This window comes from Dysgonomonas mossii (genome assembly GCF_004569505.1).
In the GTDB taxonomy this organism is placed as follows: domain Bacteria; phylum Bacteroidota; class Bacteroidia; order Bacteroidales; family Dysgonomonadaceae; genus Dysgonomonas.
The window spans coordinates 576,047-633,717 of sequence record NZ_SPPK01000001.1 but is presented as its reverse complement, the minus strand read 5'-3'; the positions used below and the strand labels follow the sequence as shown (position 1 = coordinate 633,717).

At 36.8% G+C, this 57,671-nt stretch carries 43 protein-coding genes and 1 pseudogene (2 of these 44 running past the window's edge); 20 read left to right on the top strand and 24 right to left on the bottom strand.

The genetic code is table 11. The features are described from left to right. Together E4T88_RS02845 and E4T88_RS02840 are read right to left on the bottom strand one after the other, a co-directional pair. On the bottom strand, positions 1-416 hold the 5' portion of the coding sequence (locus E4T88_RS02845) for a hypothetical protein (protein WP_228093694.1). 343 nt of this gene lie to the left of the window's left edge; only the first 416 of its 759 coding nucleotides appear in the window; its start codon is at positions 414-416; the stop codon falls past the left edge of the window. 10 nt (positions 417-426) lie between these two features. Beyond that, a complete protein-coding gene (locus E4T88_RS02840) occupies positions 427-1,254 on the bottom strand; it encodes an ABC transporter ATP-binding protein (protein ID WP_135103959.1) in 828 nt (275 codons plus the stop codon). 482 nt (positions 1,255-1,736) lie between these two features. On the opposite strand from E4T88_RS02840, the gene E4T88_RS02835 reads away from it, so the two are divergent. Further along, positions 1,737-2,090, top strand: coding sequence for a DUF805 domain-containing protein (locus E4T88_RS02835; protein ID WP_135103958.1), 354 nt, complete (start codon positions 1,737-1,739; stop codon positions 2,088-2,090). A 284-nt stretch (positions 2,091-2,374) separates the two neighbouring features. After that, entirely contained in the window at positions 2,375-3,238 is an 864-nt protein-coding gene (locus tag E4T88_RS02830; RefSeq protein ID WP_135103957.1) for a helix-turn-helix domain-containing protein, read from the top strand. A gap of 324 nt (positions 3,239-3,562) precedes the next feature. On the opposite strand, the gene E4T88_RS02825 is transcribed toward E4T88_RS02830, so the two are convergent. The 4 genes from E4T88_RS02825 to E4T88_RS02810 form a co-directional block, all read right to left on the bottom strand. Beyond that, positions 3,563-4,471, bottom strand: a complete 909-nt coding sequence (locus E4T88_RS02825; protein ID WP_135103956.1) for a DMT family transporter — start codon at positions 4,469-4,471, stop codon at positions 3,563-3,565. Between the two features lie 91 nt (positions 4,472-4,562). Continuing rightward, positions 4,563-7,079 (bottom strand): TonB-dependent receptor, encoded by a 2,517-nt coding sequence (locus E4T88_RS02820; RefSeq protein WP_135103955.1) that lies wholly within the window; start codon positions 7,077-7,079, stop codon positions 4,563-4,565. Between the two features lie 236 nt (positions 7,080-7,315). Next, the gene (locus tag E4T88_RS02815) at positions 7,316-7,669 is read right to left on the bottom strand and encodes a hypothetical protein (protein WP_135103954.1); all 354 of its coding nucleotides are present in this window, start codon (positions 7,667-7,669) and stop codon (positions 7,316-7,318) included. 12 nt (positions 7,670-7,681) lie between these two features. Continuing rightward, on the bottom strand, positions 7,682-8,119 hold the full coding sequence (locus tag E4T88_RS02810) for a DUF6249 domain-containing protein (protein ID WP_135103953.1): 438 nt from the start codon (positions 8,117-8,119) through the stop codon (positions 7,682-7,684). Positions 8,120-8,219: 100 nt separating this feature from the next. Here E4T88_RS02810 and E4T88_RS02805 point away from each other — a divergent pair, with 100 nt between their 5' ends. Both E4T88_RS02805 and E4T88_RS02800 read left to right on the top strand, forming a co-directional pair. Next, complete coding sequence (locus E4T88_RS02805; RefSeq protein WP_228093692.1) at positions 8,220-8,831, top strand: RNA polymerase sigma factor; 612 nt, start codon at positions 8,220-8,222, stop codon at positions 8,829-8,831. Next, positions 8,828-9,208, top strand: coding sequence for a hypothetical protein (locus E4T88_RS02800; RefSeq protein WP_135103952.1), 381 nt, complete (start codon positions 8,828-8,830; stop codon positions 9,206-9,208). Before E4T88_RS02805 ends, E4T88_RS02800 begins: the two co-directional genes overlap by 4 nt. Positions 9,209-9,245: 37 nt before the next feature. Here the strand turns inward: E4T88_RS02800 and E4T88_RS02795 are convergent, their stop codons facing one another. Beyond that, positions 9,246-9,788, bottom strand: coding sequence for a DUF4924 family protein (locus E4T88_RS02795; RefSeq protein ID WP_135103951.1), 543 nt, complete (start codon positions 9,786-9,788; stop codon positions 9,246-9,248). Between the two features lie 232 nt (positions 9,789-10,020). Then, positions 10,021-10,608 (bottom strand): DJ-1/PfpI family protein, encoded by a 588-nt coding sequence (locus E4T88_RS02790; RefSeq protein ID WP_135103950.1) that lies wholly within the window; start codon positions 10,606-10,608, stop codon positions 10,021-10,023. Positions 10,609-10,982: 374 nt separating this feature from the next. Between E4T88_RS02790 and E4T88_RS02785 the strand changes: the two genes are divergently transcribed. After that, positions 10,983-11,795: an MBL fold metallo-hydrolase gene (locus E4T88_RS02785; protein ID WP_135103949.1), complete on the top strand. Its 813-nt coding sequence runs from the start codon at positions 10,983-10,985 to the stop codon at positions 11,793-11,795. Positions 11,796-11,871: 76 nt separating this feature from the next. Here E4T88_RS02785 and E4T88_RS02780 read toward each other — a convergent pair. Next, positions 11,872-12,593: pseudogene (locus E4T88_RS02780) on the bottom strand (pirin family protein). A 462-nt stretch (positions 12,594-13,055) separates the two neighbouring features. Between E4T88_RS02780 and E4T88_RS02775 the strand changes: the two are divergent. Then, positions 13,056-13,820: a hypothetical protein gene (locus E4T88_RS02775; protein ID WP_135103948.1), complete on the top strand. Its 765-nt coding sequence runs from the start codon at positions 13,056-13,058 to the stop codon at positions 13,818-13,820. A 51-nt stretch (positions 13,821-13,871) separates the two neighbouring features. Here the strand turns inward: E4T88_RS02775 and E4T88_RS02770 are convergent, their stop codons facing one another. The 4 genes from E4T88_RS02770 to E4T88_RS02750 form a co-directional block, all read right to left on the bottom strand. After that, on the bottom strand, positions 13,872-14,837 hold the full coding sequence (locus E4T88_RS02770) for a hypothetical protein (RefSeq protein WP_135103947.1): 966 nt from the start codon (positions 14,835-14,837) through the stop codon (positions 13,872-13,874). Positions 14,838-15,280: 443 nt separating this feature from the next. Then, positions 15,281-16,231, bottom strand: coding sequence for a tetratricopeptide repeat protein (locus E4T88_RS02760; RefSeq protein WP_135103945.1), 951 nt, complete (start codon positions 16,229-16,231; stop codon positions 15,281-15,283). A 344-nt stretch (positions 16,232-16,575) separates the two neighbouring features. Beyond that, on the bottom strand, positions 16,576-17,145 hold the full coding sequence (locus tag E4T88_RS02755) for an RNA polymerase sigma factor (RefSeq protein ID WP_135103944.1): 570 nt from the start codon (positions 17,143-17,145) through the stop codon (positions 16,576-16,578). After that, a complete protein-coding gene (locus E4T88_RS02750; protein ID WP_135103943.1) occupies positions 17,142-17,522 on the bottom strand; it encodes a hypothetical protein in 381 nt (126 codons plus the stop codon). Before E4T88_RS02750 ends, E4T88_RS02755 begins: the two co-directional genes overlap by 4 nt. Positions 17,523-17,834: 312 nt before the next feature. Here E4T88_RS02750 and E4T88_RS02745 point away from each other — a divergent pair, with 312 nt between their 5' ends. Then, positions 17,835-18,773, top strand: a complete 939-nt coding sequence (locus E4T88_RS02745; protein ID WP_135103942.1) for a hypothetical protein — start codon at positions 17,835-17,837, stop codon at positions 18,771-18,773. 16 nt (positions 18,774-18,789) lie between these two features. On the opposite strand, the gene ygiD is transcribed toward E4T88_RS02745, so the two are convergent. Next, positions 18,790-19,614: a 4,5-DOPA-extradiol-dioxygenase gene (gene ygiD, locus E4T88_RS02740; protein ID WP_135103941.1), complete on the bottom strand. Its 825-nt coding sequence runs from the start codon at positions 19,612-19,614 to the stop codon at positions 18,790-18,792. A gap of 76 nt (positions 19,615-19,690) precedes the next feature. Beyond that, on the bottom strand, positions 19,691-20,353 hold the full coding sequence (locus E4T88_RS02735) for a YceI family protein (protein WP_135103940.1): 663 nt from the start codon (positions 20,351-20,353) through the stop codon (positions 19,691-19,693). Between the two features lie 233 nt (positions 20,354-20,586). Here E4T88_RS02735 and E4T88_RS02730 point away from each other — a divergent pair, with 233 nt between their 5' ends. The 5 genes from E4T88_RS02730 to E4T88_RS02710 all read left to right on the top strand — a co-directional run bounded on the left by E4T88_RS02730 (position 20,587) and on the right by E4T88_RS02710 (position 28,224). Beyond that, positions 20,587-21,516, top strand: a complete 930-nt coding sequence (locus tag E4T88_RS02730; RefSeq protein WP_135103939.1) for a LysR family transcriptional regulator — start codon at positions 20,587-20,589, stop codon at positions 21,514-21,516. A 98-nt stretch (positions 21,517-21,614) separates the two neighbouring features. Further along, positions 21,615-23,270, top strand: a complete 1,656-nt coding sequence (locus E4T88_RS02725) for an AMP-binding protein (RefSeq protein ID WP_135103938.1) — start codon at positions 21,615-21,617, stop codon at positions 23,268-23,270. 13 nt (positions 23,271-23,283) lie between these two features. Then, a complete protein-coding gene (locus tag E4T88_RS02720) occupies positions 23,284-23,841 on the top strand; it encodes a DUF1697 domain-containing protein (RefSeq protein WP_135103937.1) in 558 nt (185 codons plus the stop codon). A gap of 5 nt (positions 23,842-23,846) precedes the next feature. Beyond that, positions 23,847-25,535, top strand: coding sequence for an energy-dependent translational throttle protein EttA (gene ettA, locus E4T88_RS02715; RefSeq protein ID WP_135103936.1), 1,689 nt, complete (start codon positions 23,847-23,849; stop codon positions 25,533-25,535). Between the two features lie 130 nt (positions 25,536-25,665). Next, on the top strand, positions 25,666-28,224 hold the full coding sequence (locus tag E4T88_RS02710) for a DUF5686 and carboxypeptidase-like regulatory domain-containing protein (RefSeq protein ID WP_135103935.1): 2,559 nt from the start codon (positions 25,666-25,668) through the stop codon (positions 28,222-28,224). Between the two features lie 2 nt (positions 28,225-28,226). On the opposite strand, the gene E4T88_RS02705 is transcribed toward E4T88_RS02710, so the two are convergent. After that, positions 28,227-29,174, bottom strand: coding sequence for a diacylglycerol/lipid kinase family protein (locus tag E4T88_RS02705; RefSeq protein WP_135103934.1), 948 nt, complete (start codon positions 29,172-29,174; stop codon positions 28,227-28,229). A gap of 477 nt (positions 29,175-29,651) precedes the next feature. Here E4T88_RS02705 and E4T88_RS02700 point away from each other — a divergent pair, with 477 nt between their 5' ends. Then, a complete protein-coding gene (locus E4T88_RS02700) occupies positions 29,652-30,935 on the top strand; it encodes an L-cysteine desulfidase family protein (protein WP_135104458.1) in 1,284 nt (427 codons plus the stop codon). 104 nt (positions 30,936-31,039) lie between these two features. Here E4T88_RS02700 and E4T88_RS02695 read toward each other — a convergent pair whose 3' ends face one another. The 4 genes from E4T88_RS02695 to E4T88_RS02680 all read right to left on the bottom strand — a co-directional run bounded on the left by E4T88_RS02695 (position 31,040) and on the right by E4T88_RS02680 (position 39,192). Next, entirely contained in the window at positions 31,040-33,256 is a 2,217-nt protein-coding gene (locus E4T88_RS02695) for a glycoside hydrolase family 97 protein (RefSeq protein WP_135103933.1), read from the bottom strand. Between the two features lie 173 nt (positions 33,257-33,429). Beyond that, a complete protein-coding gene (locus E4T88_RS02690) occupies positions 33,430-34,485 on the bottom strand; it encodes a SusF/SusE family carbohydrate-binding protein (RefSeq protein WP_135103932.1) in 1,056 nt (351 codons plus the stop codon). A 31-nt stretch (positions 34,486-34,516) separates the two neighbouring features. Then, complete coding sequence (locus E4T88_RS02685) at positions 34,517-36,109, bottom strand: RagB/SusD family nutrient uptake outer membrane protein (protein WP_135103931.1); 1,593 nt, start codon at positions 36,107-36,109, stop codon at positions 34,517-34,519. 11 nt (positions 36,110-36,120) lie between these two features. Then, on the bottom strand, positions 36,121-39,192 hold the full coding sequence (locus tag E4T88_RS02680) for a SusC/RagA family TonB-linked outer membrane protein (RefSeq protein ID WP_135103930.1): 3,072 nt from the start codon (positions 39,190-39,192) through the stop codon (positions 36,121-36,123). 605 nt (positions 39,193-39,797) lie between these two features. Here E4T88_RS02680 and E4T88_RS02675 point away from each other — a divergent pair. The 3 genes from E4T88_RS02675 to E4T88_RS02665 are packed head-to-tail and all read left to right on the top strand — an operon-like array spanning position 39,798 to position 45,491. After that, entirely contained in the window at positions 39,798-40,970 is a 1,173-nt protein-coding gene (locus E4T88_RS02675; protein ID WP_135103929.1) for an efflux RND transporter periplasmic adaptor subunit, read from the top strand. Then, positions 40,967-44,119 carry an efflux RND transporter permease subunit gene (locus tag E4T88_RS02670; protein WP_135103928.1) on the top strand — a complete coding sequence of 1,051 codons (3,153 nt, stop codon included), beginning with the start codon at positions 40,967-40,969 and terminating at the stop codon, positions 44,117-44,119. Before E4T88_RS02675 ends, E4T88_RS02670 begins: the two co-directional genes overlap by 4 nt. Next, the gene (locus tag E4T88_RS02665; protein ID WP_135103927.1) at positions 44,112-45,491 is read left to right on the top strand and encodes an efflux transporter outer membrane subunit; all 1,380 of its coding nucleotides are present in this window, start codon (positions 44,112-44,114) and stop codon (positions 45,489-45,491) included. Before E4T88_RS02670 ends, E4T88_RS02665 begins: the two co-directional genes overlap by 8 nt. 81 nt (positions 45,492-45,572) lie before the next feature. Here E4T88_RS02665 and E4T88_RS02660 read toward each other — a convergent pair whose 3' ends face one another. The 3 genes from E4T88_RS02660 to E4T88_RS02650 all read right to left on the bottom strand — a co-directional run bounded on the left by E4T88_RS02660 (position 45,573) and on the right by E4T88_RS02650 (position 51,161). Continuing rightward, positions 45,573-48,227 carry an AsmA family protein gene (locus E4T88_RS02660; protein ID WP_135103926.1) on the bottom strand — a complete coding sequence of 885 codons (2,655 nt, stop codon included), beginning with the start codon at positions 48,225-48,227 and terminating at the stop codon, positions 45,573-45,575. A gap of 303 nt (positions 48,228-48,530) precedes the next feature. Then, positions 48,531-49,427: a class I SAM-dependent methyltransferase gene (locus tag E4T88_RS02655; RefSeq protein ID WP_135103925.1), complete on the bottom strand. Its 897-nt coding sequence runs from the start codon at positions 49,425-49,427 to the stop codon at positions 48,531-48,533. A gap of 228 nt (positions 49,428-49,655) precedes the next feature. Continuing rightward, positions 49,656-51,161 carry a helicase HerA-like domain-containing protein gene (locus E4T88_RS02650; protein ID WP_135103924.1) on the bottom strand — a complete coding sequence of 502 codons (1,506 nt, stop codon included), beginning with the start codon at positions 51,159-51,161 and terminating at the stop codon, positions 49,656-49,658. 146 nt (positions 51,162-51,307) lie between these two features. Between E4T88_RS02650 and E4T88_RS02645 the strand changes: the two genes are divergently transcribed. From E4T88_RS02645 to E4T88_RS02630, 4 genes are all read left to right on the top strand, one after another. Continuing rightward, positions 51,308-52,618: a hypothetical protein gene (locus E4T88_RS02645; protein ID WP_228093690.1), complete on the top strand. Its 1,311-nt coding sequence runs from the start codon at positions 51,308-51,310 to the stop codon at positions 52,616-52,618. A gap of 98 nt (positions 52,619-52,716) precedes the next feature. After that, a complete protein-coding gene (locus E4T88_RS02640; RefSeq protein WP_135103922.1) occupies positions 52,717-54,654 on the top strand; it encodes an ABC-F family ATP-binding cassette domain-containing protein in 1,938 nt (645 codons plus the stop codon). Between the two features lie 11 nt (positions 54,655-54,665). Beyond that, complete coding sequence (locus E4T88_RS02635) at positions 54,666-55,334, top strand: GDSL-type esterase/lipase family protein (RefSeq protein ID WP_135103921.1); 669 nt, start codon at positions 54,666-54,668, stop codon at positions 55,332-55,334. 14 nt (positions 55,335-55,348) lie between these two features. Continuing rightward, on the top strand, positions 55,349-57,409 hold the full coding sequence (locus E4T88_RS02630) for a M13 family metallopeptidase (protein WP_135103920.1): 2,061 nt from the start codon (positions 55,349-55,351) through the stop codon (positions 57,407-57,409). 67 nt (positions 57,410-57,476) lie between these two features. Here the strand turns inward: E4T88_RS02630 and E4T88_RS02625 are convergent, their stop codons facing one another. After that, positions 57,477-57,671: the end of a glycoside hydrolase family 25 protein gene (locus E4T88_RS02625; RefSeq protein ID WP_135103919.1), read on the bottom strand. The gene runs 543 nt beyond the window's last position; the window shows 195 of its 738 coding nt (coding positions 544-738); its start codon lies off the right edge, out of view; it ends in the stop codon at positions 57,477-57,479.

The following is a 57,671-nucleotide window of genomic DNA, read 5'->3' as shown; positions in this document are numbered from 1 at the left end:
AGCATATGATAATCCCACCAATCGCTAAACTTAACTACAGGATGTGTAGTGGATACAAAGAGAGAGGATATAAAATCTAAGCACACTGACACGCCAAAAACCAGCAAAGGTATAATAACAATATATTTGATCCACAGGCCCAAAAATCGCTCAAAAGTAGATACCGGCAACGTAAAATAAAAAGTACTATTAGCATCGCTTAAATTCTTATCAAAAGAAATACTGCAAATGATAATCGCAACATAAACGGGAGGAAGCATATTCCATAGCCATCCGGTATCGATAGATTCCCAAACAGTCGCAATTGTATAATACGCAGCTATACCACATACAATAAAAAGGTATTGCTTCCAATACATTGCGAGCTCTCTCTTCTGCAAATTCCAAAAACGTTCTATATTAAATACAGCACTCATATCCATTTCGTTAAGCGTTAAATATATTTCTTATTTTTTCCTTATTCGTAACCACCGCATTAAACAAAGCTTCAATATTTAATGTACTTTCTTCATTGTACTTGTTCTCCAAGACCGAAGTGTACCCCAACATAGTTTGCTCTGTGAATAAAGCGTCTTGAGGCCTTGTTGTAGAATAAGTAAACAGTAGTTTTTTAGATATCTCCTCAACCGTATTATTAAGTAACACCTGATTGCGATCAAGAATAATGATAGGATCTATCAGACTTTCCAAATCACGAACTTGATGAGTGGAAATCAAGATACATTTGTTTTCGTCAAATGCAGAAGCTATTACTTTTCTAAATTGAGATTTAGAAGGGATATCCAGCCCATTGGTAGGCTCATCCAACAAGGTAACCGGTGTATTCAGAGAAATAGCAAAAGCAATAAGAACTTTCTTCTTCTGTCCAAAAGACAATTCTTTCATCCGAGAATCAATATCCAAATGAAAATCATTTAAATATGAATTAAACTGTTCATTGCTAAAGTTGGGATAAAATACCGAATTCAACTTTACAAAGCTTTTAACTGTCTGTGATGGCACAATGAACTCTTCAGGCAGATAGTACAATTGCTTCAGCATATCGGGATTTCTAAATGCCGTTTCAGTACCTAATACTTGGCAACTTCCTTTTTTAGGGAAACACAACCCACTAATAATGCGCAACAATGTTGTCTTTCCAACACCATTTTCTCCGAGCAAACCATAAATACCATTTTTCATTTCAAATGAAACATTCTCAAAAATAGGCTTACGCTCTCTGTAATAAAAAGTAAGATTATTTATTTTTACCATAACAGTGTACTAGTTTATTAATACACCGCAAATATATTATATATTTTGATTACACCAAAACATTTGAATATTTTTTATGCTGATTAAAAAAAACTTAGAAGCGATGCATAATTACTATAATTGCAAAAACAGGGAAAATATTTTTAAATCAACAAAATTTGTCTCACAAATTACCCCCTTTTTCACAAAAAGATAAAAGACAGCTTAACACTATTGAATATTACAATAAGCCATGATAAAAAACTAAATAAAGACAAAAAAGTAATTATGAAGAAAAGAAATAGATTTTCTCTTTTACAATAGAGAGAAGCCTTATGCACAAATAAGCATTATCAGTAAATATATTTAGGAAGTAGTGGTTTTTTATATACTTTTGCTGCCGAATAACATAAACGACATGGAGATCTGAAACCATACAAAAAAACGAGGCGGAACCGAAAAGCCAAAAGAGTAGGATAATTTTTTACAAAACTAATATTATAATGGAGTGGTTTTTAAAAGTAGTGAAAGAACATTACGCAGACTTTAACGGAAGAGCTAGACGAAAAGAATTTTGGATGTACAACCTTTTTGTGATGATAGGATATTTTGCCCTATACATAGTAGGTATTATCCTAGCATCAGTTTCCACAACTATTGGATCAATCGTCTTAGGATTAGTAGGATTGGCGTACCTTGTAATCCTGATCCCTTCAATCGCTGTTTATGTAAGAAGAATGCATGATGTTGGCAAAAGTGGATGGTTTATATTAATCCCTATCTACAATCTCATTTTAGCGATTACAGAAGGGAATAAAGGGGACAACCAGTATGGTTCGGATCCTAAAGCTCAATAGTATCAGGATCTATCATAGAGTTTACACTATAAGAAAGAAGGGCATAAATAATATTATTTATGTCCTTTCGCTTTATAAGATATTGATATTTATAAATTTATCCTATCAAGAATTTAATAACAATTATTTATTTAACTACTCCTGTTATTATTATTTTTTATTATATTTGTGACGTTGGTAAAAAGCGTATTCAACACTTATAGTATTAAAGCCAGAAACACATTATTCTTACTTAAACGTAAAGAATAAATAACAATAATAGAGTATACATCATAATATCCGGTATGGAGTTATTATACAAACAAGAGCATCTCACTTGCTACAATTATGAAAAAGGTAACCGGCCAACAATTGAGAAAATATCTTTACTAGATGGACAATCTTGGAATATATTTTCAGTTGAGAACAAAGTTATATTTATCATAGAAGGGTCTTTATCTTTTTCTTTGGATGAACTAACTAACCAAGTCATTTCTGAAAAAAAAATGATGATGATACCCGCAGGTTGTCACCTAAACAGTAAAGCAAATAAAGATACCACAATAATTATTATGAGGTTGCATAACACTAAGATGCTATGCGATTGCTTCTCGCTTGATTTACTACTAAAAGAAAAAAATGAAGAATTTGAACCAGGTCTACATTATCTGGCTATAAATGAAAGAGTAGACTCATATCTCACATTCTTAAACACGTGCATGTCGGAAGGCTTAAAGTGCACATATTATTTCGCACTGAAAGCAAAAGAATTTTACTTTTTACTAAGAGCATATTATACAAAAAGAGATTTACTGGCATTCTTTTTTCCTCTCATTAGCCACGATCTTTCTTTCTCCGAGTTTGTCCTTAAAAACCATCACAAGGCAAAAACAGTACAAGAGTTAGCCGACATGATGCACTATAGTCTTTCAGGATTTCAAAAACGTTTCAAAAAAGTATTTGGAGTGCCTGCTTATCACTGGATGAAAGAAGAGCGATCAAAATCAATTTTTTATCAAATAAACAGTACCGATAAGTCATTTAAAGAAATAAGTGACGAGTACGGATTCTCGTCCCCGTCACATTTTAATGACTTCTGCAAAACCAATTTCGGCAATACTCCGGGCAAAATTCGCCAACAAAAAGCGACTATGAACCCTAGCCATTAAGAAAAGGCACGAATTCTGAAAAAGCAGGCAGATATCTGTAATAAACAACCCTTCCAATCTTCATATCTTCGTAGCGTAAATATATGAGGAGTATATTTATAATTCTAAACCTGACTAGATTTAGAATTTAACTCTATTATTGTGTAGTTTTGTAAAGTTTGTGTTAAGGTTGGAAAGTCTGCGAAGTGAATTTGCGGGCTTTTTGCATTTTATAAAAGATTTCAATGTAGTTAGAATACAAGAAGGCTCTTCCCAAAAATTTTCGACAAGAACCTTTTTAAACAATAAAATTTATGCTTATTTCAGAAATAAAGGACGATAGGGTCAAAACTCGCTTCGTTGCTCTGCCAAATGAATCCTTTTGCGCTCTTTCATTACAGTATACATTTGAAGTAATACAGAAAGTATGATTAACAGCAAACCGGTATAAAATGAAAAGTTTAACTCTTTAGCCTCTCCAAAAATAATCATAGCCAATACAATACTATATATAGGCTCTAAGTTATAGCTGAGATTAAGAGTAAAAGCAGATATGCTCTTCAATGCTTGTATTTGCAACATATACAGACCGATTGTACAAACCACTGAGAATATTAACAAATAGATTAAATCTGTATTACTCGAAAAAAAAGACACGACAGGAAACAATTGCAAATAAAAAGGAAGTATAATACTTAAACTAAGGAAACCTCCAATCATTTCATAAAACAAAGTAACATACCATGAATAATTAGTATTTGTTGCAACTCTTTTATTGGCAATCACAAAACTTGCTGCCAAAGCTGACGAAATAGCCCCACAGATTATACCTATTCTATAACGAGTATCGAAATGAAAAATCAGCGCAATCCCCAAGAGAGCAATAATGCTAAAAGACAATTCCCTGACAGAGATTCGCCGACGGCTCACGACAGGTTCTAAAACAGCCGTAAAAAAGCCTGTCATCGAGAAACAGACTACACCGATAGAAACATTCGAATATTTAATACTCGCATAGAAAAACAGCCAATGTAGTGTTAATAATAGCCCAACAAAACCAATCCTATAGAAATCTTTCATCGGCAATCGGACAAACCGTTTTGTCACCGATAACATTATGAATAGTAACACTGAGGTAATCAATAAGCGGTACCAAACGAGCATACCTTCGTTCAGGGTAATAAGCTTGCCGAATATACCCGTAAATCCCGCAATTAGAATAGATAAGTGCAACTTAATAAATGCTTGTTTCATCGTTGAGAAATATTCTGCAAAGATACCCTTTTAATCAAAAAAAGCCCCAAAGATTCATTCTCTTTGGGGCATATATTATTAATCAAACCTTTTAGTTTTGACCTCCAGCACTTCCTCCACTTTGTTCTCCTTGTCCTCCAGACATAACATCATCATTCTTGATACCACGTCTTGCTTTTTGTATTTGAGATTTCATCTCTCCAAAACGGAAAGATACAGAGATTCCAAAATTTTGAATTTTATTAGACATGATTGTTTCCGAATAAAACGCTTGGTTATTCATTGTGCTTCTGAAATCATGAATGCGTTTAAATGGATTCTGAGCATAAGCAGATATATTCAATTTGTCATTATTAAACCCTTTGCTTACATTAAATCGGTGAAAGAAAAACGAAGAGTTTTCACTTTGTAAATTTATAGATGGAGAGAAATAGCCTACATTAACAAAAGCTTTCCATGATTTAGGAAATGAATATTGCGCACCTCCAAAGACATTCGCAGATACTCCATCATTCTTTAATCCTGACCCATTATTTGCTTTTATATCCACATACCGCGCCCCCATATTGGAGAATATACTCAGTTGTTCCACCCACTTGTATCTATCTCCACCCATTTTAGGAGTCCATCGTAGGTTTAAGGATAAACCGATATCTTTTCTTTTTCCTATGTTTTCGTATGTATAGATCGACACATTATCTATCTGATTTGAAATTTGTTCAATACCATTATTTTCGAAACTATAAGCCAAATTCACATTCAAAGTCAGGTTACGGTTGAAAAGCCCATAGTTGGTACTTATCGTATGATTTTTCACAGCATCTAATGTCGGATTCCCCTTTTGTATATTATTAGGGTCGGAAGTATTCTCATAAGGATTTAATTGCCAGATACCCGGACGAGATATACGCATATTATAGCCAAAACGTAAGTTTTGCATTGGATTTATCTGATATGTAACGGTTGCAGAGGGTACGATGTTAGAATAGTCCACTTTAAAACCTTGAGCTCTATCCTTTGGGAATTCAGCATTCAACCATGTTGCTTCATAACGCAATCCGGCTTTGAAACCCCAAACATTCCTGAACTTGGCATTGTAACCTCCATACGCAGCCAATATATCTTGTGTATGCCTAAATCTATCAGTCGGACGTTCTATGGCGACCCAATTACCTGTAGCATTAAGGCTATCTAAACCACTATTGCTATTATTTATACGGATAATATACTTTACTCCTGTTTCGACACTATGAGATAGGATATCAGACTTATTCAAAGGAGTTACAAAATCTACCTGAAAGGTATGTTCTTTCATATCAGCATCAGAATACTGCTTGTTAGTATAAATATGCTTAGGCAACTCTCCAAATAGTTCCGTAATATCCGAATTTGATTCCGAATCGTTAGGATTCATACTGAACTTATAAGAAGCCGTCAGCAATTGTTCTTTTTTATGGAAAGTGCGCTGATAATCTACATTCAGATCTGTACCGCCATACGTTTGTTTCATATAGCCTCTTTGATCATATCTATATTGGCTCTCCTTATTTATTCCGAGCCCCTCATTCAAAATGTTACTTCTGGATTTATAATTACCTTCGAACCTATTGAATCCGATATTAATAAGGTTTAAGGTATCTATCTCGTAACTTAACTCTCCTGAACCAAACTGTCCGAGCCCATTATTCTTTGAAGGGCCTACTCCTGTTAGATACTTTGGGTTATTACTTAAATTATTTTCTTTAAAAGAAGAGGTGGTTCCTTCCGGACGTTTCCATTCGTAATAGTTATAATTCCCTGTGAAGCCAACTTTACCATATTTCATGGTCCAGTAAGCACCTAAACCATATCCACCTTGCGAGTCTACCCTACCATTCAAAGTGGCAGTATATCCACCCATAGAAGTATTGGTTATAATATTGATAATACCTGATACACCCTCAGCATCATATTTTGCTCCGGGATCGGTAATCACCTGTATATCTTTCACCGTATTGGCAGGCATGCTGCGAAGAACTTCCTTCGGATTGTTAGAAATCATGTTAGATGGTTTTCCGTTCAGATATATTTTAAAATTAGTAGATCCTTTCAGCTGTACATTATCTTCGCCATCAACGGTTACCATCGGAACTTTTTTCAACATTTCCAATAGGTTATTCGTCGTTGATTCAGGATCACTCTCCATACTATATACAATTTTATCGAGATCAACTTTTACCAGTGGCTTCTGTGCCGAAACTACAACCTCCGATAAGGCATTTTCATTGTCTCTCATATATATTGTACCTAGGTCTACTATCTTTGCGTCACCTACAACAACAGGCTTAACAAGGGTCTTTTTGCCGATATATTCTACCGTGAGCAGATACTCTCCCTTTTTATTCATCGAAAACTGAAAGTTTCCATTATCATCGGCTGCTACAGCCTTTAACGGGCTTCTCGGATTTGCCTTACCTAACAATTTAACTGTCGCGTAGGGAACTGTTTCATTTGTTAATGAATCTGTTACTACACCTTTAATCTGGACATTTATTAGTGGGCTGGATTGAGAGAATGCTAATGATGAAATTAGCAATGATAGAAAAGTTAATAAAATGCGGACATTCATAAGTTTAGTATAATTATAAATATATTTCGTTTTTTTAGTTGTTTTTCAGCTGACTAAGATATACATAGATTTAATCTGTTCAACTGAGATATGCTTACTAGTCGCCATAATTATACATTTATCACTAAAGCAATAAATATTTTATCATTTTTAACAGAACGACACTTTTTTCACAAAAAAAAGACATCAGGCTCTGCTTACCTGATGTCTATTGCCAACTCATCTACAGATAAATTTTATTTACTAAATGGAATATCGTTTATCGACATCACCTTACCATAAATTTCTACATAGCGAACATTTGCTGTATCTAAATACATCTCTATCCTATTGTTCTGCCTATTTCTTTTTAGTTTCAGGTCTACGTGTAGAATATCATCGTCATGACGAGAAGCACTCCAGCCCGAAACCGTATAGATTGGATTTTTAGAGTTAAAGTACAAGGTATCTCCTGTTACATTTCGGCATATATTAATATCATTTGCCGAGCTACGAACAAACCACCCTTGATTACGCCCAATGAGCCAACCACCTATAACTACGGCCACAATAATTAGAGTAAACAGAATTGAATGTAATTCTTTGTTCATATACGAAACCAATTATTCGACCTCTTTGTCCTGTTCTTTCTTAGAATCTTTCCTCTCTATAAAGTAAGCAATAACAAGCCCTATACCACCAAATATGGCAGCGCATGCCGGATATAAAATAGATATAGTATTGCGAAACTCATAGAAGGCTCTTTCGTCCGCACTTGGAGGAGCCACAGCTAACAAGTCTATAACAGCGACGATAGCCACCCCTAGTCCAACACCTACTAATAAGAGCCCAACACGAATAGCCCATGAGGTTACATAGTTGTTTACATTGCTTTTATTCGGAGACATATCCAATTGCCCTTTTAGTAAATTCGGGTCTATCCCTTCTGAAATTTTTTCGATAAAAGCTAAGCGCTCCCTACGACGAGCAAACAACTCAAACAAGCGGTAGATTGCATATGCTATTGTAGCTACAATAACCATTGCCATAATTTGATCCATAATTTTCTATTTTTATTAATTAAACATTTTTGTTTCTTCCGTTTGCTCATTTTGACGCAAGCATTTTTAAAAGGTTACAACAAAATAAAAAAATATTTTTTTGAAAAGATTTTACATTACATTTGTAACCTATCAAATATTCTTGCGTCATACGGGTATGGCTGAATTTGATGATATCTATTTTATACGCCGAATAAAAGACGGACATACCGATGCTTTTGTACACATTGTACGTCGATATGAGAGAATGGTATTTACCATTGTCAATAAAATAGTTTCTCGTCGGGTAGAAGCCGAAGATATTGTTCAGGAGATATTTATAAAGGTATTTCAGTCATTAAAACAGTTTCGTGAAGAATCGAACTTTGCAACATGGTTGTACAGGATCGCATATAACACAACTATATCAGAATTGCGAAAGCGCAAATATGAATTTACTGCCATTGACGATAATTTCTCAAATATCCCTGATGACGAAATATCAGAAACACTGGATGAGATTACAACCGAGGATAAGTTGCAGCTTTTGGATACAGTACTAAAAAAACTGCCCCCGGACGATGCTTTGCTGATCAGTATGTTCTATATAAACGACCAAAGCGTAAAAAATATAAGCATCATTACGGGAAATAGTGAAGCAAATGTAAAAGTAAAGTTGTACAGAATCAGAAAAATTATAAACTTTGAAATAAATAAGCTCATACAATCATGAATACAGAAAATACAGATAGGCTAAAGAGTTTATTTCAAGAAATAAAACTAGACGAACCATCGACAGACTTCGAAAGTCGGTTGATGCAACGAGTACATATTGTTGCGGCAAAACAAAATCGGAAGAGAAGCATTATTTCAATTCTTTCTATTACGTTCGGCATTGTAGGAATGCTTGGAATTCCAACGCTTATCTTTTGGCTTTTGGGATTACCTCTCAAGGAAGATATTCAAGGCATGGGGTCAAATATCACATTCAATATACCATCAGTAGGATTTAATCCTTTCGTAGTATCTGTAGCTTGTGTCGGAGTACTACTCCTTATAAGCGACTCGCTGATCCGCAGACGAATCAAAGAAAAGAAACACAAAGATTAACAGAAGCTATAAGTAGAATTTAAATATAAGCAAACTATCAAATATCTAACTTCCCGGCTTTATACTCCTGATATTTAAGAGAGAGTAACCTCAAGAATGAGCTTATTTGCGATAGTGCAGATTGAGTTTCTCCTGAAATATCTTTCTTTTGCAGGCGCATTAACAAGAACCCATATAGAGCGGCTAGACAGGTCTCGAGTTCCGGAGTATTTTTATCTTGCGTTTTGGAACGTAATTCAACAATGAAAGGCAAGGTTTTATAATAGGCTTCAGTATATTGGTTTTCTTGCGGCGACTTCAGCAGTCGATTGTGTAGTTCGGTCAACTCCGATATTACATTCTTATTTATAATCAGATGCCCTTTTTCCACCACGTCTTCTCTCCTCATCATGTCAATAAGGTTTTCGTACCATTCCCTTATTTCATTTTTCACATTTTGAGGCTGTTCGAACCCTGATATTATTTGCTTATCAATTATATCGATGTCTAATTTATTGGCTCTTATAATATCCTCTATCTGCCACATATACAATAGATATTCGGCGATATTTTCTTCTTTTAGTTTTTTAGCTATCAGCATAATTTATTTTAGATTTCCTTCAGTTTGACTTAACCGATTGAAGAATAAACGTTTTATATTTTTTAATTCCTGGAGCAATGATTTACAAACTATACATATTGAGCTTTTACAATAAAATACATTCAAATAATTGGGAGATAAAAGTAAATAATTTCATGGAAATCTCAAGTATATGTTTTCCCCTTATCTAATCAATAACTCTCTTATAGAAAGGAATAAAACAAACTCCTTCTTAAAATCCCATCGCTTTTTTTACTACTGTCATTTCTTCTTCCGAGGTCAGCATCTTTAATAATTCAAATGCAACAGTTGGAGCTGTTTCAGGACAATAAGACGTTATAATTTTACCATCAACTACTATTCGTTCATTCACAACATTCACCCCAAATTCTTTCAACTCTTTTTGCCTATAGCCGTTATTTAAGTGATAAGTTGTTGCCTTCCGATCTTTAAGAATTCCACTTTTTCCTAAGGGGAGAGCTCCAGTACAAACTATAGCAATGATTTTATTTTTTGCATCAAAATCCTTAATTAAGTCTAAGAATCTTTCGTCATAGGCTTCTTCATAAAAGCCAAATTCGCCAAATCCACCAGGTATTGCCAATGCTGCATACTCGTCAACGTTTATCTCTTCAATTGTTTTATCTACTCTTATCGGTACATTAAAAGTGCTTATAACTTCTTTAGTAAAAGCACAAGTTTCGACAAACAAACCATGACCATAACAAACTCTTGCCCAACCAATAACATCTATGAAAACAGAAAACTCCATAGTCTCAAATGCCTTTGCCAAAAACACTAAAACCTTCTTATTTTGCATAGTTGTCATTTTTAAGAATAAATGATAAACAATTATAGATTATGCTTTGTTTATATACAAAACAGAGTACAAAAGTAGTATTTTTTTATATATAAAGTTTAAGATGGATTTACACGCTATTATATAAACCTTATCTATCGCTACATAAATAAAACAAATACAAAGTATTCTGAACAAACATGTTGTCTTTGATGTTCTAATGTAAAACAGGTATGATTTACTTTTTTCATAGTGTGTTAGATAGATTGTTTAGTTGATTTTTTACCTGTTTTATCATAGTATATGTTAGTTTTATATTAGTGTTAAGAGGGGAAGGGATGATTGTGATAATCATCTCTTCTTTTTTGTATATTAGCTGAATATTTAGAAAAAAAATGGTTGACATAAAAATAATAGAAAGCGGCTATATCCAAGCAGACGGAGGTGCCATGTTTGGAGCTATACCAAAGCGTGCCTGGCAAAGAAAATACACAAGCAATGCCGACAACTTGTGTACATTAGCTATGCGGTGTGCACTCGCCATATCCGAAGACAGGGTCATATTGATAGACACCGGTATGGGAGATAAGCACACCGAGAGAATGTCTTACTACCAACCACACTCTCTGCTTAACATTGAAGACGAAATAAAGAAATATGGCTTCTCGGGTGAAGATGTCACCGATGTGATATTGACCCACTTGCATTTCGACCATTGCGGATATGCAACTAAAAGAGATAAAAACGACAAAATAATCCCTTCTTTCGCTAAAGCTACTTATTGGCTAAGCCGCAAACAATGGGACAATTATTTAACCCCCAACATACTGGAAGCAGATTCTATCTTAGCTGAAAATATACAGCCGATACACGATGCCGCACTCTTACGCTTTGTTGACCAAGGCATGCAGATATCTAAAGAGGTAAGTGTGAGATTGTTTGACGGACATAGTATAGGGCAGTTAGTTGTATATATCAAGACAGATGCGGGTGTATATACATTTCCCGGGGATCTGATACCAACAAGTGCTCATGTCCCGTTAGAATGGATTTCAGCTTACGACATCTGTGCATTAAAATCGGCGGAAGAGAAACAGCGATTTCTCATTGAAGCAGAAAAAGAAAACTACACCCTTATTTATTGCCACGATGTAAAGGTAAAGACGAGTAAAGTAAAACGTCTGAATGATAATTATAAAGCCTACTGACTTTTATTATAAAAAAAGGATCTCAAAGCTCGGCTTTGAGATCCTTTTACTAATGTATATAATTTAACCTCTTCTATTAAAATACCATCGGCACATCTATCAGCAGTATACGTGCATTGTCAGATTCTGCGGTGATATTTATACCATCTGTATCCCATACACCAAATGCATCTCTGTGATATAATTTTTGCCCTTCGACAGAAAACTCTCCTTCAACAACCATAGCAAATACACCGTTCCCTTTTTTCTTCACCTGATAGCTTGTGTTGACACCTTTATCGAAAGTACCCATATTAAACCAAGCATCCTGATGTATCCAAAGTGCTGTATTTGAAGGATCACTCTTCGGTCCAACAATTTGGATGAATTGATTTTTATTGTCTATAAAATCAAATTCACGTTGGTCGTAACGAGGTTCTACATTTTTTTGAGATGGAAAAACCCATATCTGGAAAAGACTTACCGGTTTATACTCATTAGCATTGTATTCACTATGTGTTATACCCGATCCGGCACTCATTACCTGCACTTCTCCGGCTTTTATCACTTCTGTATGCCCCATGCTATCCTTGTGTTCCAAATCACCATACAAGGGAATAGTAATTATTTCCATATGTCATGTGGATGGGTCCCAAAGCCTTCTCCTCCGGCAATTATATCGTCGTTTATAACCCTTAATGCGCCAAAATGTATACGGTTGGGATCATAGTAGTTTGCAAAACTGAAAGTATGGTGTGTGTTCAACCATCCATGGTTTGCTGATCCTCTTGAAGATGCTCTAATTAATGTTGTTTTCATAAAACTACCCTTTCTGTTATATCTGATGAGTAACTATTTATAATATAAAGTATATCATAGCAATACACCTTATTTTTATATTACAAAGATAAGCACTATCCATCTATTATCAAAATAAGATAAATCATATATATATATAAATATATTTATACAATATTGCAATACATAGACCAGAAAGGCAATGCAATAGAACAAGGATTTATATAAATTTATTTATGCTAATTTTATCTTATTATATAAATAACAAAAAAGAGTATGGGGAAATAAGAATGAGCAAAAGTGACAGCACAAAAACAGATAAAAACTGTTACTTTTGTCACCTTTTGGTAGGTAAACATTTCCTAAATGAGCTATAAAGCATAAATCTATCAGTTATTTACAGCTTCTTTTTACAAAGAAATATATGTTTCTTTCACAATTATTTATTAACTTTACTGTTGTAGTAATTAAAAACAAGAAATCATGAAAAATCTAGTCTTTATACTACTTTTACTCGTCTCAGTTACCTCTTATTCCCAAACTGAGATTCCTAAAGATAGCTTTCCTCCTCTAAAGAAAGGATCTTTCAAATTTGATGAAAGGTTAGAGAATTATTTGAACCTGGATGTATCAGGCAACAACAAATCATCTGCAAGCAAATATGATTTGTATAAACCTTTAGAAAAAGGAGATGATGCAACTATAGACTTAATACTTCCTCCGCTTGATGTATATCTCGGACCTCCTGTAGAAAGCAATACGATTACGCGGTATCCTTTTGCCAATGACTATAGCTATTATTCAGGAATGAATCTGGATAACGAAGCTTGGCTCAGTTCATCTTCTATACAGAATACATATCCATCCATAGGCGCAGTAAGGTCTGTAAGTATGTACTTTAACTATCAACCAACAGATTGGCTGGTAATTTCAGCTGGTCCTTACGCCTCAAAATATGCACTATATGGAGGGAACTACAACGATGTGGGTGCAGGAGGAAATATGAAATTCATCTTAAGCGACAGAATAAGAATAAATGCCCGAGGACAATATTCCGTGAGAGGAAAACATAACGGAGTAGAAGGCCCGATGATGGGTATGTATCCTCAAACATATTACGGAGGCACGCTAGAGGTCAAAATCACTGAAAAATTTGGAATCGAAGGCGGTGTAATCCGTGAGCTTAATCCATTCAACGGGAAATGGGTGAACAGGCCATACTTTGCCCCGGTATTCTACAAGAAATAAACTCTCTGGATGTATATAGTCAGTAATGAATTATCTTATTATATAAAAAAATCAGTCAATAAATATATCTCGTAGAATCTTTCTCTGATTATTAAAAAATTCTGTTCTGTATAAATCTCCACTTTTAGAGATCAATGTAGAATAGCGTTTCAAAGATTCAATCCATTTCTTGTTAGCTTGACATATTTCAGGAGTAAACGATCTCACTACGTTAATAGAAAATACACGTATCGTAGACAATTCGAATTCAGGACACTGCATATAACTATAAGTGGTATCAAAATCGATATTGGATATATAAAAGTTAAATTCAAAGTCATCCATCCAAACTCCTGATATAGACATCGACTCCAATCTCTCCAACATGCACAACAACTCGTTCTTAATTTCTTCTAGATCCTGATTGTTCAACAAATTAAGTCTATAAAAGTATTTTACTGTATTCAGAAATGAAGACAAAACATTTTGAGATAGGATAGACGTTGTATGACAAGAAGAGTTAGATTCTGAAATATACTTTTTATTCAGGTCGATAACTCTCTGAGGCAAGTAGAACTCAGAAAACGGAACAGTAGGCTTGGAAGTCTGAAGCTGATATACCCATTTGTATAAATAGAACTTAGCTATTTTTTCATAAGAAAGGTAAAATGAAAAAGGTAACTCATTATTAGCACCTTGTACCTGAGAACCAGAGTACATTTTCATTCTACTAAAAATATCTGTATAAAAAATCAAAGAATTACAATATTGCTCAAAAAATGATTCTTCTTGAATCATATTTATGCTAAATAACGCTGTAGTATCATTCTTACCCAAAATATCATCAATTGATATGCTTAACGCTTTAGATATTACAGAGAGCTCCTCTAAGTCAAAAGACACATCCCCTCTTATCCTACGATAAACAGCTTCACGCCCGATAGAAAGCAAATCCATTAAGTAGGTTGCAACCTTTATCTGAGGAGGAAGGGCTTCTTTGATAGATATAATTAATTTACTGTTTAATTCGTTTTTCATGACATTTATGTTGTAGAGAGAAAAGATTAGAAATAAATCTTGATTAATAATAATATTAAAACCTTAATTGTATTGAATATTCATCATATAAAAACAAGAGAATAATATGTTTAGTTTTACAAAACCACATAAATATGTAAAAGTAGGCCTGGAAACAATTACAAGGAATCCTAATTGTATTTTTATCACATTTTCTAGAGCACAAAAATACGGTAGAAAAGTATAACATCTTGCCTCACTCATAGGGTTACAAAAAGAGGAACATACATCAAAAACATATTGAAATATCCATATCATAATGCAAAACTCTACAACAAATCCGCATAAAAAAAGAGCAACAAATAGATCTTCCCTATTTGTTGCTATACGTTTTATATATTATTTAAAGAGATTAGATATTATTAAGCACCCTTCTGAAGAGAAGACTACACCAAATAGTCATATCATCTTTTTCGAGCCAATGTTTTTAATTTCCTTATAGACTCCTTGGTCTTAATTCGTGCTTTATACAAATCATGCCTATCCAAGTCCAGAACTTTTTCATAATCAGCTATAGCTTCATCATATTCATTCTTTCGCTCATAAATTGCAGCACGTTTGTAATACAGGCGTATATTCTCAGGATCGAGAATAAGTCCTTTATTACAATCGTCTAAAGCTTTATCAAATTCCTGACGGAGTATATATATTTCGGCTCGGTTGGTATATGCATTTATATTCGCAGTGTCTATTTCCAATACTCTCGAATAGTCGCTTAATGCTTTGCTGGTATCTTTCATAGACAAATATATATTTCCTCTATTATTATAGATATCTGCAACATTTTTTGGTTCTTCTTTTATCGCCCGATTGTAGTCTTCAAGTGCTTTCTCACATTCTCCACCTACTTCATAGATTATACCTCTATTGTAATATGCATCGGCATAATTATTATTTAGTCTGATAGCCTGCGTATAATCCCTCATGGCAAGGCTATCATCTCCTATCGATTGGTAAATACTTCCCCGATTATAATACCCGGTAGCATCAGTAGTATCAAGCCCTATGGCAATATCGGTACATTCTATTGCCTTTTTATAATTCTTGACATTAAAATATTCATTGCTCAGATAAAAATTTGCCTCTATCAGCAACTTATTTTTTTTTCGAGGAGTTATCAAATCCTCATCGGCTTCTATGTTCTCCAATATTGTCTTCAATGCATTAATTCTTTCGGCCGGTGTATCTAAGCTATCTGCAACACGTCCCATCTGATGCTTAAAAGAGACAATATGTTTATCTTGCCTGATATCTTTATCAAACAATCTACACGAGCCAAAAACCAAAGGGAATATAATAAGAATCAGAAAGTATAACTTACTGTGTGTTTGTGAAATCTTCTTTGTCTTGCGCATAAATTGTATTGATATATATGTTGGCAAAGGTATAAAAAAAACGGATACTCAAACTCAATTGATTTATATAAAAAAGAAGCACTTATCTGTCTCAGTTAAGTGCTTCATGGTAGTGTTTAAATAAAAAAGTGATATTATAATTATTTCTAGAAATAATAATGTTATACTTCTTATTATTAATAACGCAGAAAGTATAAAGAAGTTACTCTTTTAACATAAAATATGATATTATTCTCCTTTATAACCTTTATAAAAAACAAAAAAAGACCAAAAGCGATCCACTCTTAGTCTTTTTAGAAGATGAAGCTATTGAAGTATTCTACAAAGTAGCACTCAAAGAGTCTTCACCCCTCTAACAACTCTTTATATAAATTACCTAGCCTTTCTCGCAAATGAAGCACGGCATAACGTTTGCGAGATATCAGTGTGTTTACACTTACTCCGGTAGCTTCTGATATTTCCTTAAAAGAAAAGCCATCAAGCTCTGTCAGCTCAAATGCCTCCCGTTGTTCAATCGGAAGTTCGGACAAAGCAGCGTCTAATTCTTCCCAGACCAAAGCCCGCAAATATGTAGTCTCGGGAGATGCATCTTTATCAAACATAAGACTAGAGACCTCCGCTAAGAATGTATCTTCATCATCTTTAGCTGTCACATAAGGCATATCCACCTCCCTATGCTTGCGGCTACGGTCTATGATCTGATTATTGGCCACTGAATACAACCACGCAGACATTTGCTCAATTGGTTTTTCTATCATATCTATTTTTGATAATTGATAAAAAACATTCTGCAAAATATCTTCCCTATCCTCCTTCGAAAAGACTCGTTTAGCTATATAATTTTTCAGCTGCACGCGATATTTATAGAAAATATCGGTAACATTCTGTTGTCCTTTAGCTAAATCGTTCGTCATTCTTTATTGTCGTTGGCCATATCTGATTCAAAACCTCTTCTTTCACATCTTTCTCTCATGTGCTTCCGAATATATTCGCGTCGCTCACTAAGAGGCATATCTTTCATTTTTGCTCTTAATGCATGCCAATAGTAGAAATCTTCATTTCGCTTATCATGGCGAGGATGTCTTCCAAATTTACCAAAACGTCCAAAGCCGCCCAACAGTAACCTCGACAGTATCATAAGCCCGGCCGCCTGCCAATAATTAATAGACGTCCATCCTATTATTGAAGGTATCAGAGCATTCCACAGAAACATTACAACAGCTATGGATGCTGCAAAAACAGCAATAAATATAAAAAAGTACGCGATCTTTTTTCTTTTAAAATTTTTCATATTGTTTATCCTTTTATTTCTCAAACTCTTATTCTATCACACTGAAATACAAATGAAGTATACTAATCGTTGCCATCAGTAATGAAGCAACTATAATTGCTATAGGGACAGCCGTTTTACTTATATCTTTCTTTTCCATTATTTATTTTATCTCAAAAATATCTCTATTATTTATGACGAATGAGGCAATAAAATATTTTAGAAAGATTTTTATTAAATACAAAAAAAACTAAATCTAATTCACTTACAACAAACATCAAGCCGAATATTCTATCGAATATATTTACTTTTATGCCCTTTAAAAGATAAAGAATGAGAAAAACATTACTAATAGCCGTCTTGGCTTTACTGAGTTATTCAATATTTGCTCAAAAGAACAAAAAGCAAGAGATAGATATTCACCCATACGACAGCACTAGAAACTTTCTAGGAAAAGATGTTCTACAATATACAGGACAAGAATTATTTCTTAAAGGCCTTGATAAGCCTTCACAAAAATATGGATACAGTGGATTTATCCTCAAGTATAAAAAGGATGACGACATACTAAACGACGAAAAGAACATCTATAAACCGAATGATAATTACAATTCTCGCTATGAAGATCTGGCTGGAAAATATTTCCAGATTTTAGAAGTTTTGAATCACCCAAAAGCAAAATCAAACAAACAAGACTATGCAGATGATTATTATCTGAAACTTCAGGAAAAATCGAGTGGAGACGTATTGTTTTATAAATACAATGTCGATTCCGAATATACATTTCCATTTATCGTTACAGGATTTTTTCTAAAACAGAAAGCAATACAAAGGGGAAAAGAATATGTTCTATCCGACGACATCCTGAAAATGTCACGTAATCTTTCTACCGGAAAAGCGCTATCGTTTACAACAGGTCAAACGTGGAAATGTACCGATCTGACAATAGATAACACAAACAATGAATTATCTCTGATATTAGAAAGCAAAGGTGGATTAAAAACCGCAATCCCCTACTCTCTTTTGAATAACAACGAAGGTATAAAAAAAGTATACACTGCAACTGAAGCTAGCGAGTTGACAAAGAAATATAATGTAAACAATTTCCGCCGTATATTGCAAAACAAAATCAGGGTTGGTATGACCAAAGATATGACTCGCCTTGCATGGGGTGAACCTACAGAAGTCGTTAAAAATGGCAATGCGGAACAATGGCTTTATCCGGCAGGACAATTAAACTTCAGAGGCGATAAAATAGTAAGCACAAAATAGTAGATTTCTCTCCACTCTAAGATATAATCAAAGACGTCATACTCAAAGATCCGGCTATAACCTTATCATTAAAGAATCGGACTTCCTCTCCTTTCTGTTGCAAGGCTAAGATATAGAGTAGCGGAATATAATGCTCCGGGGTAGGAATAGCTAGTCGTGCAGAATCGTGCAGGTGACTAAAGTTAATCAAAGCATTGTGATTCTCGTCTTGGATTTTATTTTTGAAAATATCATTCAGTTCAAAAGCCCAATCATAACCATATTCCGTATTGAAGTCTCCATTCTCTACTTTCACCATCCTGAGATTATGAATCATATTGCCACTACCGATTACCAAAACACCTTTAGAACGCAGGAAAAACAGTTCCCGAGCCAGTTCATAGTGATACTCTGGTCCTTTAAAGTGGTCTATACTAAGCTGTACAACAGGTATATCAGCCAAAGGATAGATATGCTTCAACACACTCCAGCTACCATGATCTAAGCCCCATTCGTAATCAAGTTCTACTGCTTTTACATGATCTTTCACAATAGCTGACAAGTCTTGTGAACCGGGCGCAGCATAGCGCTGATTATATAATTCTCTTGGAAAACCGTAGAAATCATGAATTGTTTTCGGCATATCCATTGCTGTCACAAATGTCCCCCTTGTTTCCCAGTGCGCTGAGATACAAAGAATAGCACGAGGCTTTGGCAGTTCACTCCCCAGCCGATTCCACCCGTGCACAAACTCATTATCTTCTATTGCATTCATTGGGGTTCCATGTCCCACAAAAACAACAGGCATCAAAGGTGTATCATCAAAAGACATAACCTTTTTATGTAATTCTTTCAGAGTCATAATTCTAATCTTATATACAAAAACAGCCCTGACCTACGATCAGAGCTGAATCTCATCTACCTATTTATAAATATATTTATTGTTGCTGAGCTGCCTTTGCTACTATAGTTATCTGTAGTTCAATATTATCGTTTACGATATTCTCTTTCAAGTCTGCAAAAAGAGTTTTAGATCCATATTTTACATTCCATTGCGTACGATCTATAGAGAACGGAACTGTAACAGCTTTATATACATCTCCTTCTTTTGTTATCTTAGCTCCAAATGTAATGTTTTTCTCTACATCTTTCAGTTTCAGGTTACCACTCACTTCATAGTTTACACTATCGGTAGGATGAGCAGCCTTTACTATTTTAGTAATAGTAAATGTACTTTCGGGATAAGCAGCAACATCAAAAAAATCTCCACTTTTAAGGTGACCTGTCAGCTTATCTTTTAATATCTGCGTAGGAAGGTCTTCATCTACAATATTATTCATATCAATCACAAAACTACCTGAAGCTACCTCTTCTCCATTTACAGCTAACTGTCCACTCTTCAATGCGATTGTTCCTACATGGTCTCCTCCAACCTTAGACCCTTTCCATTTAATGGTAGACGCTGTTGTATCTACTACCAACTGTTCACCTGTTCCTGTTGCTGCCGACTGAGCATCTGTTCCTTCTACCTTGTTCTTCGTTGTTGTATTGCAAGACACGGCAAACAATACTACCGCAATAGCTAATAAATATGTTTTCATATTATTTATAATTTTTAAATACTAATCGATTTGTTCTATTAAATATGATGCAAAGTTAAATTATCATTTTCTATTTACAAAATAGCAATATTTATACATTATCATAAAAAAATTTATAGATTTGTATTTCATTAGTCTTTGGTTGCTAATAGTTTCTAATAAATATAGAACTCTGTAACCCTGAAGATTGTTCAATTTCAATTCATGAATTTATAATTTGCAATCAAATAGTAATGGTAAACTTAGAATGGTACAGGACATTTAAAGCCATTTATCAATATGGTACGCTCACAAAGGCTTCACAAGAGCTTATGGTATCTCAACCCAATGTCAGCATTCAATTGGCATCCCTAGAAAGCTATATCGGTCAGCCTCTATTTATACGAATGCCTCGCAAGATGGTTCCAACGGAGTACGGCAAACAGCTTTACACGCAGATAGTAGAATCAATAGACAACCTCGAACGAGTTGAAACCGAATTTAAAAGGACTGTACTCAACAAAGCTCCAAGCATACGCTTTGGCACTCCGGGAGAACTCTTTTCGGATTATCTGGCCGAACATATAGGTAGTCAAGATGATCTGCACCTAACCGTTGAATACGGATTGGCAGACGAACTCACAGGCAAGCTTATCAACAATGATCTGGATATTGCAATCATCACCAGGCAGAGCAAATCAGATGATACGCTCACCTATGAGCCTCTATTCACCGAGTCATTTATGATTGTATGCAATTCGAATATGGACACAACAATATTTGATGACCTAATAGAAAAAAACAATTTGAACGAAGCCGAGAAATGGCTTAAAGCCCATAAGTGGTATGCCTACGACAATAATCTGCCTCTTATCAGGCGCTTCTGGCGAGAGAGCTTCAAGAAACGCCCTATACTGAAATTACATGCTGTAATTCCGGATAACTTATCTATCCTAAAAGCCATAAAAAACAATAGTGGTCTTGCTGTATCATCTGACATAATAGCAGGAAAGGCTTTAGAAAACAAATGGGTAAAGACATTATGGAAAGGAACAATTACGGCAACGAATACACTCTATTTGGCTTACAATAAGAATAAGATACAGCCACAGTATGTAGAAAAAATAAAATCTTTCATATTAAAACATGTTGATACGAATATGGAAGATTTAACAACTGTATAACAACCGAAAAAACAAAATTAAGTTATGATTCTACCTAATTCACAAAAAAGTTAGTTTTTTGTGTATATTTGTATACATTACCTAGTACAATTTAAAATATGGAAAGCGGAAAATTTCTAACCCTCATAAAAGACGGAATATGTAACAACTGGGAGCGACCGGCTCTCACAGATTATAATGGCGAAACATATCTATATAAGGACTTCGCCACAAAGATGGCTCAATTGCATATTCTATTCGAAGATATGGACGTCCAAAAAGGTGATAAAATAGCTATTTGCGGACGAAATTCAGCAAACTGGGCAGTTGCCTTTTTTGCATCCCTCACCTATGGTGCTGTGATAACAACAATATTACATGATTTTAGTGGAGAAAGTATACATTCGCTAGTAAATCACTCAGAATCGAAAGTATTCTTTGCCGATGAATTTGTATGGTCGAAAATAGATCCGATACAAATCCCGACTGTGGAAACGATCCTTTTGATAGATGACTTTTCTGTACAGAAATCACGGTCTGCCAAATTATTAGCATCCTGTGCCAATTTAGATCAGGCACTACTGAAAAAATATCCAAATGGCTTTACGAAAGAAGATGTAGTTGTACACGACGAGTCTCCCGACGAATTAGCCGTACTAAATTATACATCAGGTACAACAAGCAACCCGAAAGGCGTTATGGTTCCTTATCGCAGCCTATGGTCTAATACACGGTTTGCTATAGATAATATCGAATTTGTAAAAGCCGGTGACGGTATTGTATGCATGCTACCGATGGCTCACATGTACGGATTAGCCTTTGAAGTTTTATTATCCATCGCCAAAGGCTGTCATATTCATTATCTGACACGTGTTCCTTCTCCTCAAATTATAATGGATGCCTTTGCAAAGGTAAATCCAACTTTGGTACTGGCTGTACCGCTGATTATTGAGAAAATCATACAGATGCGTGTGTTTCCTGAGTTAAAGAAGCAGCCGGTGAAAACGCTGATAAAAATTCCTTTCTTCAGAAAAAAAGTATATCAAAAGATTGCAGACAAACTAATACCGATGTTTGGTAGTAAGCTGGTCGAAGTTGTGATTGGCGGTGCTGCACTCAACAAAGAAGTAGGACAGTTCCTTACAGATATAAAATTCCCATACACCGTTGGATATGGAATGACAGAATGTGGACCGCTGATTTCTTACGAGTATTGGGAAACGTACAAACCCGGATCTTGCGGACGTCCTGTAGACAGAATGAGTGTACGCATCGAATCATCGAATATGGAAACCGAGACAGGCGAAATCATGGTCAAAGGGCAGAATGTAATGCTTGGCTACTACAAGAATGAAGAAGCGACAAAGCATGTCATAGACGAAGCCGGATGGTTACGTACAGGTGATTTAGGCGTGATGGACAGGGATGGTTTTATATTTATCAAAGGTCGTAGCAAAACGATGATACTCGGAGCTTCAGGACAAAATATTTATCCGGAAGAGATAGAAGGCTTTTATAATAATTCTCCATTTGTATCCGAATCGCTCATTATAGAAGAAAATGGGAAACTGATCGCTCTCATATACCCGGACAAAGACTATATGAAGAAGCATGATATAAAGGAAAGTGAGTATTCCGATATTTTCCTTACTGAACGAAAATCTATTAACAAGCGACTGCCAAGCTATAGTCAAGTTGCAAACTTCAGAATACAGGAGCAAGAATTCGAAAAAACGCCAAAACGGAGTATAAAACGATTCTTGTATCAACGATAAATAATATTCCAAGGTGGTATATATTGCGTTCCTCAAGGGAATTAATGTTGGAGGGAAAAATATCATAAAGATGTCCGACCTGAAACTCATGTTTGCCAACATGGGAATATCGGATGCTATAACATATATCCAAAGCGGCAATATTCTTTTCACATCAGATGATACAGAGGAAGCATTAGTAAAGAAAATAGAGGCTTCTATTTTTAAAACATTCGGACTAAATATTGCGGTTATATTAAGAACTCTAACAGAATTAAAGCAACTTTTGAATTGTATCCCATTTTCGGAGAATGATATTCAAGAGATAGAGCAGAATACAGAAGGTGAAGTGTTCTATTTGTTTCTGTATAGAGAAGCTTTATCTGAAAGTAGCAAAGAACGTATATCAGCACGAAAACAAGAAAATGACAAGCTTGAAATAATCAATCGGGATGTATATGTTTTATTTGATAAAACGATCAGAAATTCTAAACTAGCCAATGCTTTGCAGAAAGCAGATGAATATTGCACTTCTCGAAATATAAAAACAATAAATAAATTAGTAGAATTAGGTACAAATAATTTTATATAACAGACATGTCAGTAGACGATAAAAAAATCATCTTTTCAATGATTGGCGTAGGTAAAACGTACCCGCCACAAAAACAAGTATTAAAAAATATCTACCTTTCTTTTTTCTATGGGGCTAAGATTGGCATCATCGGGCTCAACGGTTCGGGTAAGTCAACATTACTAAAGATCATAGCCGGTATAGACAAAGAGTATCAGGGAGAAATTGTATCAGATAAAGGATACTCGGTTGGGTACTTGGAACAAGATCCAAAACTTGACCCTGCTAAAACCGTTAAAGAACTTGTGCAAGAAGGTGTACAACCGATAATGGATGTACTAAAGGAATATGAAGGCATAAACGAGAAATTCGGTCTGCCTGAATATTATGAAGACCCGGACAAAATGGATGCCCTCTTTGCACGTCAGGCAGAATTGCAAGACAAGATAGATGCAAGTGACGCTTGGAATATAGATAATAAATTAGAGCGTGCAATGGATGCTCTTCGTTGTCCACCTGAAGACCAATTGGCAGCCAACCTGTCGGGAGGAGAAGCCCGCCGTGTAGCATTGTGCCGTTTGCTATTACAAGAACCGGACGTATTATTGCTGGATGAGCCAACCAACCACCTTGATGCAGAATCAATTGACTGGCTGGAACAACATCTCCAACAATACAAGGGTACTGTAATTTGTATTACCCACGACCGCTACTTCCTAGACCATGTAGCCGGATGGATTCTTGAGCTCGACCGCGGTGAAGGTATTCCTTGGAAAGGAAATTATACCTCATGGCTCGAACAAAAGACCAAACGTATGGAACAAGAGGAAAAACAAGCAAGCAAACGCCGCAAAACCCTCGAACGTGAGTTGGAATGGGTGAGAATGGCTCCTAAAGCTCGTCAGGCAAAAGGTAAAGCTCGTTTAAACGATTACGAGAAACTCTTGAACGCCGACCAGAAAGAACGTGAAGAAAAACTGGAAATATTTATTCCGAATGGGCCTCGTTTAGGAAACAAAGTGATCGAAGCACACGGTGTAGGCAAAGCATTTGGAGATAAACTATTATTCGACAATCTCGAGTTTATGCTTCCACCATCAGGCATTGTGGGTATCATAGGCCCGAATGGTGCAGGAAAAACCACACTTTTCAGACTGATACAAGGACTCGAACAAGCAGATAAAGGTACATTCGAAGTGGGCGAAACCGTAAAAATAGGATATGTAGATCAATCGCATGCTGATATAGATCCTAACAAAAGTGTATATCAGGTAATATCCGGAGGGAGTGAATTTGTTCGTGTAGGAGGCAAAGAAATCAATGCACGTGCCTATCTTTCTCGTTTCAATTTTTCGGGAGGCGACCAAGAAAAGCTGACAGGTGTATTGTCGGGTGGTGAGCGCAACCGCTTACATTTAGCACTCACACTGAAATCGGAAGCGAATGTGTTGCTACTGGATGAGCCGACCAACGATATTGACGTAAATACTTTACGTGCACTTGAAGAGGGGCTCGAAAACTTTGCAGGTTGTGCAGTGGTTATTTCCCACGACCGTTGGTTCCTCGACCGTATTTGTACTCATATACTGGCATTTGAAGGAAACTCGGAAGTTTTCTTCTTCGAAGGCAGCTATAGCGAATACGAAGAGAACAAAAAAGCACGATTAGGCAACGTTGAACCAAGACGTATACGCTATCGTAAGCTTATGAATTAAAAAAAGATAACGTTTATGCAACGTTACAGAAATTACATAGTCTAATTAGTATTGATAATCAAGAGTAAATATCGATATTTACTCTTGATTTTTTAAATACAAAAAACAAATGTGATTCCCCAATAAAAGAATGAGTAAAACTCCACAATATATAATACTTAGGAAGACAGTTTTTCTCTTTTTATTCTGTTGTTTTTGTGGCATAACATACGCCCAATCCCTCACAGTGGTACGTGGTGTTGTAAGAGATGCTGTCACAAAAGAAAAGTTACCTTTCGTTAGTGTTACGATCGACAATACATCTGCGGTAACATTTTCGGACGAAGATGGTGAATATAGACTAAGCTATAGGGGAAATAGAACGGCAGTTTCGGCGTCACTGTTGGGATACAAAAGCCAATCATTCACTATACATCCCGGTGTAACCACCACAAGAGAGATACTATTAGAACCCGAAGACAAACAACTGAATGAAGTAATAGTACGGCCACAAAAAGAAAAATATTCTAAAAAGAATAATCCGGCTGTAGAACTGATCAAGAAAGTAATAGCCCACAAAGATATCAACAGTATTTCGGCATTAAAGTACTATCAGTATGAAGAGTACGAGCGTACATTTATAGCTCTGAATGAGTTCAAGCCTGAACAATCGCAATTTAAGCGTTACAAATTCCTCCCTAATTATATAGACACATCTTTAATAGACAAAAAACCGATCTTGCCGGTATCAGTAAGAGAAAAGCTAACAGATGTGTTCTATCGTAAAGATCCGAAAGGCAACAAACGTATTGTAAAAGGCTATCATATAGAAGGTCTTGACCAGACTTTCGAGACCGAAGCTCTCGATGCCATTATCAAAGAAGTTTTTAAGGATATTAATATTACAGACAACTCAATCACTTTACTATTCCAGCAGTTTGTCAGCCCGCTAAGTGATCACAGCTCTGTAAATTTCTATCGCTGGTATATATCCGACACAGTTAATATAGATCATAACCGATATGTGAAGCTCGACTTTGCCCCGTTCAATTCACGGGATATTGGCTTTACAGGGAACTTATTTATTTCTCTGGATAGTATGTATGCTGTAAAAAGAGCAATATTGAGAACTCCCCAAAAGATGAATATTAATTTTGTAGATGAACTGATCATACAACTCGATTTCAAAAAAACAGCAGACAACAAATGGATTCCGGACAAAGAGCGCATGGCCATAGACCTGTCGATGATAAACATGGTAAAATTCTATGTAGATAAAGTAAAGTCATACGAGAGATTTGCAATAGACAATCCGATGGATCCCGTTTTTGCTTTGGCTGCTCCCGAAGCATTTGAAAAAGACTACCTGAAAAGAGATAAAAAATATTGGACTAACAACCGCCCTCCGGATTTCAAGAAAGATTACCGGATGGATCAGATGATGGAAGATGTAAACAAAGTAGCTCTCTTTAAAGTTTTGCTGAATGCCGGGAGTGTTCTATCAACAGGCTATTTTCCTACTACCAGAAACAAGGAGGACACAAAACTGGAAATTGGAAGACTCCCTACAATGTATAGTTTCAACCCTGTTGAAGGGAATCGTTTTAGGTTGACCCTCAATACAACGAAGAATCTGCATAAACACCTCTTCTTATACGGATATGCGGCTTATGGTACTAAAGACGAAAAGTTTAAATATTATGGCGAAGCAACATGGGCATTTAACGATGTAAAATATACCAAAGACGAATACCCAAGAAACAACCTTACTGTAGCTTATAAATATGATGTAAACACGCTTGGGCAACGACAGACACAAGCCGAAAAAGATAACATATTTATGTCGTTTCGCAGATCGAATAATGTGAAGATGACATACAATCGCCAGACTGAAATATCGTACGATAAGGAATTTTACGGTGGATTCTCATTCACGCTCACCGGGCATACTTTCGATGAAGAAGCAGCCGGAAAGCTTCTTTTCGAGAAGATGGACGAAGAAGGGAACAAGTACAATGTAAATAGAATACGTACCACCGAAACAATGCTTACCTTACGCTATGCACCGAATGAAAAATTCTACCAGATGCGTCGAAAGAGAAGTTCGTTAACTTCACCACGAACCATCTATACCTTATCGCATGTGATGGCCGTAAATAATCTTTTTGGGGGACAATACAATTACAACAGAACTTCATTATCATTCTTCAAACAAATGTGGGTAGCTCCTTACGGAAAGCTGACCTTATCGGCACAGGCTGAAAAGCTGTGGGGCGAAGCTCCTTTTCCATTCTTGATTACACCAAGTGCTAACAATTCATATACAGTTCAGCGAGGTAACTATTATTTGATAGAGCCGTTGGAGTTTGTGCACGATGCTCAGGTATCATGGGAAATATATTACCATTTGGGAGGCTGGTTATTTAATAGAATACCTGTGCTTAAATGGTTGAAATGGCGAGAAGTATTTGGGTTTAGGGGGTTCTATGGAGATTTGAGTAAGCGCAACAACCCTCGGTTTAATCACAATTTATTGTTATTTCCACAAGAGACCTTTGCAACCACAAATACCCCTTATATGGAATATAACATTGGTATTGAGAATGTCTTTAAATTCTTCCGAGTAGATTATGTTAGAAGGGTAAACTATCTCTACCATCCGAATGTAGATAAAGACGGAATCAGAATATCATTCGAGCTAACCTTCTAAAGTTAGATAGAGCCTAAAACTCTCAACAGTAGTTCTTGAGGATCAAGAGGGTGTTTCTTTTGTGGTTTTTTAGGAACGAGGACTTTCAATCCGAATGGAATTATTTTCACATGTATTTCTTTCCCCATCTCTACCGGATCACCGTCAATGTGCATCACCCCGGCTTGCTCTCTGATAATAGTAACTTCATTGGTCAAAAGCTCAACCATCTTACTATTCTCATCTATTTTTTTTGTAAACAATTGTACCGAAGTTTGAGGCACATCCAATATCGAAAGGGGTTTCAATATCGCCACATTCATCAACCCGTCCTGTATATCGGCATGAGGTGCAATATGAGCATTGTATCCGTACTGCGAAGCATTAGCACAAGTAACAACGAAGGCTTTATCTTTTATTGTACCTTCGGGGCATGTAACTATATACTCTTGAGGCTTTTGTTGAAAAAAGATTTCAAGCATATTTCTGAGATACATCAAAGAGCCTCTATTTTTCCTGCCCGAGACCTTAGCTGCCACTTCAGCATCGAACCCTACTCCGCAAGTACAAAGGAATATGCGGTCATTCACTGTTCCGTAATCGATGGATATTATATTTTCTTCCAATATGATCTCCATTGCTTTCTTCGGATCGGTTGGGATGTTCAGGTCGCGTCCTAAACCATTTCCCGAACCCATTGGTATAATACCAAGAGCTACATCTGAGCCTACAAGAGCCCCTCCTACTTCATTTACGGTACCATCGCCCCCCACAGCAACCACATAGTCTGCCTTATCTTTTATTGCCTGAGTGGCTATTTCTGATCCATGACCGGGATAACCGGTAACAAAAATATGCACATCAAACTTATGGGCGTCAAATGCTTCAGCAATCTTATGCGGAATATTTTGCTTAGCTGAAGTACCCGATTTAGGGTTGATTATTACATATATTTTTTTCTTCTGAACCATAATGAAATGAATCTGTTTTGCCGTACAAAAATACTCTTTTAACTATCACGGTCAAAATAAATGAGTATTGAATTATATGACACGTAAAAAGGCTATTGGTGCTATCCTATTATCGTTCTACCTATAAAGTTATATTCTAAATTTATCTTATATATGAAGAAAGGCTTTCATCGATTACTATAGTATTTGGTATGCAAAATGAAAAGTGACACAATAAAATAACATCAAAAACTGTCACTGTTACATACGCTTTGCTCCTGTGACCGTTGGTTGTCACCTTTTGAGTATAAACAATTGTTTATATGATGATTGCAAAAAATAACTTTAGTTACATTTTTGATAAACTAAAACATGATCTATTGTTTGACTTATTGTCAATTATTTCTTTGCTTTTCCTTTTTTATGAAGCCTTTAACAATAAATAGAAAGAAGAACCTGTATCTTTGTCTCAATAAAACCTAAATCAGCTAAATGAGCATGCTAAACGAATGTGAACGTAGTCTAATCATCAGTTTAATCAAAAAAGAAGTTGTTCCGGCTATCGGATGTACAGAGCCTATAGCGGTTTCATTATGTGTAGCCAAAGCCACTGAGGTATTGGAAACCGTGCCGGAGAAGATAAAAGTATATCTGAGCGCCAACATATTGAAAAATGCAATGGGTGTTGGTATTCCGGGGACAAAGATGGTAGGACTGCCCATAGCGATTGCACTAGGTGCTTTGATAGGTAAAAGTGAATATGGATTACAGGTGCTGAAAGACTTGAAGCCGGAAGATGTAGATACAGGGAAAAAATATATTGAGGAAAAACGGATAGAAATAGGGCTTAAAGAAGATATAGATGACAATCTATATATTGAGGTGCACTGCCTTAAGAACGAAAAAGAAGCTGTAGCCATAATAAAAGGAACACATACACACTTTTCTCATATATCTAAAAATGGCGAAGTAATTATAAACGAATGTGATAGCAACCATTGCGAAGAGAGTAAAGAGGAGATAAAATTATCCTTTTCAAAAGTATATGAGTTTGCAACTACTACTCCGATAGACGACATTCGCTTTATTCTTCAGGCGGCAGAACTAAACCGCACTGCTTCGAAACTGTCGGCTCAAGGAAGTTATGGTCACAATGTCGCTAAAACAATGACAGGAGCATTGGGCAAGCAAATATTCGGAGATTCAATGCTCACTCATATGATGTCGTATACCGCCGCTGCATGTGATGCACGTATGGATGGTGCTATGATACCGGTAATGAGCAATTCGGGCAGTGGGAATCAAGGAATTACGGCAACGCTGCCAGTTCTGACGTATGCAGAAGATACAAATTGCTCGGAAGAGAGTCTGATAAGGGCGTTAATTCTCAGCCACCTTACAGTAGTATATATAAAGCAGAAACTAGGACGTTTATCGGCTCTATGTGGCTGTGTTGCAGCTGCGACGGGCGCTAGTTGTGGCATAACCTATCTAATGGGAGGAGATTACAACCAAATAACATTTGCCGTAAAAAACATGGTTGGTAATATAACAGGAATGATCTGTGACGGAGCAAAGCCTAGCTGTGCCTTGAAAATATCCAGCGGAGTGTCTACAGCCGTGCTTTCGGCAATTATGGCAATGGAGCAGAAAGTAGTTTCTTCGCTAGAGGGTATTGTTGATGACGACGTGGACAAAACCATAGAGAACCTGACAAGTATAGGTGCCGTAGGCATGCAAGAAACAGATAAATTGGTATTGAAAATAATGACCAGCAAATAACACTCATGAGTCATTAATTGGAATAAATGCAATAAAAGAGCCGCCCCAAATGGAGCGGCCCAAACCTAGATAACCAAACCCTATAACTAACTGTATCTTGCCTTTTACAGTTTCTTTAAACCTTTTATATCGTTCTTCCCTGCTTCAACAATGCTTATCGCATACCCTCCGGCCGGAGCACAGAATTGAGACAGTTTGGACTTATTAGAAATCACTACTTTTCGAATTGTATATGCCTGCGGATTGGTCTTATAATGAGCATCTTTGGCATCGCTATATATTGTAGCAATATATGTTTTTGCCGGATCGAGATAATCAAATGTAATATTTGATGTACGTCCGTTTTCATCACATACACTTCCTATAAACCAATTATTTGAACCTTTTGCCTTACGTGCTATTGTGATATATTCTCCCGGCTCTGCTTCAAGTATCTTACTTTCGTCCCAATCGATAGCTACATCTTTTATAAACTGGAAAGCATCAAGGTGTTGTTTATAATTTTCTATCAAGTCGGCAGCCATTTGCAACGGACTATACATAGTCACATACAATGCCAATTGATTTGCTAACGTGCTATTCACATGCGAATGATTATCAGGATTAATTTTACTCACATCCATCTGGAAAATACCCGGAGTATAATCCATCGGGCCACCAATCAAACGGGTGAAAGGTAGTATAGTCACATGATTCGGTTTGCTACCTCCAAATGCCTGATATTCTGTACCACGAGCTGACTCATTACCTATTAGGTTTGGATATGTACGACATAACCCTGTAGGACGAACCGCTTCATGAGCATTCAACATTATTTTATAATCGGCTGCTTTTTCCAGTGCATATTGATAATGATTTACCATCCATTGTCCGTAATGATATTCTCCACGAGGAATGATATCTCCTACATATCCGCTTTTTACAGAGTTATAACCATTATCCACCATAAACTTATATGCCTGATCCATATGGCGTTCATAATTACGAACCGAGGCCGATGTTTCGTGATGCATCATCATTTTAACACCCTTGCTCTTCGCATAATCATGCAATCCTTTTACATCAAAGTCTGGATATGGAGTAACAAAGTCAAATACATAATCTTTAGACTTTCCAAACCAATCTTCCCAGCCTACATTCCAGCCTTCAACCAATACAGCATCAAACCCATGTTCTGCTGCAAAATCTATATATTCTTTCACATGAGCGGTATTTGCACCATGCTTACCATTGGGCTTTGTCTTAGAATAGTCTGTAACTCCTAACTGTACGCTGTACACATCATCGGTATAAGCCCATGTGCTTTTACCGGTAATCATCTCCCACCATACACCTACATATTTTACAGGTTTGATCCACGATGTATCTTCAATCTTACACGGATCATTCAAGTTCAGTGTAATATGAGATGCCAATACATCACGTGCATCATCACTCACTATTACAGTACGCCACGGCGTGTTACATGGAGCTTGCAAATATCCCTTGTTGCCTTGTGCATCAGGTGTCAACCAAGATTCGAATACCATGTTCTTATCATCCAAATTTAGATGCATACATGCATAGTTTATCAAAGCAGCCTCATGCAGATTGATATACAACCCATCATTTGTTTTCATCATCAATGCAGTTTGTACCCCTGTTGGAGAAAACGGCGTCTGAGATGAGTTAGGAGTAATAGCCTTACTCATCAACCCTCTTATCTCTGATAACTTCGATGTTGTATAATCATATTCTTGTGTATCATAATCGCCCGGAATCCAGAATGCTTTATGATCGCCGGCCATAGCAAACTGAGTTCGCTCTTCTTTTATAACAAAGTATATAAGATTCTTTTGCTCGGGAAATTCATAGCGAAAACCTAAGCCATCATCAAAGAGGCGAAAACGGATAAGGATATGCCTGTCTGTTGATTTCTGATTTAGCGTCACAGCTAATTCATTATAATGATTGCGTATTTCTTTTACTTCACCCCATACAGGCTGCCATGTTTCATCAAAAGATGAGGTCTTGCTATCTGTAAGCTGAAATCCGTCGAGTAAAGAAACCTTGTCTTCTTTTTGTGAGTCTGTATTTCCTTTTATAGAAAAGTCATTGAAATCGGTATGAGAGTCACTATTGTCTTTCAACTCCAAACCCAGCTTACTAGGCTTAATTACATCTTTTCCCTTATACGTTAAAGTATAAGTTGGCACACCATTACCTTGCAAATAAAACTTTAATGTAAGATTTCCATTTGGTGATTTGAGTTCTTGCGCTTTCACTGTTCCAAAGATTAAATAAAAGCCAATAAAAATAGAAATACTGATGATTTTTTTCATGATTCTTAAAAAAATATTTTCCTATATACAAAGAAACTACATTTAGAGTTCAATGATAGAATCCTTTTCTCGTAAACCAAACAAAATAATCTGCAAACGTTTGCAGATTATAACAAAAAGAAGAGGTGACCAAATCAGCCACCTCTTCTAATCAGTATTTCTATCAATCTAATTTATTCAATTGTTCCTGTACCGGCATTGAAATCAAGAGTAACTTTTTTGCCTGCAGCAACAGAAACTCTATCTTGGTCACCACCTTTACCTCTATATTCTATTTTTCCGTTAAGAATAATAAATTCCATTTTCCACCAATCACCTCCAACTGCAGGATAACCAGCATACATTCTTAATTCACCTGCACCTGTAGTTGTTATTGACATTTTGTTGCCAGATGCGGTAAATGGATATGTAGCAGTACTCCATCCACCAAAACAGTCTCCCATTCCATAGACTTCTGCCGCTTTTATTGTAATCTTTTTATTAGGCATATCCATATAAACAATATAAAAGCCATCGGCAGGAACAAATGCATTGCCTCCATTCGTTGTATATCCTTCCTTAGAATCCAATTCATAAAAGTCTGAACCATCCCACGCTTTAGAGGTATTCCATTTGAAGCCATTTGCTGCTTTAAAATATCGTATCGCCCAGAAAGTACCGTCAAGTCCCCAAACAGGAGTCATATCTACAATACCAGCATCACTCCAGTTCCATCCGCCAAAATCAGCTCCTATCATATATACATTCTTAGGATATGATAAATAGGTAGTAATTTTAGAAGTTACTACATTTGTATACAAAGGAGTTATAACATCACCAATAGTTGCAGATATACGTATATCATAAGTAGCTTCTGTTCTTGGGGGAATATTATATATAGAATCAAGGCTTAATAACACATTATTCAATTCTTTATGAGTTATAGCAGCTTGAGTCTTTCCTATAAGAGAAGAAATAGTTTTCTTATTTGCAAAATCTTTACCAGCCACATCAACTTCCAATTTATAGATAATAGCAGCGTCATAACCAAATGAAGCTTTCGTCCATTTAAACGTATCGACTACCTCATCAGCCTTTTTGTCATCAAGGACATAAGATGATGCAATTGGATTTAAAGCCCCTATTTTTGCATCTTCTTCATGATATGTTACTTTATCCAAATCACTATCGCACGAAGCAAAAGTTATTAGAGAAAGAAAAACAACAGGTATATATTTTAATAGTTTCATATCTATTTTATATTTATAAGACAATTATTACTTAATATCCTGGATTTTGAGTCAGATTTCCATTTACAGAAAGATCTGTTACCGGAATAGGGAAAATGTTACGAGTATTATCTACTCCTACACCTTCCAATACTCCTCCCTTGAATGGCCAGCGATAAGATCCAGATGTATATAATCCATAGCGAATGAGGTCTGTACGGCGAGTTCCTTCCCAATACAATTCACGAGAACGCTCATCCAATATAAAGTCTGTTGTAAGTTCAGTAGATGTAATAGCACCTGAGTCGTCTCCATATCCACGTTTGCGAAGCTCGTTTACATATCCCAGAGCAGTATTTTTATCACCTCCTGCTCCTCCACGAAGAACCGCTTCAGCATACATCAGATATACATCTCCTAAGCGCAACATAGGAAAATCTGTATCAGGAAATTGAGTATCAGAAGCCAAACTTCCATTCGATTTTACATTCTTAAATTTGTATACAGCCCAACCCTCACTGGTAAATGTTCCTAGAGGTGTAGTTTTTATTTCCACAGAACGGCCTTCAGAGTAGAATATGCCTCGCTTATCTATAATATTTGCTGCAGTTTTATTATTACTTGAGAATGCAAACTTATTCACTAAGTTTTGTGTTGAACGAGTTCCATCCCATCCTGAACTAACCCCGTCAGTAGCTAATACATATTCAGCACCACCACGAGAAGAACAAATAAGGAATGTCATACCTCCCCAAGTTTTAGTTGCTGCCCCATCAAAACAAATAGGGAAGATTATTTCATTTTTAGCAACCACGTTATTATCTGCTTTAAATATGTTTGAATAATCTGCAGTCAATGCATATCCGCCGGCAATAACTTTATTACATGCTGTTATACATTCTGTATACATCGCTTTTCCTGTATATACTTCTGCATTCAGGTAGGCACGTGCAAGTAAAGCATTTACAGCACCTTGATCAGCACGCCCATATATACCCTGACGTGCAGCCGGAAGATCTTTTTCTATCTCTGTTAATTCTTTTACTATCCAGCCAAAGAGCTCTTCTCTGCTTAGTGGAGACGGAGATACTGAATAATTACTCTCTGTGATAAAAGGAGGTCTAGCATATTGATCCATCAACACATAGTAAGCCAACGCTCTACAAAAACGAGCTTCTGCACGCAATTGAGTAGGATTTGCATCCGTTGGGGCATTTCCTACCTGTTTCAGATATTCGTTAGCCAATGCTACAATAAACATACATCTTTGGTAAACGCCTTCTATAGATTCATTTTTAGAATTAGACCAAGTCATGTTATTGATTTCTGGAACCCATGAGTCGTTTGCCCATGCTACTTTACACTCATCGGTAGACACTTCTTGCAGGTTCCACCATGAACGCAACAACTGAGCATTCCCCGGATCGAGATTTTCAATATCGGAACTTCCCTCACCATCTTGTCCACTAATAGCCCATACTGAATATATTTTCATTAATCCTTTGGTATAACTGGCAGCATCAGAATAAGCTATTTCGCCAGTCACTACATTCTCATCCAACGGCTGTACATCTAAGTCTCCCAAACAAGAGCTTAAAGTCAACGCTAATCCGCTAAATAATGTCAATAAATATTTTGCTTTCATTTTCATGTCAATTAAAAGTTAAGATTTAAACCAAATGTATAGGTTCTTGGACGTGGCCATATATTCCTATCAATACCAAGATAATCTTTATTATTAGAGCTTTCAGGATCAATTCCACTATAATTGGTGATAGTAAATACATTCTGAACAGAAAAACTCACACGTCCGGATAGTTTATTAAACAATATATTTTTGAAACTATAGCCAAATGTCAGATTATCCAATTTTAGGAACGATGCATTCTCTAGGAAGTAATCAGATAGCTGCTGCTCTGTTCCATTCTTATGAGTAAATCCGGTTTCATACACTCCTGTATAAATATTAGAAAGGAATCCTTGATTGTTGAAAGTCAATGGCGTTGAATTTTGTGCAGCAAAAGCATTATATACATAATTACCTAAATTAGCACGTAAATTAAACCCTAAATCAAAATCTTTATATCTGAATGTTGAGCTAAATCCCATAAATACTTTTGGCATAGGGCTCTTTCCTGTCAGGTAACGATCGGCCTCTGTAATTTGTCCATCTTTATTACGATCTACAAATACATTTTGAAGAGGCTTTCCATCTTCCCCATAAACCTGCTGATATAACCAGAAAGTATTAGGAGCATATCCTGTTTGATGTTTTTGTGTGCGAAGTCCTGTTCCATAACCAGGGTCTCCGATTTGTATACCCGGATAATCAGGGTTGTAAGATGCAGTCAACTTAGTAATCTCACTCTTATTCCACGTAATATTATAACCTAGATCCCATGAAAAATCGTTAGTTTCTATAGCTACAGCATTGATATTAAACTCAACTCCATTATTTTTCATTGTACCAACGTTAGCCACAATTACATTAGAGAAGTTAGTTCCTGCAGGAGAATCTATTGTATTAAGCAAATCTTTTGTCTTCTTTTGATAATATTCGATGCTACCATTAATACGATTATTCAAAAATCCAAAATCAATACCAAAGTTTGTCGTAGCAGTTTGCTCCCATTTTAGATTTGGATTATATCCATCAGGTTTTAGTAGACCCGACCCTAAATATGTTCCATTCGGATTCGTTCCAAAAATATAAGATGGAATATAAGCATAATCCTTACCTATATCTTGTTGACCTGTAACTCCATATCCTACACGCAATTTCAAATTAGATAATGCATCAATTTTACCGTGCATAAATGGTTCCTTAGAAATTGTCCAAGCAAATGCTGCAGATGGGAATAAACCCCAACGATTATCTTTACTGAAACGAGAAGAACCATCATCACGCAAAGTTGCTGTCAATAAATAGCGATCCATGAAGTTATAGTTCAACCTACCGAAGAATGATATCAAATAGTTTTCAGAAGGGATTTTTCGACTAGCTGTCCAAACATATTGACTAGTAGATTCATTGTATTCAAATCCATTTATAGTTCCAATAGATTTTGTTGAATTAGAGAACGTTTTATCAAAATCTGATTTATAAAAATGTTGATAAGAATAACCACCCATTATATCAACATTACTCTTTATCGACTCAAAATACTTATTATAGTTCAGATAAAAGTCTAACAATTGATTTCGGCGCAAATTATCCCAAGATGTATATCTTCCTATATTCGGCAGATCCGAATCTTTCGCTGCTTGGTATGACCCTGCTGAAGGTCCGTTATTACCTGTAGAAGTAGCAATATCATAACCCAGATTTAAATTAGCACGTAGTTCAGGTAAGAAGTGGAATTTATAATCAAGCTGAATATTTCCTAAACTGCGTTTAGTTTTTCCAGAGTTGTCGACATCGTATAACAATGCCAATGGATTGACAGGAGCTAACTTGTTCGGTTCAGTTCCTTGCATGTGATTCCAATAGCCATGATATCCATTTTCATCATAAATTGGTTTTGTCGGATCATAAAAAGCTGCAGCACCTACTGCTCCGGAATCTGCATATCTATTATTATTTATTGTTCCTTTAACATTAATATTTACACTCAAATGATCATTAAGAAACTTCGGACTCAAGCTAATACTTCCTGTAAAACGCTCATAATTTGAAGTTTGCAATGTCCCATCTTCATTTGTATAACCCACTGACACCCGGTATGGCAATATTCCTGCTTTTCCGCTAAATCCCAAGTTATGGTCTGTACTAAAGGCTGTACGGAAGATTTCATCTTGCCAGTTTGTCGATTGATCTGGATATTTATTCAACAGTTCTTGAGCATTATCTCCTGCATCTGTTCCTTTAGGATAATAAGTAGAAATTACATCACGGAATTCTTGAGCATTCATCGTTTTAATTTTCTTATAAGGGTCATTAAAACTATATGTGCTACTATAAGAGATTTTCACTCCTTTAGATTGGCTTCCTTTTTTTGTTGTAATAATAATTACACCGTTTGACGCCCTTGAACCAAATATCGCTGTAGCAGAAGCATCTTTCAACACTGTGAATGATTCAATATCATTCGGATTGATTGTAGCTAAAGCATTTGGAGTTCCCGGAGCAGCATCATTCGATGTAGGAATACCATCAATAACGATCAAAGGATCATTACTTGCACTTAAAGATGCACCACTACGAATACGAATTGTAGAACCCGAACCCGGAGCACCATTCCCCGGCTGCACAAACAAACCGGAAACCTTACCTTGTAGCATTTGCTGCGGTGATGTTATTGCTCCTTTGTTTATCTCTTCTGCCTTGATTGCAACGATTGACCCACTAAGGTCTTCTTTCTTCACACTACCATATCCGATTACTACAACTTCTTTCAACATTTCGGTATCTTCCTCCAATGTGACATTAATTGTAGATTTTCCGGCTACAGAAACTTCTTGTGATTTGAATCCTACGTAAGTGAACACTAACGTACCGTTAGAAGGTACATTGATTGCATAATTACCATCAACATCAGTTACAGTACCTATGGTTGTACCCTTAACAACAACACTACCACTAATGATAGGTTCGCCGTTATTGTCCTTCACATTACCCTTAACTGTGATATTTCCGCCTTGCGCAAAAATATTTGATGTTGACACAAATATTCCTAACATAAATAGTAGGAATACATTTAAACATCTGTTCTTAATCTTTCTTTTCATGCGAAATAATATTAAGATTAACATTAATATTGATTAGTTTATTACTTATTTCTATATAATCGGTTTATATATTCTATCGTGCATAACATACTATTCGTATTCAATAAAATTCTGATCAACCCTGAATTTTGAATAGAGGACAGAAGAGACAAATGTTATATTTTGTATATTTTTAAATAAATCTTGGTTTAGATTTAACATTAGAAACACTTGTATTTTCATGACATTTTAGGATTATAGTACAAATATGAGAAGACCTATTTTGTTTTGTATCAAAAGATTTTATAAAAAGCTGCTTTTTGTTATGCAAACGATTGCAATCGGATTGTAACATATATTTTGTTTATCAACCTTTTATAATCTTTAATATAACCATTATACACAATATATTAAATGAATGTGTACATTTGCGATTATATGCTGGACATTTGCAATTAGCAAAACTTATTTCGAAACGAAGACAATTTCTATACGATATATATATACAATTATAGAAGACTCTAAATTGCCGTCCCCTGTACACTAAAAGAAATAATATAAACTCAATATATGTTAAACAAAAAAGCTGAATGGGTTGTTTAAGATTTGACTACAATTAATTATTTATGAATAACATAAGAAGTATTTTATCTATCACCTTACTTAGTACATTACTACTATGCGCATGTAAAAAAACTCAAGTCGAGGCTCCAATTGTTGAAGTTGAAACTGTAACAACAGATAATTTCGAAATATACGGAGAATACGTAGGTCTTATTAAAGCATCACGCAATGTGGAAATTCATGCACGTGTAGAAGGATTCCTCGAAAAGATGACCTTTAATGAAGGAAAAGGAGTGAAAGCGGGAGAGCCTTTATTTTACATTAACGACAGAACTTACAAAGCTAAAGTTGAAAAAGCAAAAGCAAAGCTCAAAAGAGATGAAGCGCAAGCTCTAAAAGCAGAAAGCGATCTCAAAAGGATAGAACCTTTATATAATCAAAATGCTGCCAGCAGGCTAGACCTTGACAATGCAGTAGCTGCACTGAATATGTCGAAGGCTGATGTAGCAATGAGTAAAGCCGACTTGGAACAAGCCGAGCTGGAATTAAGCTATACAGTGGTACGGTCTCCCCTATCCGGCTATATTAGTGAGCGGTATGTAGACATAGGCACTTTGGTAGGAAATTCGAAGTCGTTATTGGCTACAGTAGTTAAAAGAGATACCGTATTGGTCGATTTCAAACTTACTTCTCTCGACTATCTAAGAAGTCAACGCAGGAATGTGCATTTAGGAGAACTGGATACAACCCGGTCGTGGCAGCCAACTGTTACTGTTACACTTGCCGATAACTCTGTATACAGCGAAAAAGGAATTGTAGACTTTGCATCCCCCCTTGTTGACCCTAAAACAGGAACTTTTGGCGTTCGTGCTGTATTGCCTAATCCCAATCAGGTTCTTCTACCGGGACAATTCACGCGTGTAAAACTATTACTAAATGTATTGGAGAATATTGTCGTTATCCCCCGCAAAGCTATTTCGATAGAAAAAGGAGGAGCTCATATATTCGTTATACGTCCGGACAATATAGTGGAAAAACGCTATGTAGAGACCGGCCCCGAACATGATAATAAGATAGTCGTTATCCGTGGATTGAGTCCGAATGAGCACATTGTTGTAGAAGGATATCAAAAGCTTACTCACGGACAAAAGGTTATATCGAGGAGTACTAAAGAGGAAGCAAAAATAGAGGCTCTCGAGAAAGCAGATGAAAAGAAGAAGGAGGATAAAAAATGAAGCCGGGATTATTTATAGACAGGCCTGTACTTTCTACCGTTTTATCCTTACTGATTGTTATTATAGGTATCATTGGGCTCGTATTATTGCCGATAGAACAGTATCCGCAAATAACGCCTCCCGTTGTAAAAATAGGAGCTTCTTACCCGGGAGCAAATGCCACAACAGTTTCTCAAGCAGTGGCAACACCCATCGAACAAGAGTTGAACGGTACGCCCGGTATGATATATATGGAATCAAGCAGTTCCAACTCGGGAGGACTATCCATCACCGTTACGTTTGATGTAAATACCAATGCTGACCTCGCGGCAGTAGAAATACAAAACAGGGTAAAGTTAGCCGAAAGTCGTTTACCGGCTGAAGTACTACAAGGTGGCATTTCTGTTGAAAAGCAAGCACCCGGACAATTGATGACTATTGCTTTGACATCTGACGACCCTAAATATGACGAGATATACTTAAGCAACTATGCAACTATAAATATACTGGACGTTATCAGGCGTATACCCGGAGTGGGGCGTGTTTCGAATGTCGGTAGCCGATATTATGGTATGCAAATATGGGTATATCCGGACAGGCTCGCCAGTTTTGGACTAACAATCAAAGATTTACAAGATGCTCTAAAAGATCAGAATAGAGAATCTGCTGCGGGCGAACTCGGTAAACAACCGATAGTCCACGTAGATGTGACTATGCCTATCACAGCACAAGGACGTTTGTCTACAGTGAGTGAATTCGAAGATATTGTAGTGAAAGCCAACAACGATGGTTCGTTCATACGCATGAGAGATGTTGCAAGAGTCTCTCTGGAGGCATCATCATATAGTACCGAGAGTGGGTTGAACGGTAAATATGCAACCATGTTGAGCATCTATCTCCTTCCCGGTGCTAATGCGATGGAAGTAGCGGATGAAATAAAGGCAGCCATGGGAAATATAAAACAAGATTTCCCCGAGGGCTTAGATTATCTAGTACCTTTCGATATGACAGAATACATCGGAGAATCTATTCACGAAGTTTATAAAACATTGTTCGAAGCTCTGACGCTTGTTATTATAGTAGTATTCCTTTCGTTACAAAATTGGCGTGCGGCTATTATCCCGATAGTTGCCGTGCCTATTTCCTTGATCGGCACATTCGGATTTATGCTTATGATGGGATTCTCCCTTAATATGCTGACTCTCCTAGGATTGGTTTTGGCGATCGGTATTGTTGTGGATGATGCGATTGTCGTCGTCGAGAACGTAGAACGTATTATGGAACAGAAGGGGGTAAATGCACGGGAAGCCACACACAGGGCAATGAAAGAGCTGACAGGCGCTTTGATTGCCACATCGTTAGTATTGGCTGCTGTATTCGTTCCGGTAAGCTTCCTTGATGGAATAACAGGAGCACTCTACAGGCAATTTTCTGTAACCATTGTCGTATCGGTACTTATATCTGCAGTAGTAGCCCTAACCCTTAGCCCTGCCATGTGTGCAATAATATTAAAGCCATCGAAAAAGAAAAAACACTTTATCTTTCGTAAAATAAATATCTGGCTAGGGAATGGCAATAAGAAATATGCCAATATCTTACTAAAGGTTATAAACAACCCTAGACGTACGATGGCAGCATTTGGAATGGTACTTGTATTTATTTTCGTATTGAATAAAATAGTTCCTACCAGTTTCATTCCGCAAGAAGATCAAGGTTATTTTACCGTAGAGCTTGAAATGCCCGAAGGAACAACACTCGAGCGTATGCGAACAGTTACGGATAGAGCAGTAGCTTATCTTGACAATCATGAAGCGGTAAAATATGTGCAAAATGTAACAGGATCAAGCCCTCGTGTAGGAACCAATCAGGGACGCACAACGTTGACGGTTATCCTTAAACCGTGGAAAGAAAGAAGTACGGGAGTGGATCAAGTGATGCGTGATGCTCAAAAAGAATTCTACAATTACCCCGAAATAAGAGCATTTGTAAGTCGTCCTCCCGTCATTCCGGGACTCGGATCGGCTGGAGGTGTAGAGATGAAACTTCAAGCTCGCTCCGATGCTCAGTGGGATGATCTGGTGGCTGCGTCTGATACTTTTATGTATTATGCCAATAAGTCTAAGATCATTTCAAATGTTTCTTCTTCTCTACAATCTGAAATACCTCAACTATATTTTGACGTGGATCGAGATCAGGCAATGCTACTCGGAGTGCCAATGTCTGATATTTTCTCTACAATGAAAGCCTATCTGGGGTCAGTATATGTAAATGACTTTAATATGTTTAACCGCATATACAAAGTATACATTCAGGCTGATCAATCATACAGGGCAACAGCCAGCGATATTAATCTATTTTTCGTAAAAACGAAAAGCGGCGACATGGTTCCGCTTACAGCTTTGGGTAAAACAAGCTATACTACAGGACCGGGGAATATCTCACGCTTCAATATGTACACATCGGCATCTATGCAGGTTACCCCTTCGGCAGGACATAGCTCGGGACAAGCGATGAGCGAAATTGTAAACATCGCAAAAGAACACCTACCCGCCAACATTGGGGTAGCGTGGAGCGGTCTCTCTTTTCAGGAACAAAAGGCCAGCGGGCAAACAGGTACAGTTTTAATACTGGTTCTAATATTTGTATTCTTGTTTTTGGCTGCATTATACGAAAGTTGGACTGTACCAATTTCCGTGATATTATCCTTACCCATTGCTGCACTAGGAGCATTTATTGGCATATGGATATTAGGACTGGATAATGATGTATATTTTCAGATTGGACTCGTAACCTTAATAGGATTAGCCGCTAAAAATGCTATCCTTATAGTAGAATTTGCCAAGATACAGGTCGATGCAGGTATGCAACCCATATTTGCGGCAATGCAGGCAGCCAAATTACGTTTCCGCCCGATATTGATGACATCTTTAGCATTCGTACTCGGTATGTTACCGATGGTAATAGCTTCCGGCCCGGGATCAGCCAGTAGGCATTCGATAGGAACAGGTGTATTTTTCGGTATGATTGTAGCTATTACATTAGGAATAATACTTGTCCCATTCTTCTTTGTGATAGTATATAAAGTAAAGGATAAGTTCAAGATTCCGGAACTTAAGTTTCCTAAATTCCCCAAAATAAAGAAACTTATAAAAAGAGATAACAATGAATAAACTTACATATATACTACTCATTTCCACAGTATTATTCTCATCTTGTAAAATAGGTCAGAAATACGAACAGCCGGAAATGAATATACCTCAGGCATTTGATGCAAAAATAACGAATGAGGGAAATGCTTCTGACATCGGATGGAGTGCCCTATATAAGGATTCTGTATTGCAAGGACTCATCACAAAAGCTCTCGACCACAACAAAGACATGCTCATAGCGGCTGCCCGTATAAAAGAAATGGCTGCAAACAAACGGATATCATTTGCAAACCTATTCCCTGAAGTAGGGGCTGAAGTCGCAGGACAAAAGGAATATCTGAACTATGGAGGCGATTCGAAGAAATATTCACCTGAGCTTAGAGCCAATCTTAATGTATCGTGGGAGTTGGATATATGGGGCAAACTGAGATGGGCCAACGAAGCCGGAGTTGCTGCATATCTGCAAACGGTAGAAGCGCAAAAAGCTATGCACTTAACCATTGTGGCACAGGTTGCTCAGGCATATTTTGAATTAAAAGCATTAGATAAAGAGCTTACAATAGTGAAACAGACTCTGGATGCCAGACGTGAAGGAGTTCGTTTTGCCAAATTGCGCTACGAAGGTGGTTTGACATCTGAAATACCATACAGGCAAAGCCTTGTTGAACTTGCCCGTACCGAAACGCTGATTCCAAATCTCGAAAATGAGATAAAGCTGAAAGAGAATGACCTTTTTGTACTCGTTGGAGAATTTCCCATCGGAAACATTCCCAGAGGGAAAGATGACATTAGCCACCTGCAAGTTCCAGCCAGCCTACCTATCGACTTACCGTCGTCGCTACTGAAACGCCGTCCGGATATGATACAGGCAGAGCAAAAGCTGATAGAGGCTAATGCTAAAGTAGGGATGGCCTACACGGATATGTTTCCTTCGTTAAGACTTACAGGGCGTTTAGGTGGAGAAAATACCGAACTGACAGACTTTCTTAAAAGTCCGACATGGTTTATCTCGGGAGTACTTACCGGCCCTATATTCAATATGGGCAAAAACAAAGCAAGACATAATGCGGCAAAGGCTGCATACGAGCAAGAAGTATATAGCTACGAAAAATCTGTATTGAATGTATTTAAGGAAGTAAACAACTCTATCATTACGTTCAATAAAATGAAAGAGGTATATCTGTCACAAGAAGCTTTATACAATTCAGCTAACTCTTATCACGAGCTGGCTAAGTTACAATATGTAAACGGAGCTGTTAAGTATATCGATGTCCTGGATGCACAACGTCAGTTGTTCGATGCCGAGATAGCTTTGAATAATGCTACGTTAAACGAACTCTATTCGTTAGTTGCTCTCTACAAAGCATTGGGCGGAGGGCTTAATAGGGACTAAAAAAACTGTCTGAAAAGAAGACTCAGAATGACAATAGACAATACAAATCTTCTTTTCAGACAGTTTTAATTATATTATTTATCAGTTACCGGTGCCTTCTACTTTCTTTATTTGTTCTTCGGCTTTATCTCTCAAGTTCTGACCTTGCTTTTTAGCTTCTTCTACAAGCTTCTTTCCTGCCGCCTTAGCTGCGGCTTTTGCAAGAGGATTACTTCCTGCCTTTTCTTCCAAAGCCTGTGATTGTTTCTCAGCCTCAGCCACCAACTTTGTTGCCGTCGCATCCGCTTCCGATCTAATCCTTTCTATTTGTTTCGCTTTTTCTTCAGACACCTTCGCTGAAACATCAGCTCCTTTCTCTCCACCCAAAAGCTCATTTACGGCAGACGAAGCAGCTCCGGCAACCAACGCCTTGGTGTCTATTCCAATTTTGGGATTTGTAAATGTACCGCCTATTGTAATCGGCACAGACGACACGTAATGGTTTGCCAACGATTTAGGAAGCGTAACAGTGCCTTTGTAGTCGATGCTTTGATCAAGACCTGTTGCCCCCTCTAATTTCATAACGCCACCATTGCCAAAGTTTACATTGAAAGGCTTTGTATTCAGTTTTCCATTATTTATAGTAAACGGCAAATTCAAATCTTTTGTGGAGAATGACTTCAAAGCATCAGTCTTCAATGAAGAAGACAAAGCGGTCAAAGCCTCAACACCTTCTATCTTTACATCATTGGTTTGTAATGCACCACTACCAGTAAGACTTGCTAAAGTCTGCATAATTGTCTCACCTAAAGATGTATTAAATTTGAAGTTCATAGAATATGTTCCTCCTAATTTTTCGAATATAGGAGCAAATTTTTGCACTGATTCGACCGACTTGAATGTTTCAGCAAACGATACTTTCGATAAAGCCAGATCAAAGTTAACCTTCGGAGTTTTAGGGCTTGATGTATCATACGTTCCGCTAACCTTACAAGAACCACCCAAAGCATTAGCTCCAACATTATTAAGAGTAAGCACTCCATTTTTAACAGTCATATTGCCAACCATATTTGTAATGTTCATTTTTCCATATACAATTTGGTTGAGGGCGGCGTTCAATACAAAATCTATATTTTTAGGAATAATAATGTCTTCTGTTGTTGATGATGCTGTTTCTTCTGTTCCGGCAGTTTCGCTACTGATAAAATCATTCGCATTCAGATAGTTTGATTTTATATTCAACTGACCTTTCAGTGTTTGATCTTTCAATGCATAAGCAATAAAATTTTCGAGTCGTCCTGTAGCTGACAGATCATTTTTACCAATCTTCAGGTTCAGTGACGATAGATTTACATAGCGTGGCGAAAATTCCAATCCGGCATCGTTAATCACCACATCTTGCATGTCTTGAGACTTATAAGTCATATTGCTCAATTTCAAACTGCCTGCTGCCGACACATTCTCATATTGTTCTTTTTCGATTGCAGACATCCGAGCTGCAACATTCAGATTAGCAATCATCTTACCATTTAAAGCTGTTCCTTTTTCTAACGGATATACATCTTTAATCATACCTAAATCAATCGTACCATTTGCCTGAGCTTTCAGATTGGGATCGCTCATCGGAGTGGACACATTCAGGCTTCCCGAGAAAGGATTACCTCCCAAATTGAAACTAAACTTGCTGATATCAATAATCATATTATCTAACGAGCCTCCTTTACTGTTTATCACCATAGCAACATTTATATTATTAACAGCTTTGGGTAAAGAAGGGTATTGGAACATCGCATCGTTCACCATTATCTTTACATCAAACGCTGGATAACTATCACCATGCATAAGACCTTTGATATATGCCTCCAACTTTGCAGTTCCTGACGTTTTCACATCTTTAAAATCGGCTGTATACATAGCCGGAACAAGAGATAAGATATCTTTAAATTGGGTATCCGGCGCATTCAGCTTAAGATCGAACTCCATATCTTCATAATCCTTGCCCACCATAGCAAAAGTACCGTCAATAGATGCTTTAAGATCATTTAGTTGTAGGTTACTTTCTTTAAAGGAGAATTGCATCTTATCAAGATTAGCATTGATGGTAGCATCTGCCACACCTTGTATTTTATTCAAATATGGAATGCCATCCATAACAAATGTAACTTCGCCGATAGTAGAATTCGTATTTAATGTTGTTTCGCTAGCTGAAAAATCGCCATGCAGGTCTCCATTCCATTTATTAAGTGTCACTTTCATCTTTGTAGAATCGTTCTGATAAACAAAACTACAATCGTTGACCGTAATTTTTTTCAAATTGAGTTTGAAAGCAGATTCACTTTCGGTTGAAGCAGATGCAGTAGAGTCAACCTTCATTATATCCCAGTTGGCACGTCCGTCTTCAAGCACTTTTGTATATATAGAAGCCTTATCCAGATTGATTTTGGATATATTATATTCGCTGCCAAAAAGGCTCATCAAGTCGATAGTAACACTTGCCGATTTAGCACTCAATAGTGTATCTTTCTGAAAGTCTCCGACACCTACTACCGAAGCATTGTTTAGGGAGAGTGTTGCATTAGGAAAATTGGAAAACAAGTTTAGTCCAAAATCCTTAATATCCACTGTAGCGTTTAGTTTTTCGTTTGCGGCATTCAATACGGCAGTTTTGATTTTATCTTTAAACAAGAAAGGAATTGCTATCATAGCCACTATAAGCACAACGACAACAACACCCGCAATAGTTAGAGCTTTTTTCATACTTTTCTCTTCGATTTTTATACTATGTATTTGTGTTTGTTTATTTTATTAACGGTTTATTCGCAATTTTGTTATAAGTCATGTTATGAAATATATTATATTCGTATATAGCTATATCATGAAAGATTATTCTTGAAAGTTATCATATATTATAAGTAGCAATAAAAAAAGAAACATCTCAAAAGTTACAAATAAAAACATACGAACAACTGTCACTTTTGTCACCTTTTGCTCACAAAAAACAGCATAATAGTATATATACAAGCCACTTACACGAGCAACGCAAATATACAGAAAGTGACACTATTTTCTGATAAAACGGATATAAATACTCAGAGGTAAATTTTTACCGGATTTTTCAGGAACAATCAGTTCTCCGTAGGTGCGATCTTTGACATCAGGAAAATAATCCTTTATAAGGTTATCGGCTATCACAGCCGAAAAGCCCATAGAGTATAGATTTAGTATAAGAAATGAATTGGAATCCTCCAGCAATTGCGAACAAAGAGACATTATTTCGGCTATATTCTCTTCCAATATCCACTTCTCGCCATCAGGACCACGACCATATGCAGGAGGGTCTAGTATTATCCCGTTATATTTCTTACCTCTTTTTACTTCGCGGCGGCAAAACTTAAGTGCGTCTTCTACGATCCAGCGTATATCATGCAGATCAGAAGCATCCATATTTTCACGTGACCACGTGATTACCTGCTTCACAGAATCTACATGCGTCACATCAGCTCCTGCACTTTTAGCAGCAATTGAAGCCCCACCTGTATATGCAAAAAGATTCAATACTTTTGGTTCGGAAACATTGAGGCTTCGAACTGTATCGTATATGAAATCCCAATTCTCCGATTGTTCAGGAAACACCCCTACATGCTTGAAAGATGTAAGCCCCAGACGAAACCGAAGCTTCATTTCCTTATAATGATAGTTGATGAACCATTGGTCGGGCATTCCATTTTTTTGTACCCAAACACCTTTGTCGTTGCCATCTTGAGAAGTCTTCCCTTTCTCCTTCTTGAAAGTGGCATCGGCTGCGTCCTCCCACTCTTTATCGGGCAGAGACTTACGCCATACTGCCTGTGGTTCGGGACGTCGGATAATGTATTTACCAAAACGTTCTAATTTTTCATAATCGCCCGAGTCGATCAGTTCATAATCTTTCCAATGCTGCGGTCTGAGTAATTGCATCTTTATTTCCTTTTATTCAGTCTGAATTTGAAAGCGAAATCAATGCTCAACAAATGTTCGTATTTGAAGATTTTATTGTTTTCTGGGTTCAAGACTACAAAGGTAGGACGATAAATTAATCCGACAGTAAATTTTGAAAAAAAATAAACAAAGATTGTATCTATAAAGAAAACAGCCGAATGGTTGATTCCAGTCGACTGTCTTTCTATAATTTACACATATCAGGTTCTATCTTTTCTTTGATGAGCTTTTGAAAAATGCATTCAACACCTGTTTGGCAATAGGGACAAGCACTGTCGTTGCCATTCTACTCCAAAATCGTTTGTTTTCTACAGCATTCTTTTGGTCAATCTTAGCCTGTTCACGCTGTGCCCTTTCGGCTTCTTTCTGAGCTTTTGCCGTTGCTTTATCCTGCACCGCTTGTTCTTTCTCACTCAAAGTACCTTGCAAACGCTCCGTTAAAATTTCGTAAGCTGATTCTCGATCTACTACTTGTGCATAATGGCGATACAATATAGAACCCTGCGTCATCTGATTACGGGCAGTAGTATCCAATGGTCCGATTTGCCCTTCAGGGGGTAGAATAAAAGCTCTTTCGACCATATTTGGACGTCCTTTTTCATCCAAAAGTGAAACTAAGGCCTCTCCCGTAGCCAGTTCCGAGATTGCCTGTTCTGTATCAAATTTAGGATTCGCTCTGAAAGTTTGCGCCGCAACCTTAACGGCTTTCTGATCTTTCGGCGTATAGGCTCTCAAAGCATGTTGCACACGATTCCCTAGCTGACCTAATACAGAGTCGGGAATGTCTGCAGGAGTCTGTGATATAAAATAGACGCCTATCCCTTTCGAACGAATGAGACGAACCACCTGCTCTATCTTTTCCAATAACGCCTTCGGTGCATCACTAAACAGTAAATGAGCTTCATCGAAAAAGAATACCAGTTTCGGTTTGTCCGGATCACCGACTTCGGGCATTACATCAAACAGTTTGGTCATCAGCCACATCAAGAAAGTAGTATACACACGTGGAGAATTCATTAGCTTATCTGCTGCCAATATATTTATAACGCCCTTCTCTCCTACTGTTTGTATCAGATCGTCGATATTCAGATTCGGCTCTCCAAAGAATTTATCAGCACCTTCTTGCTCTAACGCAATTAATCCACGCTGTATAGCTCCAACACTTGCGGTAGAGATATTGCCATAACTCGTTGTAAAACGATTGGCATTGTTTCCTACATATTCCAATAGCTTTTGTAAGTCTTTCAAGTCGATGATATCTAAAGACTCATCTTTCGCCAATTTAAATATAATAGTAAGAACTGCCGATTGAGTGTCATTGAGAGATAAAAGCCTGCTTAATAGAAGCGGCCCCATATCTGCAACGGTGGCTCTGATAGGTGCTCCTTGATCTCCAAAGACATCCCAAAACTGAACAGGGAAATCTTGAAATTTAAATCCTTTGTCTGCCAATTTGTATGATTCTACACGTTGGGTAACGCTCTCCTTATTTCCTCCAACGGCGGCTACACCGGATAAATCTCCCTTCACGTCTGCAGCAAATACAGGAACTCCCATTTTACTGAATGTCTCGGCCAAGGTCTGTAACGTCACTGTTTTTCCTGTACCTGTGGCTCCGGTGATAAGTCCGTGTCGATTAGCCATTTTAGGAACCATACAGACTTCCTGTTCGGGAGAAATAGCTATAAAAGCTCTTTTTTCATTATCATACATTGGATTATATTTTTTAAGTTTGTTTTCTTATTATATAAAATCAAAAAGGAGTATAAAAAGTTCGCTAATGGTATTACAAAAATAATTATTTATTGCAATACACATCACCAATCGATATAAAGCTTAATTTTATCAAAAAGAATTTATTGAACACATTCGCTAAAATAAGAAAATGGGTAACAGATAATCCGATAAAAAGCATCATTATTGTCGGTACTTTAGTTCGCTTAGTTGTTGCCTTTTTATATCAGTATATAACCCTCTATCCTGATAGTGAAGGATATGTAGACTTAGCTAAGAGAATCCTAAACTTTGATTTTTCAGGCTATGAAGGCCAACGTTCTCCGGGATATCCTATTTTACTTGCATTGAGTAATATTTCTTATTCTACAACAGGTGCACTACAGTTTATTATAGGAATAGTTACTCTTATTTACTTCTACAAAACATGCCTATCGGTGAGGTTGAGCAAAAAGATATCCTTTTACTTAACTATTATATTAAGTTGCTATTTACCAACTATTTTCTTCGAGGTAACTATTCTTACCGAAACACTAACATTGCTAGTTATAACACTTATATTTTACCTGTTTTTTAGAATTCGAAGCGGAAAGTCGGATCAATACACAGTACTAAGTATATTGTGTGGATACCTTGTTTTGATAAAGCCTTTTTATATATTCTTACCCGTAATTCTCTTTTTTATTCTATTAAATGTAAGTTCTTTCAAGTCTCTGTTAACTAAACTGTCTTTTATCTTAATAATTCCTCTGTTTGTTTTTCTAAGTTGGTCTTATGTAAACAAAAAGAATACAGGCTATTTCACCTCCACAACTTTTTACGGATTCAATCTTGCTCAGAACTGTGTCAACTTTGCAGAAAAAACAACACCCGAATATGCTCCAATAGGCAATATATATGTCAAGTATAGAGACAATAGAATTTCTGACAAAGAAATAGCAATGACTATCTGGGAAGCATACCCTGAATTGAAATCGGAAACAGGCTTATCGTTCCCCGACTTATCCAAGAGGCTCTATGATTATAGTATCGCTACAATTAAAGAGAACCCAACAGCGTACTTGCAGCAGGTTTTTATCTCGTGGCGTGACTTTTGGAAAACATCACTGTATTGGGAATATGATAAATTTGCTATTCCTCATGCCAATGAAATACTATTGTATATATGCTACTTAGAAAGGATTCTGTTACAATTAATAAAGATTGCGTTTATAATCCTCATCCCTTACAATATATTCAGAGGTATAAAGCAAAAGAAGATTACCCCTCAACTTACAATATCTATAATAGTATTCACAGCATCGATACTACAAGCTTTTGTTACATACGGAACAAATTCACGATTTAGCTTTCCATTCGAAATGCTTATTGTATTATCTGTCATATTAAATGTTTTAGACATAAGATATAAAAAACTCGAAAGATCTGATATATAATTCGAGTCGGAATAGGCTTGAACGCTGAAAATAAAGATCAAAAATAGCCAGATGCAGTAAAATTGACTATTTTTGTACGTTTTATAAACTTAATTGATGTGATTTCAGTAGAAGGACTAACGGTAGAATTTGGAGGTTTCAGCCTCTTTGACGATATATCTTTTGTTATCAACAAGAAGGAGAGAATAGCCCTTGTTGGTAAAAATGGAGCAGGTAAATCAACCATGCTTAAAATATTTGCGGGGCTGCAAGCTCCTACACGAGGGAATCTTTCCGTACCCAAAGACATAACGATCGGTTATCTGCCGCAGCACATGACCCTAAAAGAAGGTAATACTGTTTTTGAAGAGGCTTCTTTAGCATTTTCTCACATACAGAAGATAGAAACCGAATTAGAGTATGTAAACAAACAGTTGGCTGAAAGAACCGACTATGAGTCGGAAGCCTATCACAACCTGATTGAGAAATCATCTTATCTCAACGAAGAGTTTATGATGTCGGGGGGCGGTAACTTTCAGGCAGAAATAGAAAAAACACTGACTGGTCTCGGCTTTAAACGTACAGACTTTGAACGTCCGACCAGTGAATTTAGCGGAGGATGGCGCATGCGTATCGAATTAGCGAAACTGCTTCTTCAACGTCCAGACGTACTTTTACTCGACGAACCGACTAACCACCTTGATATAGAGTCGATTCAGTGGCTCGAAACATTTCTTTCGACCCGTGCCAATGCCGTCTTACTTGTATCGCATGACCGTGCTTTTCTGGATGCTGTAACCCAACGTACAATAGAAATATCTCTCGGACGTATTTACGATTACAAAGTACCCTATACCAAATATGTGGAACTGAGGCAGGAGCACCGCGAACATCAAATACGTGCTTTTGAAAATCAGCAAAAGCAAATACAGAAAACCGAAGAGTTTATAGAGCGTTTCCGCTACAAAGCGACAAAATCGGTACAAGTACAATCACGCATAAAGCAATTGGATAAGCTAGAACGGCTGGAGGTAGACGATGAAGATAATGCTATGCTGAATCTTAAATTTCCTCCTGCACCACGCTCAGGTTCTTATCCTGTAATTGTAGAAAATGTAGAAAAAAGCTATGGAGATCATCTGATCTTCAAAGATGTAACATTTACAATACATAGAGGAGATAAAGTAGCCTTTGTAGGAAAGAATGGAGAAGGGAAATCTACCTTAGTGAAATGCATTATGAACGAGATTGACTTCAAAGGCAAACTCGAACTAGGACATAATGTAAAAATAGGCTACTTCGCACAGAATCAAGCACAGTTATTAAACGGGGATCATACCGTGTTCGAAACAATAGACTATGTGGCTGTAGGTGATATACGAACTAAGATCAGAGACATATTGGGAGCCTTTATGTTTGGGGGAGAAGCTTCTGACAAAAAAGTAAAAGTATTGTCCGGTGGAGAACGTAGCCGCTTGGCAATGATACGCTTATTACTCGAACCCGTCAATTTGCTTATTCTCGATGAGCCGACCAATCACCTCGATATGCGTTCGAAGGATGTTTTGAAGAAGGCGATTAAAGAATTTGACGGAACAGTTATCGTAGTATCCCATGATCGAGATTTCTTAAACGGGCTTGTAGAAAAAGTTTACGAATTTGGCAACCAACAAGTAATAGAGCACTTAGGCGGAATCTATGAATTTCTTGAAAAGAAAAAAATGGATAGCCTCAAAGAACTTGAAGTCTCTACATCTCCGCTTAATGAATCTGATAAATCTACAGATCAAGAATCTGTAAATAAGTTATCTTACGAAGAGCGAAAAGAATTAGCTCGTCAAATAAAAAGAGTAGAAAAACAAATTTCGGATATAGAAAAAAGTATAGAAAGTAAAGAGAACAAAATAGCCGAAATAGAACTTAAACTAACAACACCGGAAGGTGCGGCCGACGCTTCTCTATTCGAAAGACATGGACTATTATCAAAAGAGTTGGAAGACGATATGCTCAAATGGGAAGAATTGACTGTTGAACTTCAAAATATTTCGAAAGACTAAATTTGCATTCTATGAGAACTATATTGTCAATTTTGATGTTATTTTGTACTATGATTTTATCGGCACAAGAAATACAAGAAAATATCCTTGAAAATAAAACCTATCTCGAAAGAATGGCTTACTTCAAGGCAAACCCTCTGACTAATGGGCAAATAATATTTTTAGGGAATAGTTTGACACAAGGCGGGAAATGGAATGAATACTTCCCAAATCAAAAACCTGTAAACAGAGGTATATCTGGTGACAATACATTGGGGATGCTCAATCGGTTAAACGAAATTATAATTGCTAAGCCAAAGAAAGTATTCCTCATGGCAGGAATCAATGATATATCTCTCAGCAGATCGAATGAGAAAATAATGATAGGCATCAAGTCTATCATCTACCAAATAGAAACAGGCTCGCCTTATACAAAAATCTATGTTCAAAGTCTATTGCCAATCAACAACAATAGAAATGTATATCAACGAATGTTGAATAAAGAGTGGCAGATAGAACAGTTGAATAAAGAGTTAAAAGCTTTCTGTGAAAAGGAGAATATAACCTTTATCAATATTTATCCTGCATTTTTGAGCGAAGACAGAACCTTAGATGCCAGATACACAACGGACGGATTGCATCTGAACGATAACGGATACACAGTTTGGGTAGACCAAATACGAAAATATGTAGAGGAGTAACTAATTTAATTTATATGAACAAAATCTATTTCTATTTACCGATTGCCGCTCTCGCTCTAACGCAAGTGAGCTGTAAACAAAAGGCAAGCGCACAGGACTCGGATGCTGATATTATGAATATCGCACAGAAATTTGATACTGCCAATTTGGATATTACAGCTATCCCCGGCAATAACTTTTACCAATACGCTACAGGCGGTTGGGCAAAGGCAAACCCTATGAAAGACGAATATGCACGCTATGGTTCGTTCGATCAATTGGCTGAACGAAATCAAGAGCAAGTAAAAGGTCTTATTGAAGAATTGGGTAAAACAAAACATGATCAAGGATCTATAGCTCAAAAAATTGGAGACCTATTTGCGTTGGGAATGGATAGTACGAAGCTGAATGCCGACGGAGCAAAACCTATAAAAGCTCAGTTGGATAATATAAACAAAGCTTCTACAACAGCTGATATAGTAAAACTAACGGGAGAACTAAGAAAATATGCGAACTCTCCATTCTTTGGCCTATATGTAGGTGCCGACGACAAGAATAGCTCTATGAATATTGTTCAACTATACCAGGGAGGTCTGGGATTAGGCGAACGCGATTATTACGTAGCACAAGACTCTACATCGGTTGCTATCCGTAAAGGATATCTCAACTTGATAAAGACTCAATTTGTAAATGCGGGCTACAGCGAAGCTGATGCACAAAAATCAGCTGACGTAGTTCTAAAAATAGAAACAGCTTTAGCAAAAGATCACTTCAAAAAAGAAGATACCAGAATTCCTGAATTGAATTATCACAAAATGAATGTTACCGATTTGAATAAATCAGTAGCTAATTTTGACTGGAAAGCCTTCTTCGATGCAGCGGATGCTAAAGACTTTACAGAGATCAATGTAGCTCAGATAAAACCGATTGCAACAGCCGTAAATTTGATACATACACTACCTATCGATGAATCGAAAGCTTATCTTTCATGGTGCTTGATCAATTCTGCTGCCGGGTATCTTAGCGACAATTTTGTAAATGCAAACTTTGACTTCTACGGAAAACAACTAAGCGGTCGCAAAGTATTACAACCTCGTTGGAAGCGTGCTGTAGGAGTTGTGGATGGAGCTCTCAGCGAAGCTGTAGGTCAAATGTATGTAGAAAAATACTTCCCTGCTGAAGCTAAAGAAAGAATGCTGAAGTTGGTGAAAAATCTACAAGTAACATTGGGCGAACGCATCAACAACTTGACATGGATGAGCGATGCAACGAAAGCTAAAGCTCAGGAAAAACTGAACTCTTTTACGGTTAAGATTGGTTATCCGGACAAATGGAAAGACTATTCAACGCTTAATATAAAGAAAGACTCTTATTGGGAAAATGTAGTACGGGCAAGTGAGTTCGATCATAACGAAATGATCAAAAAGATCAACAAGCCTGTAGATAAGAGCGAATGGCATATGCCTCCGCAAATGGTGAATGCATACTATAATCCAACAACGAATGAAATTTGTTTCCCTGCGGGAATTCTACAACCTCCATTCTTCTATCTAAACGAAGATGATGCCGTTAACTATGGAGCTATCGGTGTTGTTATCGGTCATGAAATGTCTCACGGATTTGACGATCAAGGATCTAAATATGACAAAGAGGGTAACCTGTCGGACTGGTGGACAAAAGAAGACTCTAAGAAATTCAACGAAAGAGCTCAGGTACTTGTTCAACACTTCAACAAAATAGAGGTTCTTCCGGGTGTATTTGCTAATGGAACATTTACTTTGGGAGAAAACATCGGAGACTTTGGTGGACTTCAAATTTCATACAATGCATTCGAAAAAACAGATGAAGCTAAAAAAGGCGATAAAATAGACGGCTTTACTCCGGCTCAACGTTTCTTCTTATCTTATGCAGGAGTATGGGCAGGTAATATTCGTGATGCAGAAATCCTACGTCGTACAAAAACAGACCCGCATTCTTTAGGTAAATGGCGTGTAAATGGCACATTACCTCATATCGATGCATGGTATAAAGCATTTAATATCACAGAAAAAGATTCTCTATATATTCCAAAAGAAAAGAGAGCTGATATCTGGTAATATAAATAGGTTTTAAAAGAAATGGGTTCGTTTTCTACGAACCCATTTTTATTTTATAGCCTTATTATCAATCTTTCTTTATCAGTTGATCAAATTCCTCTCTAGTTCCGGCAAATGCGTTCAGGTCAACATCCGTTTTTATGCCTTCTATTTTCCCTTTATTCGTATATTGCCAAAATAACCATTTACGCCCATCAGGCAGCTTTGGCTTAGAAACTATATCTCTTATCCAAATGGGATTATCAACGAACTGTCCGATCAT

What these genes read in the sequence shown, in the direction of transcription:
- E4T88_RS02750 (WP_135103943.1), bottom strand. Translation starts at nt 17,522, where the DNA reads ATGAAAAATTTTAAAAGAAAAAAGATCGCGTACTTTTTTATATTTATT.
- E4T88_RS02650 (WP_135103924.1), bottom strand. Translation starts at nt 51,161, where the DNA reads ATGTATGATAATGAAAAAAGAGCTTTTATAGCTATTTCTCCCGAACAG.
- E4T88_RS02705 (WP_135103934.1), bottom strand. Translation starts at nt 29,174, where the DNA reads ATGGTTCAGAAGAAAAAAATATATGTAATAATCAACCCTAAATCGGGT.
- E4T88_RS02815 (WP_135103954.1), bottom strand. Translation starts at nt 7,669, where the DNA reads ATGAACAAAGAATTACATTCAATTCTGTTTACTCTAATTATTGTGGCC.
- ettA (WP_135103936.1), top strand. Translation starts at nt 23,847, where the DNA reads ATGTCAGTAGACGATAAAAAAATCATCTTTTCAATGATTGGCGTAGGT.
- E4T88_RS02700 (WP_135104458.1), top strand. Translation starts at nt 29,652, where the DNA reads ATGCTAAACGAATGTGAACGTAGTCTAATCATCAGTTTAATCAAAAAA.
- E4T88_RS02820 (WP_135103955.1), bottom strand. Translation starts at nt 7,079, where the DNA reads ATGAATGTCCGCATTTTATTAACTTTTCTATCATTGCTAATTTCATCA.
- E4T88_RS02710 (WP_135103935.1), top strand. Translation starts at nt 25,666, where the DNA reads ATGAGTAAAACTCCACAATATATAATACTTAGGAAGACAGTTTTTCTC.
- E4T88_RS02760 (WP_135103945.1), bottom strand. Translation starts at nt 16,231, where the DNA reads ATGCGCAAGACAAAGAAGATTTCACAAACACACAGTAAGTTATACTTT.
- E4T88_RS02660 (WP_135103926.1), bottom strand. Translation starts at nt 48,227, where the DNA reads ATGAAAAAAGCTCTAACTATTGCGGGTGTTGTTGTCGTTGTGCTTATA.
- E4T88_RS02785 (WP_135103949.1), top strand. Translation starts at nt 10,983, where the DNA reads ATGGTTGACATAAAAATAATAGAAAGCGGCTATATCCAAGCAGACGGA.
- E4T88_RS02775 (WP_135103948.1), top strand. Translation starts at nt 13,056, where the DNA reads ATGAAAAATCTAGTCTTTATACTACTTTTACTCGTCTCAGTTACCTCT.
- ygiD (WP_135103941.1), bottom strand. Translation starts at nt 19,614, where the DNA reads ATGACTCTGAAAGAATTACATAAAAAGGTTATGTCTTTTGATGATACA.
- E4T88_RS02770 (WP_135103947.1), bottom strand. Translation starts at nt 14,837, where the DNA reads ATGAAAAACGAATTAAACAGTAAATTAATTATATCTATCAAAGAAGCC.
- E4T88_RS02835 (WP_135103958.1), top strand. Translation starts at nt 1,737, where the DNA reads ATGGAGTGGTTTTTAAAAGTAGTGAAAGAACATTACGCAGACTTTAAC.
- E4T88_RS02810 (WP_135103953.1), bottom strand. Translation starts at nt 8,119, where the DNA reads ATGGATCAAATTATGGCAATGGTTATTGTAGCTACAATAGCATATGCA.
- E4T88_RS02725 (WP_135103938.1), top strand. Translation starts at nt 21,615, where the DNA reads ATGGAAAGCGGAAAATTTCTAACCCTCATAAAAGACGGAATATGTAAC.
- E4T88_RS02635 (WP_135103921.1), top strand. Translation starts at nt 54,666, where the DNA reads ATGAGAACTATATTGTCAATTTTGATGTTATTTTGTACTATGATTTTA.
- E4T88_RS02680 (WP_135103930.1), bottom strand. Translation starts at nt 39,192, where the DNA reads ATGAAAAGAAAGATTAAGAACAGATGTTTAAATGTATTCCTACTATTT.
- E4T88_RS02685 (WP_135103931.1), bottom strand. Translation starts at nt 36,109, where the DNA reads ATGAAAGCAAAATATTTATTGACATTATTTAGCGGATTAGCGTTGACT.
- E4T88_RS02825 (WP_135103956.1), bottom strand. Translation starts at nt 4,471, where the DNA reads ATGAAACAAGCATTTATTAAGTTGCACTTATCTATTCTAATTGCGGGA.
- E4T88_RS02790 (WP_135103950.1), bottom strand. Translation starts at nt 10,608, where the DNA reads ATGCAAAATAAGAAGGTTTTAGTGTTTTTGGCAAAGGCATTTGAGACT.
- E4T88_RS02655 (WP_135103925.1), bottom strand. Translation starts at nt 49,427, where the DNA reads ATGCAATTACTCAGACCGCAGCATTGGAAAGATTATGAACTGATCGAC.
- E4T88_RS02800 (WP_135103952.1), top strand. Translation starts at nt 8,828, where the DNA reads ATGAATACAGAAAATACAGATAGGCTAAAGAGTTTATTTCAAGAAATA.
- E4T88_RS02755 (WP_135103944.1), bottom strand. Translation starts at nt 17,145, where the DNA reads ATGACGAACGATTTAGCTAAAGGACAACAGAATGTTACCGATATTTTC.
- E4T88_RS02730 (WP_135103939.1), top strand. Translation starts at nt 20,587, where the DNA reads ATGGTAAACTTAGAATGGTACAGGACATTTAAAGCCATTTATCAATAT.
- E4T88_RS02665 (WP_135103927.1), top strand. Translation starts at nt 44,112, where the DNA reads ATGAATAAACTTACATATATACTACTCATTTCCACAGTATTATTCTCA.
- E4T88_RS02795 (WP_135103951.1), bottom strand. Translation starts at nt 9,788, where the DNA reads ATGCTGATAGCTAAAAAACTAAAAGAAGAAAATATCGCCGAATATCTA.
- E4T88_RS02735 (WP_135103940.1), bottom strand. Translation starts at nt 20,353, where the DNA reads ATGAAAACATATTTATTAGCTATTGCGGTAGTATTGTTTGCCGTGTCT.
- E4T88_RS02675 (WP_135103929.1), top strand. Translation starts at nt 39,798, where the DNA reads ATGAATAACATAAGAAGTATTTTATCTATCACCTTACTTAGTACATTA.
- E4T88_RS02840 (WP_135103959.1), bottom strand. Translation starts at nt 1,254, where the DNA reads ATGGTAAAAATAAATAATCTTACTTTTTATTACAGAGAGCGTAAGCCT.
- E4T88_RS02695 (WP_135103933.1), bottom strand. Translation starts at nt 33,256, where the DNA reads ATGAAAAAAATCATCAGTATTTCTATTTTTATTGGCTTTTATTTAATC.
- E4T88_RS02670 (WP_135103928.1), top strand. Translation starts at nt 40,967, where the DNA reads ATGAAGCCGGGATTATTTATAGACAGGCCTGTACTTTCTACCGTTTTA.
- E4T88_RS02830 (WP_135103957.1), top strand. Translation starts at nt 2,375, where the DNA reads ATGGAGTTATTATACAAACAAGAGCATCTCACTTGCTACAATTATGAA.
- E4T88_RS02745 (WP_135103942.1), top strand. Translation starts at nt 17,835, where the DNA reads ATGAGAAAAACATTACTAATAGCCGTCTTGGCTTTACTGAGTTATTCA.
- E4T88_RS02690 (WP_135103932.1), bottom strand. Translation starts at nt 34,485, where the DNA reads ATGAAACTATTAAAATATATACCTGTTGTTTTTCTTTCTCTAATAACT.
- E4T88_RS02630 (WP_135103920.1), top strand. Translation starts at nt 55,349, where the DNA reads ATGAACAAAATCTATTTCTATTTACCGATTGCCGCTCTCGCTCTAACG.